The organism is Allobosea sp. GW823-FHT02B03, assembly GCF_058797755.1.
This window is the reverse complement of record NZ_JBXAJY010000004.1, coordinates 500,881-558,551: the sequence shown is the minus strand read 5'-3', so window position 1 is coordinate 558,551 and position 57,671 is coordinate 500,881. Positions and strand designations below refer to the sequence as shown.

Genomic DNA, 57,671 nt, shown 5'->3' with positions numbered 1-57,671 from the left:
CGCCCTTGCCGAAGTTCTTGCCGCGCTTCGAGAAGCGCTTGGCGAGCCCGTAGCCCATGAAGGAGGCGGCGATCGCGCCGCCCGGCGTCACGCCCATCCACATGCCGACCAGCGAGGAGCGGATCAGCGTCGCCCAATAGCGCGGCAGCCCGGCCCAGGTGCGCAGCACGACCATCAGGTCGATCCGCGCCTGCTTGCCCTTGAAGACCAGCCCCTCCTCGACCGTCAGCAGGATCTCGCTGACGCCGAACAGGCCGATGACGACGATCAGGAAGTCGAAGCCGCGCATCAGCTCGGTCGAACCGAAGGTCATGCGCAGGTCGCCGGAGATCGAATCGAGACCGACGGCCGCGAGCAGGAAGCCGATGCAGAGCGAGGCCAGGATCTTGGCCCGGTTCTCGCGGCCCATGCCGATGAAGGAGCAGAAGGTCAGGAGGAAGACGGCGAAGAACTCGGCCGGCCCGAAGCGCAGCGCGAACTGGGCGACGAGCGGCGCGACGAAGGTGATCAGGATGACGCCCGAGAGCGCCCCGATGAAGGAGGCGGTGAAGGCTGCGGTCAGCGCCTCGGCCGCCTTGCCCTGCACCGCCATAGGATAGCCGTCGAAGGTGGTCGCCACCGACCAGGCCTCGCCCGGTATGTTGAACAGAATCGAGGTGATCGCTCCGCCGAACAGCGCCCCCCAGTAGATCGAGGAGAGCAGGATGATCGCCGAGGTCGGGTCCATGCCGAAGGTCAGCGGCAGAAGGATCGCGACGCCATTCGGACCACCCAGCCCCGGCAGCACGCCGACGACGATGCCGAGAATGACCCCGATCGCCATGAAACCGATGTTCTGCCAGGACAGCGCGATCTGAAAGCCGGTGATCAGCGAGGAGAGGTCATCCATCGGCGAAACCTCAGTAGCCGAGCATGGCTTCGAGCGGGCCCTTGGGCAGGGGCACGCGGAACTGCAGCTCGAAGATCCAGAAACAGGCGAGCGGCACGAGCAGCGCGGTGAGCGCGATGCTCCACCAGCGCGAAGTCGCGATCACGCCCATGAAGACGAGGATGAAGACGGCGGAAGCGACATAGAGCCCGAGCGGCTGGATCAGCGCGACGAAGACGATCAGCGGCCCCAGCACCCGCACCACCTGCCCCAGTTGCGCGTAGGTGACGAAGATCTTGTTCTCGGCGCGGAACGACTGGAACAGGATGAACAGCGACGCGGCGAGGAAGAGCCACCCGACACGGGCCGGGAAGAAGCCGTTCTGCGGGCCGTTATCCCAGCCGGCACCGCGGCCATAGGAATCCCAGAGCACGATCAAGCCGAGGCCGATCAGGATCGCGGCCGTGGCGATCTCGACCGGGCGGCGCGAGATGCCGCGTTCTTGGATTTCAGCTTCGACGGGCTGTGTCATTCACAGTTCCTCGCGAGTCATCCCGGACAAGCGGCGCAGCCGCGCCGATCCGGGATCCATTCCTGAGCCGTTCCGGCATGGATCCCGGGCTCCCTTCGGTCGCCTGGGGTGACGCAGCACCCCGGCAACGGTCACAGGTTCACTTGGCCATGAAGCCGGCATCGCCCATCAGCTTGGCGTGCTTCTCCTCGTCGGCCTTGAGGAACTGCACGAAGGCATCGCCGTCGCGGTAGTCGGGAACCAGCGCGCTGCGCGCCAGGTAGTCCTTCCACTCCGGCGTTTCCGAGACCTTCTTGAACAGGTTCACATAATAGGCCTGCTGGTCCTTGGTGACCTTGCCCGGCATGAACATGCCGCGCAGCATCTGATAGGTGACGTTCAGCCCCTGCGACGCGCAGGTCGGGATGTCCGCCCAGGATTTTCCGTCGGCGACCGGGGTCGAATAGGTCATCTTCTGGTCGGAGAAGACGCAGAGCGGCCGGGTCGCCCCGCCGCGCCAGTTGGCGACGTCCTCGGCCGGGTTGTTGGTGCTGGCGTCGATATGGTTGCCCGAGAGCTGCGTCGAGGTCTGGCCGCCGCTGGTGTGCGGGATGAAGGCGAACTTGACGCCGCCGGCCTTCTCCATCGCGAAGACGATCAGGTTGTCCTCGCGCTTGGACGAGGTGCCGCCGACCTTCAGCGGCGGCGAGGCTGCCTTGGCCGCGGTCATGAAGTCGCCGGCATTCTGGTACGGCGCCTTGGCATTGACCCAGAGGACGAAGGAGTCCTGCGCCATCATCGCGACCGGCGTGTAGTCCTGCCAGTTCAGCGGCAGCTTGGTCGCCATCGGCGTCATGAAGATGCCGCTCGAAGTGGTGATCAGCTTGTGGGGGTCGCCGACCGATTTCTGGATATCCAGCATGCCTTCGGCGCCGCCGGCCGCCGGCTTGTTGACGACGATGACCGGCTGCGAGGTCAGGTTGTGCTTCTGGATGATGCCTTGCATCGTCCGCGCCATCTGGTCCGAGGCCCCGCCGGCGGAGAAGGGCACGACGATCTCGATCGCCTTGCTCGGCTCCCAGGCCAGGGCCGGCATGGTTCCGGCTGCGAGAACCGCACATGCGGCAAGCAGATGCTGCTTCATGATGATCCGAACCTCCCTCTGTCGCGCTCTGTTGGCGTCGTAAGGGGAAGCCTAGAATCAAAAAATTTTGCATTCAATCCGAAAAATGACCTCAGTCGAATTGAAGGCGAAAATCACCATCGAGCGACCAGAGCCGGCAAGTTGTCGGACAAGGCAGGCGCCGTCCCAGGTCCCGCCCAGCCTCAACCCCAACATCGAGCCACTTGGGAGCGGCAAGCACGCCGAGGCGCGCAGAGCTTCAGCCTTCGGACTCCGCCTCCACCGCCTCGCTCACGCTGCGCTGCTCGGCAGCCTTGCGCTTGTTGCGCAGATGCATGAACAGGATGTCGCTGAGCTCGCTGCCGGCGCGGCGCCGCAAAGCGTCCAGGATCGCTTCATGCTCGCGCATCGCTTCGCCCCAGCGGTCGCGATCGGTGGCGAGATTGGCCGAATAGCGCACCCGCCGGATACGGCCCGCGAAGCTGGCATAGGTCGCGGCCAGCGTCGCATTGCCCGCCGCCGCGACGATCATGCGGTGGATCTCCTGATTGCACTGGAAGTAACCGTGCATGTCGCGGCGCAAATAGAAGCGGTACATCTCGTGATGGACCCGTTCGATCTCCGCGACCTCCTCGTCGCTGACGCGCTCGCAGGCGAGCCGCCCGGCAAGGGATTCGAGGCCACCCATCACATCGAAAAGCTCGCGCAGATCGTCGGCATTGAGCGCCCGCACGCGCGCGCCGCGATTGGGCAGAAGCTCGATCAACCCCTCGGCGGCGAGAACCTTGAGCGCCTCGCGCAGCGGCGTCCGCGAAATCCCGAAACGGTCGCAGAGCAGCCGTTCGGGAACGCGCGCACCATCGGCGAGATTGCCCTCGACGAGATAGTCGCGCAGCGCCGCCAGCAACTCGCCATGCAGCGAAGCCGGCACGCGCGCAGCCTCTCCCACGGAAGTCTCGCCCGGGCCAGCCTCCACCACACCGCCTTTGCGCGCATCCAGAACCATGCTCGTCATGAACAATCGCTAGTTCAACGACATAGCGCTGTCGAGGCCTCATGAAACCAAAATGAGCACGATCCAGTGATTGCCAAAGAAAAAAATGAATGCAAAATGAAACCCGACCTCACGGCGCGGGCTTGCAGCCGGATCAGACGGGTTGGCAGAGGATAGTATCATGAGCGCACAACAGGGTCGGCATTTCCTGCATATTCCCGGCCCGAGCCCGATTCCGGACCGGATCCTGCGCGCCATCGCGATGCCGATCATCGACCACCGCAGCGCCGAATTCGCCGCGCTCGGCAAGCACGTGCTCGAGGGCAGCAAGGCGGTCTTCAAGACGAAGCAGCCGGTGGTGATCTACCCCTCCTCCGGCACAGGCGCCTGGGAAGCGGCGATCGTCAACACGCTCTCCCCCGGCGACACCGTGCTGATGGCCGAGACCGGCCATTTCGCGACCTTGTGGAAGAACATCGCCACGCGCTTCGGCGTCGAGGTCGAGTTCATCCCGGGCGACTGGCGCCGCGGCGCCGATCCGGCCGCGATCGAGGCCAGGCTCGCCGAGGACAAGGCCCGCAAGATCAAGGCGGTGATGGTCGTCCATAACGAGACCTCGACCGGCGCCACCAGCCGCGTCGCAGAAATCCGCAAGGCGATCGACGCCGCCGGCCACCCGGCCCTGTTCATGGTCGACACGATCTCGTCGCTGGCCTCGGTCGACTATCGCCATGATGAATGGCAGGTCGACGTCACCGTCTCCGGCTCGCAGAAGGGGCTGATGCTGCCGCCCGGCCTCGGCTTCAACGCCGTCTCGGAAAAGGCGCGCGCGGCGTCGAAGACCAACAAGCTGCCGCGCTCCTTCTGGGACTGGGAGGAGATGATCAAGATCAATGCCGGCGGCTTCTTCCCCTATACGCCCGCGACCAACCTCCTCTACGGGCTGAAAGAGGCGCTCGCCATGCTGCAGGAGGAAGGGCTGGACGAGGTCTTTTCCCGCCACCAGCGCCTCGCCAGCGCCTGCCGCGCCGCGGTCAAGGCCTGGGGGCTGGAAGTGCTCTGCGAGAACCCGGACGAGCATTCTCCGGTGCTGACCGCCGTGCTGATGCCGCCGAGCCATGACGCCGACCGCTTCCGCAAGATCGCGCTGGAGAAGTACAACATCTCGCTCGGCTCCGGACTCGGCAAGGTCGCCGGCAAGGTCTTCCGCATCGGCCATCTCGGCGAATGCAACGCGCTTGCCCTGCTCGGCGCCCTGTCAGGCGTGGAAATGGGGCTGGCGGCAGCCGGCGTCCCGCATCGCAGCGGCGGCGTCGCGGCAGCCATGGCGGACCTTGAAGAAAAGGACCGGCTGAACTGAGGCGCCGGCGTTCCAGCGGAATTGCGTCGCTCCGTTCACCGGGCCTTGCCCGCTGGCGATAAGGGCGATCCGCGCCCAGAATCGAAACGAGCGCGCGGAAACTGGCCGAAGCCGTTTCCGCGCGCCCGCGGCGACAGTCTTGCGAGAAGCGACGCCGGCACCTGCCGGCGAGGAAACGACGTCAGTAGCGCTGATAGCGGTAGTCGTAGTCGTTGCGGTAGCCCCGCGGCGGCCCGTAGTCACGACGCGGGCCATAGCCGCGCGGCGGTCCATAGCCCGGGCGCGGGCCATAGCCGGGGGGCGGAGCATAGCCCGGGCCGTAGCCAGGACGTGGCCCCGGTGCGTAGCCACGGTTGGGTCCCGGCTGGCCGCGCCCCTGCTGTTGCTGCTGACGCGTCAGTTCCTGCATCATGTACAGGCGCCGCTCCTTGGCGGCCGACATCGTGAATTCCGCCGCCAGCCCGTCCAACTGCCGCGCGAGAGGCTGGGGCAGCGCCTCGGATGCCATTGCCGGAGCGGAAACACCGCCACCGATGGCAAAGGCCGCGAGGATCAATAGTTTACGCATAGCATCTCTCCTTACGTCCCCATTGAAGCCTATCAAGCATCAACAAGGGATGAACGGCATCGTTAACCGACGTTCATCAGGCGGATTGCACTGGCATTGCGTGTATAAGAGCACAACGCACGCCCAGATCGGACGGCACTAGACAGCAAAACTGATATGATCGCCGCGACATCAGCACAGTACCGGGCATCGACCGCCAGTATCGCGGCCTCCAGTTTGATCATCGGCATGCACGCCGGCAGACTTTCTGCCGGTCCTGCTTGAGGTCGGCGAGGAGCCTCAGAATTTGAGGCTGAACGTTCCGCGCAGGGATTGATCGATCGTTTCGTTCGAGAACTGTCCGCCATAGGAAACCGCGAGCGTCGCCGTCTCGCTGATATCGACCTCGAAGCCCGCATTGACGATCGCTGCGTTGCGGGCGATCGGCGTACCCGCGATGCCGAAGAGCGGGCCGCCGGCGAAGGCCAGCGTCGCGATCGGCGTCGTGTCGCTGAAGGCATGGCGCCAGCCGATCGAGCCGCGAGCGAGGATGTCGATCCCGCCCAGGGTGAAAACCGTCGAGCCCCGCAGCCCGACGGTGGTGAACAGCGTGTCGCCGGTATTGCCCGGGCTCGCCAGAGCCGCCGCCCCGCCGCGCTCGCTGAAGCCGTCGCTGTCGAGCCGTACATAGGCGAGGCTCGCGAAGGGCTCGAGCGCGAACCCTCCGGCATCGAGCCGGTAGCCGAGATCGCCGAAGGCCTGGGTCACGCCAGCCCGGTAATCGGCGGCAAGGCCCTGGCCGAAGCCCGCGAACCCGACGGCCCGGCTGGTGCCGATGTCCTGCCAGGTGTGGCTCGCCCCGGCGCGCAGGCCAAGACGGCCCCATTGCGTGCCGCCATAGGCGCCGAGATGGTAATCGTCGCTCGTGGCCGAGGAGATCCGCCCATCGACGCGAATATCGCTGCGGCTGTAGCCGGCCAGCATGCCGAAGCGCCAGGTATCGAAGACCGGGGCGTCCGCGCCGACGAAGAACCCGCCCGTCGCGCGATCCATCTTCGCAGCATTGCCGTTGCTGGAGGTCGAGCCCCACGAGCCGAAGGCCTGGCCCCACACCGTCAGGCGGTCCGCTGCGCCGCACTCGCCCGGCGAGCGGCGCGTGCCTTCCGCCCGCTGGCCAGTGCGTGAAGCCTCGGCCGCCACGCCGCAGAAGGCGGTACGGACGCGGTCGGTCGCGGCATCGCGCACGAAATGGCTGGTCTCGAGCGTCGCCGTCCGGACGGAGGCATGGAGCTCGCCCGAGAGCTGGTCGAGCGCGCCGCGCGCGGCCGCCTCGTCGGGCAGGTTGAGGAGCGCCGTGCTCACCGGATTGCCCGGCGGAGCTGGGTCGATGCCCGTGCCGGTGGCGACCTGGTTCGGCGTCCCGCCCACGGAGGCGATCGTCCGGCTCTGCTGCGTCACAAGATAGGCGTTGTTGGCATCATAGGCAGCGGCGAGCCGGATGAAGGCGGTGAGATCGGTCTCGCCGGTCAGGTCGAAGGTTCCGCGCAGGCCGTTGGTCGTGCTGAGAACGGTATAGCGGGTGCCGAGCCTGTAGGGCGCGGCGGCCGTCTTCGTGACGGCGATGACCGCACCGCTGGCAAGGGTCGCGGTGCCGCTGACGGCGATGCGGTCGGAGGCCGCCGAGCCCGGATCGACCTCGACCTGATAGACTGCCCCGGCCTGCTGGAGATAGGCGCCGTTGACCGAGAGCGTGCCCAGGCTGCCGCCCGGCGCGATCGTGCCGCCTGTGGCGACCGTCGTCGCGCCGACGGTGCCCCCGCCCGCCAGCCTGGCGCCGCCATGGACCAATACGGCCGAGTTCGCGATCGCGCCGTCGACGACCAGGGTTCCGGCGAACACATCGGTGGCGCCGCTATGGCTGCTCAGGCCCGTCAGGGTCGTGGTGCCCGCGCCTAGCTGGGCAAGCCGGCCGGTGCCGCTGATCCCCCCGTCGAAGCTGATGCTGTCGGAGCGGTTGAAGGCGAGCGTACCATCGTTGACGACGTTCCCGCGCAGGCTGCCGGACGTGCCGCCAGTGCCGATCTGCAGCGTGCCGGCGCGGATCGTGCTGCCGCCGGCCTGCGTCGCATCCCCGGCGAGGACGAGGGTGCCCAGCCCATCCTTGGCGAGGGCGCCGCCGCCGGCCACGCCGCCGCCCAGCACCAGCGTCGTGCCGGCGTCGGTCAGGAAAGTGCCCGTCCCCACCAGGGTGACGCTGCGGCCCGAGGTAATGTTGGCGGCTGTGTTGAGCGTACCGCCATGGAAGGACAGGCCGCTAGAGGCAGAGCCCAGATTCGCGTCGGAGGCGATGCGGATCGTGCCGCCATTGATGGCGGTTCCGCCGGTATAGCTGTTGCTGCCGGTGAGAACGAGTGTACCGAGATCGGTCTTGACCAGCTGGGTGGCGCCGGTCAGTTCGGCCGCGATCGCGGCGGTGAAGCCTGCCCCCAGCGCAGTGCCGTCGCCGACGCGGATCGTGGTTTGCGGGCCGAGCAGGGTGAGCGCCTCTCCGGTGACGCGATAGCCGTCGCTGGCGAATTGCAGTCCCGAGGCCGTGACAGTGCCTGGAGCGTTATCGATCGTCACCGTTCCCGGCGCGCCGGCGAAGACGGCTAAGCTGCCGTTGAGATAGAACGCGTTGCTCGCCCCCGTCAGCTCGGTCCAGTTGTTGTCGATGCCACCGAGGTGCCAGGTGCCATCGCCGCCATTGATGACGCCGTTGGATTTCGGGCCGGCCGCGCCGTCCCAGAAGGTCAGGCCGACCAGCGGCGCGTTGACCAGGTTCACCTGGTTGGCGATCGAGGTCTGCACCGAGACGTTGCTGCCCGCGGGCATGCTGCCCAGTGCAAGGCCGTTGTCGGTCAGCGAGCCGCCATAGGAGAACACCCGGTAGGTGCCGAGGCCAAAGCTGCCGCCGGCCGGCACGGAAACGTTGATCGTGCCGTCGAGCGTGAGATTGCCGCCGACGATGACGAGATCGTTGAGCGCGCCGCCGACGGCATCGGCCTGGCCGAACTCGTAGGCGAGCACCGAGCCGCCGGCCAGCGCGAGATTGCCGTTGATGGTCAAGGTGCCAGGGCTGGTACCGGGCGCCAGGATGCCGCCATTGCCGACAGCGACATTGCCGCCGATCGTACCGATGCCACCGAGCGTCGCGCCGTTCGCGACGCTGGTCAGGCCCGTCGCACCACTCTGGTTCCCGTTGACGAGCAACGTGCCCGCGGCGACGTCGGTCGCGCCCGCATAGGTGTTCGCGCCGGTCAGGGTCAGCGTGCCCGCATCGGTCTTGAGCAGGCCGCCCGATCCGGCCAGCACCGGGGCGATGCCGATATCGTGGCCGTCCGTCGCGACGGTGGCGCCGCCTGCGGCCAGGGTGACCACCTGCGTGCCAAAGCCTCTGATGAAATCCGAATTGTTCGAGATCGGGCGCAGGATGCCCCCGTCGATGGTGACATTCGCCGTCCCCAGGCCACCCCCGATCCGAACGGTTTCCAGGACGCCGCGAGCCCCGGCGGTGCCCCGTAAAGTCAGGGTGCCTCTGGCGAGCCCATCGGAGATACCGAGCTCAATTCCGTGATCGGCCCGCACGCGGGCGCCGTCTTCAACCGTGAGCGAGCCGATCCCATAGTTTCCGATGTTGATGTTGGTCGCTGCGATCCATCTCGACCCGGTCCCGGTCACGACGACATCGCCATCGGCTGGCGGGCCGGCGCCGATATAGCCCTGATTGCTGGTCACCATGGCGCCGTTCTCGATAAGCAGGGTCCCGGTGCCGTAACTGCCGATGGTGAGCTGCCCCGAATTCTCCCACTTCGCTTCCGAACCGGTCACGACGACCTCGCCGCGCGCAGAGTCGCCGACAAGGCCATCGGCGTTCGAGACCGTGCTGCCGGCCTCGATGCGCAGTTTCCCGACCCCGAAAACGCCGAGATTGAGTCGTCCGGCATTCTCCCAGAACGAGCCCGTCCCGGTTACCAGAACCTCGCCGTCGCCATTGCCATTGACGCCGATATAGCTTTCGCCGACGCTCGTGACCCTGCCTCCGGCGAGGATGCTCAGCCGTCCGATTCCATCGTCCCCGACCGTGAGCTGGCCCGTATTGGTCCACAGGCTGTTCAGGCCGGTCACCGTCACCCCGCCCTGGTCTCCCGCGGACAGGCCAATGTAACCCGCCGCATTGGTGACCTGGGATCCGCCTGCGATCGTCATCGAGCCGATACCGCCATCGCCGATCCGCAGATCGGTGCTGGGATCGATGGCCCCGACAATCGACGGGTTGTTGTTGCCGTTGAGGGTCACCTGCGCCAGAGCCGGCGACGCGCCTGCGGTCGCGAGCGCCAGAGCCAAGGGCGCCGTCGATTCGAACAGATGGCGATAGCCTCGGCGGCGAGCTCCGACGCCAGGACGGCGCACATCTTTCGTCGGGAAATTCACTCTGAAAATAAGAGGCATTAAAATAGGCCCGCGCTCAAATTCTCGGCAGTATGCAGTAAGCTGTGATTATGTTTCCTTAGTTATTCGTTAAAATCCGAGATTTCCCGGCCCCCAGCTCGATCTGCGCAGTACACCAGGGAGGCCGCCGCGCCCATTGCGCCGGTCATATCCAGCGAGCTTCCGAAGCGACCGCGACGGAGCGGGAACCGTGCCAGGACGGGGCCCCTGGGCAAGCCTCCTGCCCCGGCTAGACATTGATCAAGCGATGGCTGGCGAGACACTGACGGAGCCGCCGGGCCGCGACCCGCCCAAGCGCAACCGGTTCGAGGTCGCTGCCCAACGACAGGTTGCAACGCCCGGCTTCCTGCCACTCCACCCGTTGCAGTTGGTTCAGGTTGACGATCAGCGAGCGGCTGACACGGACAAAGGGCGGCGTCGGCAACTGGGCCTCGAAATGCCGCAGCAGCCGGCAGACCAGATAGTCCCGCGCACCGCTGATGAACACGCGCGTGAAATCGGCTTCCGCCGCAAGCATGGCGATCATGCCGAGCGGCGCGATCACCGATTTCCCGTCGATGCGCAAATGGATGCGCTGCTGCGCATCGAGAGATCGGGAATCTCCGCTCAGCTCGACATCGTCCTGCTCCCCTCCGTCGGCGAAGACAGCGTGCGCCATGTCATGCCTGTTCCGGCGCAACCGCTCGACCGCCACGGTCAGCCTTTCCGGATCGACCGGTTTCAGGAGGAAGTCGATGGCCGCGACGTCGAACGCCTTCACTGCGTAGAGATCATGCGCGGTGACGAACACGATCGCCGGCACCGGCCGTAGCTGTGCCACCAGATCGAAGCCGCCGCCGTCCGCCAGCTCGACATCCAGGAAGATCACATCCGGGTGGAGCGCACCGGCGAGCGCCTGCGCCTCCGACACGGTGCCGGCCTCGGCCACCACCTCGATATCCGCATGCGCCTGCAGCAACCGCCGCAGGCCGCGCCGAGCCGGCGGCTCGTCATCCACCAGCATCACGCGAAGCATGCATCTCCCCTCAGCAGCAACCGGGCCACCACGGCGTCGCCATCCTGCATCAGGGACAGAACGTGTCGTGACGGATAGTGAAGCTCCAGCCGCCGCCGGGTGTTGGCCAGCCCCACCGCCGGTCGGTCGCCGGCGCGTGGGATCAGCCGGCCGGGATTCACGACCTCGATCAGCACGGCGTCCTCTTCGGCCCGCCGGGCGGTCACGCGGATATCGAGCGTCGCGACCGATGAGCGCAATCCGTGCTTCACCGCATTCTCCACCAGCCCCTGCACGACCAGATGCGGCACGGGAACAGCTCGTACCGCCGGATCCATCTCCACCGCGCAGCGCAGGCGACCCTCGAAGCGCAGCTCCTGAATGCGGACGAAGGCGCGCACGGCCTCGATCTCGTCGCTCAAGGGGCAGACCGGCCGGGTTTGCTGATCCAGCGAGTAGCGCAGATAGGCGGCGATGCGGTGGGTCATTTCCAGGGCGGATTCCGGATTCTCCGGGATCTCGGCCGCCACGGTGTTGAGCGCGTTGAACAGGAAATGGGGATCCAGCTGCAGGCGCAGGCGCTGCAGTTCGGCGCGCGTCGCCGCCGCCTGCGCCTCGCTGCGCCGAACCCGCTCCGACCGGGCGTCGACATCCGCCCTTATCCAGAAATAGGCCAGCGACCAGCCGAGGAAGACCGCGGTGTAGAACACTGCCGGCACAGCGTCGTTGGCAGCGATGTTCCCCGCCGGGATGCCCGGAAACAGGCCATCCTTGAGCGCATTGGCGATCACCATCTGCAACAGCCCGCCGGAGACGGAAGAGGCCAGCGCCCAGGCGGCGATGACGGCCCTGCGATCGCTCGTCCGCTCCAGGTAGAACTTGTACGCCGCGGCCGTCAGGACGAAGCCGATCGGTTCGAGCACCAGGGTCAGCGTCACGGCCAGCGCGAAATCGCTGAAGGCGGCGAGCCGCGAGGCCAGGCCGAAGAACGCGATGAAGGTCCACGCCGCCAGGTTGGCGCGCCAGAACGATACCGGGGGCGCGGAACCGCCATCCGCGGCTCCGCCGCCGGTCGCGAAGGCGTCGGTCGGGGCTAGCGCACGGGCCTCTGCAGAACGATGCATCCAATCGCGTTCCTTGCCGGCCGCGGTCTGCCACGATGCGGCGCCCGCCCGGCCGTGGAAATGCCGGTTCATCGGCTGGATCGGCCGTTTCATCGAATCGGACAAGCGCGGCTCGGCGCAACGATATTAGGATTTTGGCCCGGCGGTTAATGTTTCGTGTCCTCCCAAGGGCCTGACTGCAGTTTTCCCCGATGCGAGCGACCGGCATCTGCGCCGATCTTACGGAGGCCGCAGGGCGCGGCGGGAGGTCCAGCATGACGACGGCGCTGAACCGGGAAGGTCGCGAGCTGGCAAGGCCAGACTTCCTCGCAGCAGCCGAGATTTCCGGCGGGAACGGGCGGCGCCCGGTGCCGACCTGGCGAGCGCCCACCGCTTACGCGTCTGTCGGGGAGTGACCGGATGCGGCGCTTCGTCGGGCCGCTGACGGTTTCGGCGCTTGTCGCCTGGCAACCCGCGATCACGCTCGCCCAGACCGTCTATACGGCCCCTGTCGAGCTCGGCCCGACCGCCACCGTGAGCGGCCTGAGCACATCCTTTACGATCTCGCCGCCTGTTCCGACCGTCTGGTTCGCAGCCGGCTACTATCAGGACGCGACGGGGCTGAACTTGACGGTCTCCGGCTCGTCGGTCGCTGTCGACCTCAGCGGTCTGGCGCAGCAGCCCGAGTCGCTGCCCCGCAGCCTGGAGGCGATCTATCAGATCAACGCCAACCATTCTCCGGGCAGCCAGCCCGGCCTGATCGTCACGAACATCAGCAACAGCACCATAGGGCTTACCTTCGAGCCGTCGGTCGCGCTGTCCGGCAGCTATATGCTGACCGGCGTCTACATGGAGTCCACCGGTGACGGCGGCGCGTCGTCAACGCCCGGCGCCGATGGCGGCGGCACGAGTTTCAACCTCGGCAACAGCACGATCACGGTCAATGCGACGGTTGCCGGCCAAGGTGCTGCCGTAGGCGTTCTGTCGCAAGGCGGCGCTGGCGGCTATGGTCAGGAGAAATCGGTCGGCGGGCGTGGTGGCGTCGCCGGGATCATCACGGGAGCCGTATCCGACACGGTCCTGTACAGCTCCGGCCAGGGTATCGGGGGCCTGGTAGTCAATCAGATCGGCGGCGCTGGCGGAAACGGCCTGGCCAACGCGGAATTCAGCAGCGGCGGCGCCGGCGCCAATGCCCCCGGCATGTATGTCCTGTTCAGCAGCTCCGGCCGGGGCAGCTCGATCATGACGGATGGCGACAACGCCCCGGGCATCGCGATGCTGGCGACAGGAGGCAATGGCGGCGTCGGCTCGGACCATGATGGCGTTCTCTCAATCAACGAGACAGGGAGCTATGGCGGCGCGGGCGGTTCCGTCCTGTCGATCACCGATCCCACCGGCGCCTCCAACAGCATTTCATTCCGGAGCTGCACGCCGAATCTGGGCTGCGCCGGCCCCCTGGCGATCACGACGAGCGGGCAGAACGCCTATGGCATCCAGCTGGTCGCCACGGGAGGAAAAGGCGGAAACTCCGGTTACATCTCCGCCGGAAGCGATCTCTCTCCCGGTGTCCCGGGGGCCGGCGGGGCGACAGGGTCCGTGTCGCTCGAACTGTTCCCGAATGCGACGATCAAGACCACGGGAGACGGGGCGAGCGCGGTTCTGGCGCAGACCCAGGGCGGCGCTGGAGGCACGAGCGGCAACGTCCACGTGGACACCGGCAACGCGACCACGGCGCCGGGCGGCCAGGGCGGCGCCGGCGGCAATGTCTGGGTCTACCTCCATGATCAGGTCAGCCTGACCACATCGGGCGCATCCGCCGATGGCGTGACGGCGCGCAGCGTCGGCGGCCAGGGCGGCTCGGTGGGTGAGGCATCCGGAGGCATCGGCGTCGCCAATGGCGGAAACGGTGGCCACGGCGGCGCCGCGGGCGGCATCAGCATCACCTCCGCCGCAACGATCAGGACAACGGGGTCGACCTCCCGCGGCATTCTCGCCCAGGCGATTTCCGGCATGGGCGGCAATGGCGGCGATAGCGGTGCGGTCTTCTCCAGCCAGTCCGGCGGGCCGGGAGTCAGCGGTTCCGTCGGCGAGATCCAGCTGACCAACAGCGGCGTGATCACCACCACCGGTTCGTATTCCCAAGGCATACTCGCCCAATCGATCTCCGGCGGAGGCGGCGCCGGCGGCAGCGCGACCGGCAGCCTGTTCTACGATCAGGGAGGCGGTGGCGCCGAGAACAGCAACGCCGGCACAATCATGCTGACGAACAGCGGCTCGGTCACGACATCGGGCGAAGCCGCTATGGCCATCGTCGGTCAGTCGGTCGGCGGCGGCGGCGGGATGGGCGGAACGGCCGGCGGCGTCTTTTATGCGTCGGGCGGCCAGGGCGGCATGGGCGGCGCCGGCGGAAACGTCAGCTTCACCCTGTCGGGCGCCCTCACGACACAAGGTTTGCTGGCGCACGGAGCCGTGGCCCAGTCGATCGGCGGCGGCGGCGGCGCCGGCGGCAACAGCTATTCGAATTCGGCTGCGGTTGCCTACAGCGTCGGCGGAGCGGGCGGCTCCGGCGGCGCCGGAGGAGCCGTGACGGTCAACGCCACGGGCCTCTCGACTGTGACGGGCACCGCGGGCGCCATCGGCATCATCGCCCAGTCTGTCGGCGGCGGTGGCGGGTCCGGCGGTGCCGGCTATGCGACGAGCGTCGGAGCTTCCTTCAGTGCAGCCGCCAGCCTTGGCGGCTCGGGAGGGTCGGGCGGTGCCGGCGGCGCTGTCACGGTGATGCTCACCAACTCCAGCGTCAAGACGGGCGTGTACGGCAACGGCTTCGACGGCCATGGCGTCGTGGTCCAGTCGATCGGCGGCGGCGGCGGCAATGGCGGCGGCGCTTCCGCAAACGCCGTCGCGGCATCCATGCCGATTCCGGCGGAAGCGGGTCCTGCATCCTCGTTCACGATCACGGCCGCCTACGCCGTCGGCGGATCCGGTGGCAATGGCGGCAGCGCCTCGAATGCGACGCTGGGAGTGAGCGCCTCGACCATCAGCACGCTGGGCGACGGCGCGCACGGCGCGGTCGTCCAGTCGATCGGCGGCGGTGGCGGCAATGGCGGCGACAGTTCGGCGATGACGGCGTCGTTCGGCTACGGTTTCACGCAGACCTTCCCCGAGGATACAATCAGCTCGCAATCGGTCTCGGCGACGCTTGCGGTCGGCGGCGCATGTTCCGGCGGTTCGTCGTCCTGCGTCGGTGGAAACGGTGCGTCCGCTTCATTTTCGCTCGAGGCGAGCGTTGGATTGCCGGCGCCCTCCATCACGACCGCCGGCCAGCTCGCGGCGGGCGTCGTGGTCCAGTCGGTCGGTGGCGGTGGCGGCAATGCCGGTGTCGGCAATGCCCGCACCAATTCCTACGGCATAGACAGCAGCTACAGCCTGACGATGAACATCGGCGCCCAGGGCGGCGCGGGGGGCAATGGCAGCGATGCGAGCGCGATAACCACTTCGTCCGGCTCGATCTACACCTCGGGAGAAAGCGCGCCGGGCCTCGTCGTGCAATCGATCGGCGGCGGCGGCGGCATCGGCTCGGGTGGGTCGGGGAGCATCGAAGGTCTTCTCGACTGGGCGCAGAGCGTCGCCGGCGCCAACGAGTCCGAGCTGCCTTCGATCAAGCTCAATCCCAACGTGAATGTGGGCGCCAAGAACGGGAGCGGAGGCGCCGGCGGATCCGTCTCCGTGACCAACTATGCGGCGATCACGACACGCGGCAACGACGCGCCGGCGATCATCGCCCAGTCGATCGGCGGCGGCGGCGGCATTGGCGGCTCGGCCGGAACGCCGACGAGCGTCTATCTGGCCCCGCCGACCAGCAGCCCCACGGGCAGCGCGCCCTCCGTGGGCGTCGATCTTCGGCTCAATGTCGGCGGCGTTTCCACCCAGGGCGGCAACGCCGGACCGGTGAATGTCACCCATGGCGGCAAGACCGCAACCTCGGGCGATTACTCGCACGGCGTGCTCGCCCAGAGCATCGGCGGCGGTGGCGGCCGCGGGGCCGTCGCCTACCTCAACAACGAATCCCAGAACGCCCTGGCGGGCTTCGTTTCATCCAGGCTCGATGCGAAAGTCCTTGTCGGCGGGCAGGCGGCGGCCAGCGGCCAGCGGTTCGGCGGAGCCGTCAACGTTCAGTTCAATGGCGGCGGCATCGGCACGGGCGCGGCGCCCGGCGCCGAACCGGCATCCGGCTTTCAATCCTATGGCATCCTTGCCCAGAGCATTTCCGGCGGCGGGGGCACAGGCGTCGACGCATCCTTCGATCCCAATGGCAGTTATGTGCTGGGCGGCAACGATCTCGGAACGATCGGAGAGGGCAGCAACGGGTCCCTCGTCCAGATCGGGACATCCGGCTCGCCCTCGCCGATCACGACCACAGGCCAGGCGGGTCACGGCGTCGTCGCGCAATCGATCGGCGCCGGCGGCGGCGTCATCGGCATTGGTTCCAGCGCCAACACCGGTCACTACACCGGCACGGCGCAGATCGATCTCGGTGGGGCCTATTCCTATGGCGATGCCGGCCCGGTCTCCATTTCGGCGCCGCAGGTCACGACATCGGGCCCCGGTGCATTCGGCCTGCTGGCCCAGAGCATCGGCGGCGGTGGCGGCATCGTCGAGACGACCTCGCGCGGCGCGATCACCCTGGCAAAGATCGGAACCCTCTTCGGCGGCGGAAATGGCGGAGCGGTGACGGTCTCCGCTGGCAGCATTGCGACCGGCGGGGTCGGCAGTCATGGCGTCGTCGCGCAATCCATCGGCGGTGGCGGCGGGTTGTTCAGCAATTATGGCACCGGCCAGACTCCGGCGCTGACCACGACCATGCCCGTCCCCGGCAGCTTGCGCAGCTATGGCAATGGCGGCGCGGTCTCGGTCTCGACCTCGGCGGACATCATCGTCTTGGGCGCCGGCACATATGGCGTCCTGGCGCAGAGCATCGGCGGTGGCGGCGGCCTGCTTGCCTTGAACGGCGTCGTCTATGCGGGATCCACCAGCGGGCCGAGCTCCCCATATCTCGGCGGCGCGGTCACCGTCACGGCCCAGGGAGCGGTAACGGCCTCGGGCAATAACGGAATCGGCATCTTCGCCCAGAGCGATGGTCCCGGCGGCGGCGGCGACATCTCCATCAATGTCGGGGCGCGTACGCCCGGATTCATATCCGGCGGCAGCGGGGAACAGGGCGCAGGCATCGTCCTTGCCGGAGGCCGCAACAATCTCGTCACGGTCGGCCAGGGCTCCTGGGTATGGGCCGCGTCGGGCACTGCGATCCGGCAAGTCGGGCCGCACCCCGTCAACGTCGCCAATTACGGCACGGTCTATGGCAACACCTGGCTCAATGGCGGCGGCTATACGACGGGCTATCAGGTTGGCGGAAGTCCGCCTCCCGCCAATGCAGGCACGCTCACGAACTTTGCCGTGATCGCGCCGATGCCGGGCCAGCGCTCGGTCATCGACGGGCATCTCGTCCAGACCGCGAGCGGGCGCATCGCCCCGCATCTGGATTTCAGCCATTCGCGCAGCGGGAGCTACCTGGTCACCGGCGATGCAGGCCTGGCCGGCAGCGTTCAGCCGACGCTCGCGACGGCGATGCCGAACATCTTCCTGCCGGTGCTCCAGGTCGGCGGCACGGCCACCGGTTCGCTCGCTGCGCCCGACAGTCCCCTGTTTTCCTACACGCTGCGGGAAACGGCCCAGACATACGACATCGCGATTACGGGGGCGCATTTCGACGCGCCGCGCTTTGGATTGACATCGCACCAGGCCGGCCTCGCGAACGCCCTGCAGAACATGTTCTTTCAGGGCAAACCCCAGCTCGGAGCATTCTACGCCGGCCTCGACAGCGTGGCTGGCCAGGGCGCGGTACCCTATCGGAGCGCACTTGCAGGCCTGGCGCCACGAAGCGCGATGACGCTGTTCTCGCACGCTTCCGCCGACGCCACGCGCATCGCCGACGCCTCGATGAGCTGCCCGAAGTTCGGGGGCGTCGGCGTCGGCGCGCAAGCCTTCCTCACCGAGGGGGAATGCGCCTATGTCACGACGCGAGGACAGCGGACGACGCTGAGCGGCGATCTGGACCGAAGCCGGGCGAGCCTCGACTCCGCCGCCTGGCAGATCGGCGGCCAGGGCAGGATCGGCGAAGGCCTGCTGCTCGGCGGGTCGCTAGCCTATCAGGCGGACTGGTTCAGCGGGCGCGACGGCGTCTCGGCTCAGGGATCGAGCCTGCAGGGCGCGGTGACCCTGAAGTACCAGACCGGGTCATGGTTGCTGACCGGAGCGCTGTTCGGCAGCTTCGGCGAGTACGACGTCAAGCGGCGTGTGATGGCCCCGACCCTCGCAGCCATTGCGGGTGCCGATGCCGGCTTTCACGCGGCGGGCATCCGCGCCCGCATCGCCTATACGCTTGGCGGCGAGAGCTTCTATGTGCGGCCTTACCTGAACCTCGATCTGGTGCATGCGCGCAATGGCTCGTTCGCGGAAAGCGGCATTGGCGAGCTGGGGCTGCGGTTCGATGGCGGGTCGTACAATACGGCGATCCTGACGCCCGCCATCGAGTTCGGCAGCCGTCTCGACCTGGCGAACGGCATGGTGCTGCGCTCGTTCGTGTCAGCCGGCCTCAGCCTGCGCTCGAACGATACCTGGAAGGGCGCTGCCGGCTTCAATGGCGACTTCAGCGGGCAGAGCTTCGCGCTCAGCGCACCAATCGACCGAGTGGCTGCGCGCGTCACCGCTGGCCTGCAACTGTTCCGGAGCGAGTTCGTCGACGTCAGGCTGCAATATGACGGGGAATACGGATCTGAAGCCTCCAAGCACGGCGCCACGGCGAGTTTGGCTTACAGGTTCTGAGCAAACTCGAGATGTCGATATGGCGTTCCGAGCTCGAGACGCCGACTCGTCAATTCTGCTGCATCGATGCAAAGCTCGCCGCGCTAGCTAGCAGCTGTTCCTCCGATTGACGCCATGGCTGCAAGACGAGGCAATCTCACGCTTGCGCCAAAAGACGACCTTGGCGGAGCTCCGATAGCGGCCACCCAACGCCCGCCGGCTGGATGGAACGACAAGCCATTCGCGGCCGCGCGGCATCCGGCGCGCCGGGTTTTGGGGCGGCCAGCCGGCTAGCGGGAAACAGCAGCGCCCTTCAGGGCTCTTCAGGTCGAGACTTCACCCTCCAAGCAATCACGGGCGTCGCGACAACATCGCGCGATGCAGCCGCGCGCCGGAGACCAGCTCTTCCGCACATAGCGCAGCCCGACCTCAATTTGGCTTGACGGCCGTCTTGCCTCGAAATAATCATCAGCAAAATTAAAATTCATATATAAAAACGGAGGATGCGCATGAGCGAGCGCGCTACATCGGGCGGGTTGGCGGTACTGATCGGGATCTACAGAGCCGTTCTGGCCGCCCTGCTGATCGCCATCACGCTTCTGATCGCGGTCGCGGTCTTCTTCCGCTACGGGCTCGGCGCGCCGATCCTGTATTCCTACGAGCTCGCGTCGCTGCTCTTCGTATGGCTGGTCTTCCTGTCGCTGGCAGGCGGAGCCGCCCAGGCCGCGCATCTCGGTGCCGACGTGCTGACGCCCTATCTCGGACCGGCGGCGCTGCGCCTCCTGCAGATCGCCGCCCACATCCTGTCGCTCGCGGTCCTGGCCTATATCAGCTGGTATGCCTGGGTCCTGACCGGCCGGACGCGGGTCGAAATGCCGACGATCGGGCTGTCCATGGCCTGGATGTATGCGGCCGTGCCGGTCGGCTGCGGCCTCTATATGGGTTGGATCGTCTACGACCTCGCGCGCCTCGCCAGAGTGCCTGCACCCGCCGTCGTGGAGGCCTGATCATGGGCAGCACCGGTCTTTTCGCCGTCTTCACCGGCCTGATGATCACGGGCATGCCGATTGCCCTCGTGATCCTCGGCGCCGCCATCCTGTTCGTCATGTACGAGCCCGGCCTGATGCCGCTCGGCGTGGTGCAGGCCCTCGTCAACGCGACGCAGCCCTTCCCGCTCATCACCATCCCGCTCTTCCTGCTGGCGGGCGAGCTGATGAACGCCAGCGGCATCTCGCGGCGCCTGATGGATTTCGCGACCTCGCTGACGGGGCACATGCCGGGCGGCCTCGCCCAGGTGAACGTCGTGGTCAGCACGCTGAAGGGCGGCATGAGCGGCTCGGCCAATGCCGACGCCGCCATGGATGCCAAGATGCTCGTCCCGGAGATGACGCGGCGCGGCTACGACATCGCCTTCTCCTCGGCGATCACGGCGACCTCGGCCTTCACCGCCGCGATGCTCCCGCCCTCGATTAGCCTGTTGATGTTCGGCTTCGTCACGGACACGTCGATCGGCGCGCTGTTCCTCGCAGGGATCGTCCCGTCCATCCTGCTGACGCTCGCCTTCATGCTCGCGACCCACATCATCGCGAAGCGCCGCAACTACGGCGGTGACACGAAATGGCTCGGCTGGGGCGTCGTCGGACGGACCTTCATCGCCTCCCTGCCGGCCCTGCTGCTGCCGCTGGTCATCGCCTTCGGCATCCGATTCGGGATGTTCACGCCGTCGGAAGCGGGGGCGGTCGCGGTCCTGTACGCGCTGTTCTTCTGCGCCGTGACGCGAGAGGCGAGCTGGTCGGAGGTCTACGGCGCCATGTGGACCACGGCGGCGACCACCGGCGCCATCATGCTGGTGCTCGCCGCGACCGGAGCCCTCAGCTTCGTCCTGACCTTCGAGCGCATTCCGCAGGCCGTGGCCGAGCAACTCGTCGCGATCACCTCGGAGCCGCATCTGCTGCTGATGCTGATCTGCGTGCTCGTCTTCGTCGTGGGCATCTTCATCGAGGGCCTGCCGATGATCCTGATCCTGGCGCCGATGTTCCTACCGGCCGTCACCGCCGCCGGAATCGACCCGGTCCATTACGGCGTGGTCTTCGTGCTGGTTTCGCTGCTCGGTGGCATCACTCCGCCGGTCGGCACGCTGATGGCCACGACCTGCGCCATCACCAAGGTGCCAATGGGGCCGTTCTTCCGGGAATGCCTGCCGTTCCTGGTCGCGATCGTCGTGACCGGCCTCATCATCATCTTCATTCCGCAGACCGCTACCTGGCTGGCCTACCTCTAGCCGGTGAAGCCTGGCCACGAACCCAAATCATCGAAAATCACGGGAGGAAAAAACGATGAAGCATCTGCTGAGATCAGCCGCAGTGGCCGCCCTGGGAACACTGGCCGCCTCCGCGGCACAGGCTCAGACGACCCAGCTGCGCTTCGCGCACATGAACGGCGCGCAGCACTCGGTCAATCTGGGAGCCCTGAAGCTCAAGGAAGCGGTCGAAGCCCGCACGAATGGCCGGGTGCAGATCGGTGTCTTCCCGAGCGGGCAGCTCGGCGAAAGCACCGCCGTGGGCGAGCAGATCAGCCTGGGCAGCGCGCTGATCGGCCAGCTCAGCACCGGTGTGCTCTCCGACTACGTCCCGGACTATTCGGTTCTGGTCTACCCGTTCCTGTTCAAGGATTTCGGACAGATCAAGGCCTTCCTCGCCACCGACATGCCGAAGCAATGGGCGAAGGAGCTGGAGAAGAACAATCTGAAGCTCCTTTGCTACATGAGCTTCGGCACGCGCGATCTCTATACGCGCAACAAGATGGTGCGCGTTCCCGCCGACATGACGGGGCAGAAATTCCGCGTCCAGCCGACCACCATCTACACCGAGCTCGCCAGATCCATGGGCGCGACCCCGACCCCGATGCCCTGGCCCGAAATCTACAGCGCGCTCAGCCAGGGGGTGATCGACGCGGCCGAGGCTCCGCCCAACGCGATCGTCGACCAGAAGCACTACGAGCACGCCAAGATGTACATGAAGACAAACCACATCGTCGACGTGTCGCCGATCGTGATGAGCCTTTCAGCCTTCAATCGCCTCTCCAAGGACGACCAGGCGGCGGTCACCGAGGAAAGCCAGAAGGCTTGCGATTGGATGAGCGAGGATACGGCCAAGGCCTATGATTCCAGCATCCAGGTGCTCAAGAGCCGCGGCATGACCATCGTCGAGGATGTCGACCGTGCTGCCTTCGCCAAGCGTGCGGAAGCCATCGAGAAGGCTTTCCCGAAATGGACCGCCAATCTGGTGAGCAAAGTCAAAGCAGCGATCGGGAGCCAGTGAGGTGACGACGGAAGCGGTCGAAAAGGACCGGGAAGGCGGGCGCCGGTACGCAGTGCCGGCGCTCGAGAAGGGGCTCGACGTGGTCGAGCTGCTGGCGCGCACGCCCGAAAGCCTCAGCATGAGCGCGGTCGCGACGGCGCTCGACCGTACGGTCAGCGAGCTTTTCCGGGTCATGCAGTGCCTGGAAAGCCGCGCCTATATCGAGCGCGACCCGGAAAGCGATCGCTACCGGCTGTCCATGATGCTGTTCAATCTCGCGCACACCCGCCCTCCGACCAAGGCGCTGGTCTCGGCAGCGACGCCGATCATGGACCGTATCGCGACCTCCACGATGCAGTCCTGCCATCTCTGCGTCATGGACGAACTCAAGATCATGGTCGTGGCACAGGTGAACTCGCCGAGCCCGATGCATTATTCGGTTCGGCTGGGCGCACAGTTCCCGACCTGGGAAACGAGCTCCGGCGTCGTCCTGCTCGCCTACCAGCCGGAAGCGGCGCAGCGCTCGCTGCTCGATCGCATCATGGCAGTGCAATCCGACGTGCCACGCGAGGAGCTCGAGGCGCGTTGTGCCGCGATACGGGCGAGCGGCTGCGAAGTGCGCACCAGCGCCATCGTCAGCGGCGTGACGAACATCACCTACCCGATCTTCGACCATCAGGGCCGGATCGTGGCGGTACTGACCACTCCGTTCCTCCCTCAGGTTCACCTCGACGTCCCCATCGAAGAGGCGTCGGCACTGATGGCCGCAGGCGTTCGCGAGATCTCCAGCGCGCTCGGCCATCGCCCCGACTGAGACTTCCCTCAAAGGCAACAAGACGGAAAAATGACTTCTACTCGCACCATCCGCGGCATCTCCTGGGATCATCCTCGCGGCTTCGACTGTCTGGCGGCGAACGTGCCGGCCTTCGAGGCAGAAAATCCAGGCATAGAGGTCGTCTGGGAACGGCGCAGCCTCAAGCAGTTCGGCGAGCAGCCGATCGACGTTCTGGCCGAGCACTATGATCTCATCGTGCTCGACCATCCCTTCGTCGGTCATGGCTCCGCTTCCGGCTGCCTCGTCGACATCACCCCGATCATCGGCAAGGGCGCCGTCGACGCCATGCTTGCCGACAGCGTCGGCAAGAGCAGCGCCTCCTATCACTGGGAAGGCGGCGTCTATGGCTTGCCGACAGACGCGGCTGCGCAGGTCGCCTCATACCGGCCCGATCTGCTGGCAGGGCTCGGCCGGGACGTGCCGGAGACCTTTGCAGAGACCCTGGCGCTCGCCCGGGCGGCGAAAGACGCCGGCAAGACGATCGTCACGCCGGCTTGTCCGACGGATGCGATGTGCCTTGTTCTGACCTTCACGGCCAATCTCGGGGAACCGCTCGGGGATGAGCCCGGCAGCTTCTGGGACAGGCGGGCTCTGGTCGAAGCCCTTGCCCGCATCGAGGAACTCGTCGAGGCGAGCCATCCCTCGTCGCTCGGCTGGAACCCGATCCAGGCCTATGAGGCGATGTCGACGAGCGACGATATCGCCTACATCCCCTACGCTTTCGGCTATTCCAATTTTTCGCGCCTAGGCGTTGCCAAGCCGATCCTGTTCACCGACGTCGCCGGCCCCGGCCGCGACCCCAAGGCAGGCGCGCTTCTGGGCGGTGCCGGCTGTGCCGTAACCAAGAGCGCCAGGGATTACGAGGCGATCGGGCGCTATCTCCGCTTCGTCCACGATCCCGCCCATCAGCGCGGCGCCTATTTCGACGAAGGCGGCCAGCCCGGTAGCCGTTCAGCCTGGCTCGACCAGCGGGTCAACGAGCAGTCACGGAGCTTTTTCCGCGACACGCTGGAAACGCTGGACAAGTCCTTCCTGCGCCCGCGCTTCCCCGGCTTCCTGCCCTTCTTCGAGGAGGCGGGCGAAATCGTCCACGCGCGCCTGCAAGGCGCCTGCAGCCGCGAGGCCACGATCGACCGGCTCGCGGCGCATTACGACCGCTGCCTCGGCCTGGAGGCGGCGCAGTCGTGAGCGCTCTCGATCATCTGACGGTGCTGGATTTCAGCCATCTTCTCGCAGGGCCCCTGGCGACGCAGATGATGGGCGATCTCGGCGCCGACATCATCAAGGTCGAGCGTGTCGGCGAGGGTGACCTCTATCGGCGCCTTCCGCCGTTCTTCAACACGCGCATCAATGGCGAGAGCCCGCATTTCCTCGCCTGGAACCGCAACAAGCGCTCCCTCGCCTTGGATCTGAAGTCGGCGCAAGCCCGCGACATCATTCTCGAAATGGCCGCGAAGGTCGATGTCGTCGTCGAGAATTTCCGGCCGGGCGTGATGCAGCGGCTCGGGCTCGGATACGAGCAGTTGGCGGCCGTCAACCCGGCGCTCATCTATTGCTCGAGCTCCGGCTATGGCGCGAGCGGCCCGATGTCGGCCCGGCCCGGGCAGGACCTGCTGCTGCAAGGCATCAGCGGGTTCATGAGCGTGACCGGAAGCAAGGATGGGCGACCGACGCCGCTCGGCATCTCCCTGGCCGACCAGCTCTGCTCGTATCACATCGTCTATGCCGTGCTCGCGGCCCTGATCCATCGGATGAAGACCGGCCGCGGCCAAAGGATCGAGGTTGACATGCTGCGCGCCTGCCTTGCGCATCAGGGCCAGGAGTTGCTCTTCGCGCTGACGCTCGGCAAGAGTTTCGAGCGCCCGGCATCGGGCATCGCGCATCCCGGCATGCCCGCCCCGTTCGGTGTCTACCGGACGGCTGATGGCTGGATGACCATTTCGATGAACCCGGTGGACCGCCTGGCCGATGTGCTCGGCCTGCCCGCGCTCGCCTCCTGCAGTGACGAGCGCCTCTGGAACGAGCGGGACGAGGTGCACGCACTGATCGAGGCGAAGACCGCGACCGCGAGCACCGCGCATTGGGTCGAAAGCCTGCTGGCGGCGGGGCTGTGGGCCGGTGAGATCAACAGCCTGCAGGAGGTCGCTTCACTCGAGCAGGCCGAGCATCTGGGTGCTTTCGCCAGCTACGAGCACCCGACGGCCGGCACCGTTCGTACCGTCAACATCCCCGTCGACCTCTCTGAAACACCCGGCGAAATCCGCCGGCCGGCTCCCCGCGTCGGCGAGCACAGCCGCGAGGTGCTCGCCGCCTTCGGCTTCGACGACGACGCCGTCGCGGCCTGGATCGAAGCCGGCGTCGTCGGCGATCTCGAAGGGCATGCGTCCCGGACCTAAGGCAATGAGCGGGAAAGGGAGCAAGACGTCGAACCAGCCCTCCCCGCTTTCCTCCAACTGCTGTTGCGCGTGAGACCAGACATGAACAAGGCCCTAGAAGGCGTCCGCATTCTCGATTTCAGCCATCTGCTGCAGGGGCCGCTTGCGACGCAGATGCTCGGCGACATGGGCGCAGACGTCGTCAAGATCGAGCGCGCCGGCTCGGGCGACATGTTCCGCGGCATGACCTTCTTCGCCAAATGGGTCGGCGGTTCCGAAAGCCCCAACTTCCTCGCCTGGAACCGCAACAAGCGCTCGATCGCGTTCAACCTGAAGAGCCGCAAGGTCCACGCCATCATCATGGAGATGGCCAAGAGCGCCGATGTGGTCGTGCAGAACTTCCGGCCCGGTGTGCTGGCGAAGCTCGGCTACGGCTACGACGACTTCAAGGCCGTCAATCCGCGGATTATCTACTGCTCCGGCTCCGGTTATGGCGAGGAGGGCCCCTATGTCGACCGTCCGGGCCAGGACATGCTGATCCAGGGACTGGCCGGCGTCGTCGCCAACACCGGGCGGGGCGACCAGGCGCCCGTTCCGGCCGGCGCCGGGCTCGCCGACCAGATCGGCGCCATGAACATGGTCTATGGCATCCTGTCGGCGCTCTTTTGGCGCGAGAAAACCGGCAAGGGGCAGAAGATCGAGGTCAATCTGCTGGCCGGCATGCTGGCGCACCTCAATCAGGAATACGTCGCCGTGCTCAATCTCGGCGAGGACTTCGTGCGTCCGAATTCCGGCATCGGCCACCCCGGCATGCAGGCGCCGTTCGGCATCTACGAGACGGCCGACAAGGGTTATGTCTCGATCGCCATGAGCCCGTTCAAGACCCTCTACACCGCGCTCGAAGCGCCGCAGCTCGCACCTTACGACGATCTGGAGACGCTGTTCAGCAAGCGCGACGAGGTCTTCGACAAGGTCAATGCCGAGACTAGGAAGTTCGGGACCGCGGACCTGCTCGCCCGCCTGCTGGCGGCCGACATCTGGTGCGCCGAGGTCAAGGACATCCGGCGCGCCGCGGAGGATCCGCAGGTGACGCATATGGGCATGATCACCTCCTACGATCATCCCCGCGGCGGCAACGTCAAGGTCGTCGCTCCGGCGGTCCGCATGAGCGAAACGCCCGCCCGCATCGAGCGTCCTGCGCCGCTGGTCGGCCAGCATGGTCGCGAGATCCTGGCCGAGTTCGGCTTCTCCAGCGCCGAGATCGCGGCACTCGAGGCGGCTGGCGACATGACCGTGAACGAGGCCTGATCGTGGCGAACTACCAGACGCTCACCGTCGAGCGGAAGGGCCGCGTCGCGCTCGTCACCTTCCGTCGCGCCGACCAGCTCAACGCCATGAACAGGCTGATGCAGGGCGAGATCACCGACGTCTTCGAAACCCTGTCGGGCAGTCCCGAGGTCGGCGCCATCGTCGTCACGGGTGAAGGCCGCGGCTTCATGGCAGGAGCCGACATCAAGGAATATGCGGCGCAGACGGACGATGAGTTCGACGCCTTCCAGGCAGCGGGCACGCGGATGTATGCGGCGATCGAGAGCAACGCCAAGCCGGTGATCGCCGCGGTCAACGGCTTCGCGCTCGGCGGCGGCATGGAGCTGGTGCTGTGCTGCGACATCGTGCTCGCTAACCAGTATGCCAAGTTCGGGCTGCCGGAGATCAAGCTCGGCCTGATCCCCGGCGGGGGCGGCACGCAACGCAGCGTCGCCAAGCTGGGGCGCAACCGCGCCAACATGCTGTTGCTGACCGGCGCGATCGTCCCGGCTTCCGATTTCGTGAGCGCTGGTCTGGTCGCCGAGATCGTCGACGTCGCCGCCTTGCTGCCGCGTGCCCTGGCACTGGCCGAAGCCATCGCCGCCGAGCCTTCGGCCGCGGTCGAAGGGCTGAAGCGGCTGACCGCGCACGCTCTCGCCGGCGACCTCGCCGCAGGGCTCGCCATGGAGCGCGCGCTTGTGGGCGAGCTCTACCGCAGCGAGATCGGCCAGGCCCGCATCCAGGAGTTCGCGCAGAGAAACAGCGGGAAAGCAAAAGCGTAATCCTGCGCCGAACCTCCACCTACGATCCAGCAGTTCCCGGTGAGCAGAACGCCGCAATGACCCGCACATCCCTCGTCAAGCCCAACAAGCCGCTCTTCACAGACCTCGCCGGCCTTGCTGGTCTCGTCCGCGATCACGATGTCTTCGGCGTCGGAGGTCATCATTTTGCGCGCCTTCCGATCGCGCTGATCAAGGCGATCACGGCGCGCGGCACCAAGCGGCTGCGCTATGTTTCATGGGCAGGCGGCCTGCCCCTGGAGCTGCTGCTGGAGGCGGATGCGATTGCCGAAATCGACACCTGTTTTTCCAGCCTCGACATCTTCGGCTTGCCGCCGCGCTTTCGTAAGGCTGCAGAAACGGGGGCCCTCCCAGTCCGTGACTGGACGGCTCTGGCGATGATCCAGGCGCTCCGGGCTGCCCAGCAGAACCTGCCTTCACTGCCGTTCCAGCCACCCGTCGGCTCGGACATGATGGAGCGCGTTCCCGGCGTGAAGCTGGCACCGGACGCGATCGACGGCGAGCCCATGGCTTTCGCCCCCGCTCTGCGGCTCGACACGCTCGTCCTGCACGCCCAGCGGGCGGATGAGAGCGGCAATGTCCAGATCCTTGGGCCGAGGGCGCTGGACGTCGCCATGGCGGGAGCCGCCCGGCAGGTCCTCGTGACTGTCGAGGAGATCGTGCCCGTCGGCGCTCTGGCGCAAGCCGGACGCCAGACGGTGCTCACCCGCAATCAGGTGACCGCCATCGCCCTGGCCCCCGGCGCCGCCTACCCGACCTCCTGCCTGCCATTCTACGTCACCGACTATGCGCGCTTTTCCGAGGCCTTCAGCGATAACGGGCGGCGCCTGTCCGAGAGCCTTTCCGCTCCCGGTGAAGCCGTGCCGGCACAAGTCGTCAACGCCGCGAAGATCGACGCCGCAGCGGTAAGCGCGGTTGCCGACATTCTCGCCAGCCCGGCCCTCCTGCCGACCGCAGCGCCTGCATCCATCGACGAGATCCTCGCCGCGCGCATCGCCGCCGAACTCGGCAATGACAGCTTTGCCAGCGCCGGCGCCGTCTCGCCGCTCGCCAATGTCGCCTATCGGCTGGCCAAGGCGACGCATGCGCCCGGGATGATCATCGCCACGATGAGCTGCGGCCATCTCGACGTCGCGCCCAGCCCGATGATCCTGTCCCTGCTCGAAAGCCTCGACGGCGAAACCGCAGCGGCACATGCCGGCGGCGACGATACCTACTCGACCTATTATCAGGCCGGTGCCGTGACGCATGAGATCGTTGCCGCCGCAAAGGTGGATCGCCGCGGCCGGGTCAATACGATCGCCATCGACAAGCCGTCCGGCGGCGTCATCCGGCTGCCGGGTCAGGGCGGCATGGCCGACGTCGCCAACATGCATCGCGACTACCTGCTCTATGTGCCGCGCCACTCGCCGCTCTCCGTAGTGGACGAGGTCGAGATCGCCAGTTCGGCGCGCGGGCTGCTGACCGAGGCCGAGCGAGTCCCACATGGCTATCGCACCGGCCGATCGCTGGTCTTCACCGATCTCTGCGTCTTCCGCCTCGATGCCGAGACCCGCCAACTCGTCGTTATCGAAACCATGCCGGGCGTAACGCTCGAACAGATCCGTGAGGCGACGGGTTTTCCGATTTCGATCGATCCGGAATGCCGCGCCGTGGCGGCCCCGGATACGGACATGCTGGCGCTCCTGCGCAGCCGTATCGACCCGCTTGGTCTGCGACGCCTCGAATTCGTGAACGCCAAGGGGCGCGCAGCGCTGCTCAACGAGATTTTGGCCCTGGACCGCGAGTTCGTTGACCGCTGCATCCACGGCAGCGGCGCAGCGCAGGCTAGGCGCTGATCATCCGGCGGCTGTCGATGCATTACCGCATGGGGTCTGGGTATAAACCCGGCCCGAGGCCGCGTGTCGAACGTGTCGACGCTGATCATCAGTATCTCGGCCGCAGCCTAGCGTGTGACGAACACGGAAGACATCGGCGAAGCGTCTATGGCTGGTGGACAGGACCTTGGCAGTGATGGCCTGCCGCAATGCTCAACCCGCGGCGATCCTGCAACAGCGAGGGCACCATGGTTCAGCCGGAGACGGCCGGAAGCCAGAGCCGTCCGCCCCGAGAGCCGGCCTGGTAGGTGCCCGGCTCTCGGGTGTCCATGTGATCATCGCATCAAGCGAGTTCCATGCGCAGGCATCCGTGCTGCCACGGGGTCGGGGTCGACCCAGAAGCATCCGGAGCTAACGATCCTCTGGCCCGCCGCGTTTGCGAGTTGCTGACAGTCGCTCTGACGGATGCAGTTGTTGTAGCGGATCTGGTCACCATAGCCTTGCGGCGCTGCGTTGAAATTGCAGCCCGGCCCCCATTCGGCCGTCCCCGCTATCGCAGGCGATGCGATTACCATGCCTAGTAAGCCGACGGCGGCCATGGCTGCGATACCCTGGTTCAGGCGCGGTGCAGGCTGAATCCGGGCGAAACATGCGGTTGTATCAAGCATCGGAATTCTCCGCGGTTGACGAAGCCTACCTCTGCAACGGCATCAACACGTGTCGTGCCGCCTATAGATGGCGTTTCATGCGGACAGCAACAATCAACAAGGCATTGACGTAGAAGTAATTTCACAGAAATTTGCGTAATGTTACGAATATTTAATCCAGAATTAATGCACAATCCATCCAAGCGATAAGATTCTGGAGCGATATTAACTATGAGAAACCTCGTTCTCTTCTGAAATCACGTTGATTTGCATGTCGGCACCGGCCCGAGAGCTGTAACTTGGGGAAGCCAGGCAAGAGAATGCCGGCGCAGAACTCCACCAAAGGAGGTCGATCATGGCCGTTCAGAGGATCTTTCTGGTCGCGGGGCTACTCGCAATGTGGGGGCTGACATTGGAGGCAAAGGCAGCCGAACTCGGCGCCGAAAGCATCGTGCACGAGCAAGCCCAAAGGGCGCGCGCCCTCGCAGAGCAGCGCCAGTATCGCGCCTACCATCAACGCTTCAAGGACTTGGAGCTTCGCCACCCTGCCGCGCCGACCGGCTTGCCGCACCACGGTTAAGGGCTCACATCCTGAAGTCGGGGCCGCCATGGCGGCCCCAGTTCTTCGACGTTCGCCAGTTTGCCGTTGGCCAGCGACCGGTAATTGCTGCCCGCACGACATCGGGACGTGCAACCCGGCATAGCCGCCAGAACGCCCGTCCGCCCGCTGAAGCAGGCACACAATGCGCTGGCCGACCTGCGGACTGGGCGGCCTCAAGATGTGGCAGTCCTCGTTCCATGAGGCTTTCGCCATGAGGCTCTCGCAGTTCATCGCGTCGATAGCGGAGCCCCCTCGCCCTCATGCGCAGGACTGGCCGCTGCCCTCTTCGCTCGCCCGCTTCGTGCTGTGGTCGGGCGGCTGGCATCAGGTCGCGGTTTGTGCCCTTTCAGTTGCGGTCTTCCTGCTCAACGCCGCCCCGATCGAAACGCAGCGTCGCATCATCGACACGGCCGTCCATGCCGGCCGCCTCGCCGCCATCCTGAGGCTCGCCGGCCTGCAATTTGCGATCATTCTGACCTTCGGGTCGGCGAAGCTCGCCATGAACGTCTACCGAGCCTGGCTCGGCGAATGCGCGACCCGGGATCTGCGCCTCGTGGTGACGCGCAAGTTGGAGAACCTGCAGGTCGACGACTTGGCGCTCAGCAACGGCACCGGCCTCGCGATGATCCTCGCGGAAGCCGACGACATCGGCGCCTTCGTCGGTTCAAGCCTCAGCCTTCCGATTGTCGAGATCGGCTTTCTGGCGAGCGTCTTTGCCTATCTCGCCGTCCTCGACCTGAGGATGATGTCAGTCAGCCTTCTGATCCTGACGCCGCAATTCGTGTTCGTGCCGGTGATGCAGCGAGCCATCAACCGCCGCGTGGCACAGCGCACCCGCATTCTGCGGCGCTTCGGCGAAGAAATCCTGTCTCGATCGCGAGCTGAATCCAGCGCGCGCCGCCTCGACGAGGTGTTCACGCTCAACCTCGGCATGTTCGAGACCAAATTTGCTCTCAACTTCCTGATGAACCTGACCTATTCCCTCGGCAGCCTGCTCGTGCTCGGCATTGGCTGCGTGCTGGTCGTCCAAGGTCGGACCGAGATCGCCACCGTCGTCACCTTCCTGTCCGCAACCGGACGGATCGTCGACCCATGGAATGACCTCGTCGACTGGGCCCGAGGTCTCGCATTGACGATCGTCAAGTACCGACTTGTCGCCCAGACCATCGGGGCACCGTCCGGTGGCGTTTCAAGCTTGCCCGCAGCGGCGCGCTGACTCCAGCTGCACTGAACGGCACTGCTGCTGACCGGGTCTAGAATCCAGGGATCTGGCCGAGATCCAACAGCCACTACCCGATTTGTCGACTCGTCTCCGTCGTATCGCGGCTATCAGCCGCTGCTAGCCATCAGTATTCGTCGCCATCCGGCTCCGCTCGTCCATCCCTGCGCCTTCTGCGCGATGCTTCGGAGCAAGCCAGTTCGAGAAGGCGTCGAGATAGAGATAGATCACCGGCGTCGTGAAAAGGGTCAGCAACTGGCTGACGAAGAGGCCGCCGACCATGGCGTAGCCGAGCGGCTGGCGGATTTCCGAACCCGTGCCGTGGCCCAGCATCAGCGGCACGCCGCCGAGGAGAGCGGCCATGGTGGTCATCAGGATCGGGCGAAAGCGCAACAGGCAGGCGCGCCTGATCGCCTCCAGCGAGGACAGGCCCTGGTCGCGCTCGGCTGCGATCGCGAAGTCGATCATCATGATACCGTTCTTCTTCACGATGCCGATCAGCAGGATGAGGCCGATCAGCGCGATCAGGCTGAAATCGAAGCCGAAGAGCAGCAGGATGGCCAACGCTCCGACACCGGCTGAAGGAAGGGTCGAGAGGATGGTGAGCGGGTGGATATAGCTTTCGTAGAGGATGCCGAGGATCAGGTAGACGACGACCAGCGCCGCCGCGATCAGCATCGGCACCGATGCGAGCGAGTCCTGGAAGGCCTGTGCCGTCCCCTGGAAGGACGTCGTGATCGTTGCAGGCAGGTTCATCGCCTGTTCCAGGGCGGCGATCGCTGCGGTCGCCTGGCCCAGTGCGATGCCCGGCGCCAGATTGAAGGAGATCGTCACCGCCGGGAACTGGCCCTGGTGGTTGATCGCCAGCGGCTGCGCCGGGACCGTGCTCCATCTGGCGATGGCCGAGAGCGGCACGTTGCCGCCCGTCGTCGCCGAACGCAGGTAGATCCGGTCGAGCGTCGCGATCTTCTGCTGCAGCGCCGGCAGCACTTCCAGAACCACGTAATAGGTCGAAAGCTGCGTCGCGTAGCTGGCGATCTGGCGTTGCCCGAACGCATCGTAGAGCGTCGCGTCCATGATGTCCGGGGTCAGCCCGTAGCGGGCAGCCTGATCGCGGTCGATCGCCAGGGTCAGGGTGGAGCCAGCCGCCTGCTGGTCGGAGGCGACATCGCGCAGCTCCGGCATCGCCTTCATCCTGTCGAGGAGCTTGGGCGCCCATTCGTTGAGCTGGGCGACGTCGGTGCCCTGCAAGGTGAACTGGAATTGTGTCCGCGAGGACCGGCCGCCGACGCGCACATCCTGCGTCGCCTGAAGATAGAGGCTGGCGCCTTCCAGCGCGCCGGTCTGCGCGCGCAGCCGGCGGATCACAGCGTCGGCCGAGGCCGTACGCTCCTCCCGCGGCTTCAGCGTGATGTACATGGTGCCGTCATTGAGGGTGCCACCCGCCCCGCCCATGCGCATCGCCATGTGATCGACCGCCGGATCCTTGAGCACGATGGCGCCGACGGCCTCCATATGCCTGGCCATGGCTGCGATGGAGGTGTCCTGCGCGGTCTCGATCACGCCGGTGATCAGGCCGGTATCCTGCTGCGGAAAGAAGCCCTTCGGGATGATGACGAACAGATAGACGGTGAGCGCGAGCGTTGCGAAGAACACCATCAGCGTGACGGCGCGAAAGCGCAGCGCCACGTCGAGGCTGCGCTCGTAGGCGCCGAGCAGTGCCTGGAACAGCTTGTCGCTGGCCTGGTAGATCCGGCCGTGATGCACGTCCCGAAGCGGCTTCATGAATCGCGAGGCCATCATCGGCGTCAGGGTCAGCGAGATCACCGCGGAAACCAGGATCGCCATCGCCAGCGTGACTGAGAATTCGCGGAACAGCCGGCCGATGATCCCGCCCATCAGCAGCAGCGGAATCAGCACCGCGACAAGCGAGATCGAGATCGACAGGATGGTGAACCCGATCTCGCTCGCGCCCTTGAGCGCGGCATCCGTCGGCTCCTCGCCCTCCTCGATATAGCGCGTGATGTTCTCCAGCATGACGATGGCGTCGTCGACGACGAAACCGACGGCGATGGTCAGCGCCATCAGTGAGAGGTTGTCGAGGCTGTAGCCGGCGAACCACATCAGAGCGCAGGCGCCGAGCAGGGCGAGCGGCACGGTCAATGACGGGATGATGGTGGCCCAAAGGCTGCGCAGGAAGATGAAGATCACCAGCACCACCAGAGCGACCGTCACCAAGAGCGTGAACTTCACGTCCTTGACCGCGGCGCGGATCGTCTGCGTCCGGTCGGACAGCACCGCGATCTTGATGGCGGGCGAGATGCCGGCGGTCAGGTGCGGCAGAGCCTGCATGACCTTGTCGACCGTAGCGATGACATTGGCCCCGGGCTGCTTGAAGATCACCAGGAAGACGCCGCGCTTGCCATCGGCCCAGCCGGCTTGCGTATCGTCGAGCGGGGCGCTGACCGCCTGCCCGATGTCGCGCACGCGCACAGGATTGCCGTCGCGATAGGCGATGATGACGTCGTTCCAGTCCTTGGCGTCGGTGAGCTGGTCATTGGCGTAGATCGTATACGAGCGTGCGACGCCGCTGATCGTGCCTTTCGGGCTGTTGACCGTCGTCACGGAGAGCGGCGCGCGCACATCCTCCAGGGATAGTCCACGGGCGGCCAGTTTCGCCGGATCGACCTGGATGCGGATCGAGGGCGTTTGCTGGCCGCCGACACTGACCTGGCCGACGCCGCCAATCTGGCTGATCGCCTGGGCGAGCTTGGTCAGGGCCTCGTCGGAGACCTGAGTGAGCGGCAAGGTCTCGGAGGTGGCGCTGAGCAGCAGGATCGGCGCGTCGGCCGGATTGACTTTGCGATAGGTCGGTGGGCTCGGCAGGTTCTTGGGGAGCTGGCCGGAGGCCGCGTTGATGGCGGCGAGCACATCGGCGCCGGCGCCGTCGATATTGCGCGAGAGCTCGAACTGGAGGGTGATCTGGGTCGAATTGGCCTGGCTCGACGACGTCATCTCCGCAACGCCCGGGATCAGCGCGAATTGGGACTCCAGCGGTTGCGCGACCGTCGCGGCCATGGTGGCCGGATCGGCGCCGGGCAGGTTGGCGGAGACCTGGATCGTGGGGAAATCCACCTCCGGCAAGGGCGCCACCGGCAATTGCGGGTAGGCGACGAGCCCGACGAGCAGGAGGCCGGCCATCAACAGCGACGTGGCGATCGGAAAGCGGATGAAGGGTGTGGAGATGCTGCTGGCCATGGCTCAATGCGCCTTCTGTTCAGCGGCGGGCGCATTCTGCGCGGATGCGCCTGGAGCCGGTGGCCTCTCGGCATCGGCCGGCATCGGTTTGGCATCGACCGAAGCGCCACCCTGCAGGCGGGATTGGCCGGCGACCACGATCTTCTGCCCGGCACGGAGCCCTGACAGAACGACCGCCCGTTCATCGTCGCTGGCACCGACCTCGATCGGCTGGGTGATCGCCTTGCCGTCATCGCCGATGACATAGGCGAACAGGCCGGAAGGACCATGCATCACCCCGTTCGCGGGGATGACGACGACCTGCCTGAGCGTGTCGATCCGCATCCGCGTATTGACCGAAAGCCCGGGCCAGAGTGCATTGTCCAGATTGTCGAAGCGCGCCTTCAGGCCAATCGTGCCGCTCGCCATGTCGACAGTGTTGTTGATCGCGGCGAGCTGGCCGCGAGCCAGGACCCGAGCACCATCCGAAGAAATCGCATCGACGGGGACCGCGCCGCCCTCATGAGCCTTGGCGATCGCTTCGAGACGATCCTGCGGCGCGGTGAACTCGACCGCGATCGGCTGCAGCTGGGTGATGGTGACGATGCCCGTCGTATCGGTGGCATGGACGATGTTGCCGGGGTCGATCATCCGGAACCCGGCCCGGCCGGTGATCGGGGAACTGATGGTGGCATAGTCCAGATTGACCCGGGCGCTGTCTATGGCGGCCTGGTCGCCCTGGATTTGTGCCTGGAGTTGCTCGACCAGCGCCTGCTGCGTGTCGAGGTTCTCGCGCGATTGGAAGTCCTTCGCGGCGAGGGATTTGTAGCGATCGAGAATGAGCTGGTTGTTCTTCAGATTGGCTTCATCCTGGGCCTTCTTGGCGACGGCCTGGTCGAGAACGGCCTGGTAGGGGCGCTTGTCGATTTCGACCAGCGGATCGCCTTGGCGGACGATCTGGCCTTGCTTGAAGAGCACCTTGGTGATCGCGCCGTCGACGCGGCTTTTCACCGTCACGGTCCTGAAAGCCGAAACGGATCCCAGGCCACGGACGTAGATGGGATAGTCCGTCTTGGCGGCTTCCGCGTAGGTCACGGGAACTTTCTGCGGAGCGGCGTTATCGGCACCGGCCGCTCCCGCCCGAGGCCCGCCGGCGGGAACGTTACCGCCAAGTTCGCGCCACCCCAGATACCCCAAAACCACGAGTGCCAGCAGGACGAGGAGCACCGGCGAGCTGCCGGGCATTTTCTGTCCGTTGTCTCTCTTCTCAAGCATGCTCGCACCCGTCGAAAGACAAGAGCGTCGCCCCGCATCGCAGCGGCGATGTCCATCGCGGCTGTACGGGAACAACGCGGTTCCCCGCCGCGGGTTTCGAGTTCAGCGACGCCAATCGGCGAGAGAACGGGCCTGCTGCCGGCGGCTTAGATTCTGACGGTTGGCGCTGGAATAGGGGCAGAAGCGGTGAAAATAGCCGGAAGCGCGCATGCGCGTCGTGCTCGCGACCTGTTGCGGCGTGCCGCCGGGTTTTGGCCGCACCGAACCTGCTCCCGATCTTGTGACGCAGGCAGAGCAGCGTCCGACGAGGCCTGCCCGAGTTTCGGCTACATGGACCGCCGCTCCGGAGCGCTTCAACAACGGTGCCGGGATGGCCTGGGCCAGCGGGCGGCAAACTTCATCCCACTTCAAACATGCCGCACGAAACCGATCCCACCAGCCCGCGACTGTTCGCGGAGAAGGCCTCGCATGTCACCGCGTTCATGCTTTCGCATGAGCGGCCGGTGAAGCCGGGACTGAAACGCCGCCGAATCTAGCGCATCATATCGGCGAGCGCGTCGCGCGTGGAGACGCTGGAGATGTGGAACACCCCCTGGTAGGGCATCCCGAGGTCGACGATCACGAACATGATGCTCGATATCGAAAGCACCCCGATTGCCAGAACCGCAGCGCTCAAGGCGCGGCGGGGTATCTGTAGCCCGAAGCTCAGGAAGACCAGACTGAGCCAGAAGCTCAACAGGCCGATGAAGAAGGCTCCCGACGGTATGTGGGAATCCTCGATGACGCTCCATCTCGCCGATAGCGCCGCTGAATAGGCTGTCCGGCAGCGGGCTGCGGAGTGCTCCAGCCCGGGGCTTTGCAGGGCGTCCACGGCCACGCCGATATCGCTCATGAGCTGCGACAGGATGCTGTCCTCGCCGCGAACAGCCATCCCTTCGGTGTTCGGCATTCCCGCAACCACGATCTTCGCCTCTTGCGGCCACGTGCTTGCCAGGACGGCCGCGGTGTACTGTCGGAGCTTCAGCCGGATCGGGTCTGCGGCATCGCCAAAAATCCGCAGGCACTCGTCGAGACTGGTCAGGCGCGCGGCATAGGTCGAACGATGGGCGCTGGCCTCGTCGAAGCGTGCCCGAGCCGTTGAGAGCTGCAGGCTGAGGATCAACGCGGCGAAGGTCACCATGAGGCCGGTGACCAGCCGGATGGAGTCCAGGTTCTCGGCTGTCAGATGTCGCTCGTGCAGACGTTTCCGCAGGGCAATGCCGGCCATCGCAGAGGCACAGAAGAGCGCAAGGAACGCGAAGACCAGAAGAAACTCCATAACGTCTCCTTGCGCCGGTGTGCGCCCAGATAGCATTCATCGAGTTCTTCTTGAACAGGCTGCGGAGGCGGTCTCGAGATCTGCGCCGCCAGGGTTCTCTGCGGCCGCCCCGAGCGATGACAGCATATGCGGAGCGTCTGCGGTCATCCCACCGTCATGCAAAGATCCCAAGGCTGCGTTTGCAGTCTTCGCTCTTGTTCGGTTTCTGGTGCTTGCCATAGTGGCGACAACTACGACGTAGCCTGCTCTCGCCGCCGGTGGAGTTGCCTATGTACGAAGACCAGTTGAAGCAATTTCGCGCGCGATCGATCGAAAGGACCCTGCGCGCCGGCCTGCCAGCTTACATCATGGATGAGGGCTGGGGCGAAGGTGTAATTCGCTTTCGTGTCGACGGACGGAAAGAGCGCATAGTCATCGTCCGGGGAAAGGCTGTGGTTGAGCCTTTTAACGCTCGCGCTGACAGCCGCTAGCCGTCGTCCGGAGGCGAAGTCGATGCGCGCCCCTTCCGAACGCACGCCGATGCAAGACTTTAACGCCCTGCTCGCCCACCAACCTCAATCTAAATCCGGGTGCCGTCTTATCCAGCGTAGGCGGTGACAAATGCTCGCGCAGGCGAGGAGAAAGGAAGCAATCGCGGACGGTTGCGCTACCTGTCTCCCTCCGTTTGGGGCTTGCCGGACAGAGAAATCGCAACTGTCGAGTACCACTTCAGGTTTCCGCGCGATCGCAGGCTGGATGCCGGGGAAAACATCTACTTCCTCACACCATCCGCCAAGGCGGCCGTGACCCCGAGCCCCACCAGCAACGTGCCGCTGACATAGCGCTCGACCTGCAGGTAGAGCCTGCTGCGCTTCAACCAGTTGCCGGCCGTGCCGGCGGCCAGTGCGTACATCCCGTCGGTGAACAACCCGAGAACCGTGTAGAGGCTGCCGAGGAACGCGATCTGCATGCCGACATGGCCACGGCCCACATCGATGAACTGCGGCAGGAATGCGAGGAAAAACAGTGCCGTCTTCGGATTGAGGAGGTTGACGACAAAGCCTTCCCGAAAGAGATGGCGGCTTGCGGGCGGAGCGGTGAAGGTATCGCTCGTATCGACTGACGCACGCGCGAAGAGCTTTCTGAGGCCGAGCCATATCAGGTAGGCGGCTCCGGCATATTTGACGATCCCGAACGCCAAGGCGGACGAAGCGAGGAGCGCGGACAGGCCGAGGGCCGCTGCTGCGACATGAACGAGCGTCGCGGTGTGGATGCCGAGAATCGAGACGAGCCCGGCGGTTCGCCCCTGCTCGATCGAGCGTCCGACGAGATAGAGAACGGCCGGCCCGGGAATGACGAGCAATGCGAGGGCCGCGCCGACGAAGAGGGCGATATCGGCAAGGCCGGGAGTGACGAGGCTCATGTTTCCTCCAATTGGCCGGCGGCTATCCAGTCTGCATGCCCCAGCGAAAGGCTCGAGTGCGAAGCGAAGACGCCTAGCCGTCCGGGCATGCCGCTCCGGAGCCGGCCCACGCCTCGACCAGCGCACCAAAGATAGCATTCGTTCCCGGTGCCGGCTCGCGGCCCGGTCCCGGCCGCCAGGCCCAGAGCACCAGGGGATCGGACCTGACGTGCTTGACGATTGCGGCGAGGTCCCGCCCGCCATTGCGGCTCCGATCCTTGATCTGCGCGCAGATCTGACCGAGCGTCTTGCCGTCCCAGCCCATCGATGCGGGAGCGAGCGCCCAATGGCCATCGCCGGGAACGCGGGCCGCATGGAAGTTCTGCCTGCCGTGGCAGCTGGCGCATTCGAGCCCCGGCGCCCCATGTCCGTCTCTTCCGCGGATCACCATGGGCTGATGAAGACGCCGCTGATCGCCTTGACGAGGACGCTCTGTCGCCGGATGGCAGTTGAGGCAGCGAGGGTGCTGCAGCACCTTTCCGATCTCGCCGAACAGCGCGAGCGAGCGCGCCTGCCTGTCGGGAATGCCGGCGAAACTATCGGCAGGGCGCAGGGATGCGGAACTCTCCAGCGGCGACGCTTGAGCGGCTGCCGAAATCATTCCAGCGAGACAGAAGCCGGCCGCCGCCACGACGCTGATAAGCAGGCGCGATCGCATCGGCCTAGCCTTTCACCATCGGCAGTGAACTCGGCCGCTCGCGGCCGAGGCGTGCCAGGGCATTGGCGACCGCTGGCCCGATCGGCGGAACACCGGGCTCACCGACCCCCGACGGAGCTTCGGCCGACGGGACGATCCGGACTTCGACGGCCGGCATCTCGTTGATCCGCAGGGATCTGTAGCTGTCGAAATTGCTCTGGACCGGGCGTCCCCTGTCGAGGGTGATCTCGCCGTACAGGACGTGCCCGAGGCCGAAGCCGATGCCGCCTTCCATCTGGGCACGAACGATGTCGGGGTTGATCGCGATACCGCAGTCGACCGCACACCACACCTTGTGGACTCTGGGCTCATCCTCGAAGGAGACTTCGGCGATCTGGGCGACATAGGAGCCGAAACTCTCCACGACCGCGACGCCGCGTGCCCGCCCATTGTTCGGGCCTGGCCCGTCCCATCCCGCGAGCTCTGCAACGGCCTTCAGCGCACCGGCGGCGCGGGGGCGCCGGGTCATCAAGGCGAGCCGCCCCGCGACGGGATCCTGCCCGACCTCCTGCAGCAACTGGTCGATGAAGCACTCGACGGCGTAGCCGGTATGGGTGTGGCCGACCGAGCGCCACCACAGGGTCGGGACACCGACCTTGGGAGTGTGCACCTCGCATGCGAAATTGGGCATGTCGTAGAGCAGTCCGCTCGCCCCTTCGACAGAGGACGAGTCGACACCGTTCTTCACCGCCGAGAACTCGAAGATCGTGCCGATATTGATCGACTGCCCGACGATCGTGTTGGACCAGGCCGAAATCCTGCCGTCCTTGAGGGCACCGCGAAGGCGATGCACGTAGATTGGCCGATAATAGCCGCCACCGAGATCGTCTTCGCGCGTCCAGACGACCTTGACCGGACGGTTTGGTCCTATCGCCTTGGCCACCATCGCCAGCTCGGCCGCGAGATGCTGGCTGTGCTGGGCGCGCCGGCCGAAACTGCCGCCGGCGATCATGGTTTCGATGCTCACTCGCTCGAGCGGCAGGCCGAGAACATCGGCGATCATTTGATGCTCGGGGGTCTGGAACTGGCTGCCGAACCGGGCCAGTGCCTGTTCGCCGTTCCATGCGAGATAGCCGTCCAGCGGCTCCATCGGTGCGTGAGCGAGATAAGGAAACGTATACTCGGCTTCAATGACGCGCTCGGCTTCGGCGAGAGCGGTCGCCGGATCGCCATGGCTGCCCGCGACCGCCCCCTTGCTTCGCGCAAGTTCCCGATAATGGGCGACGATATCCGGGCTGCTGCGAGTCTCGGCGGCGCTGTCGTCCCAGGAGACTTTCAGCGCCTCGCGCCCCTTCAACGCCGGCCACATGCCCTCGGCGTAGACCGCGACGCCCGACCCGATAGACTTGACGTCGACCACGCCCTTGATCTTTAGGGCCTGGGTTGCGTCGAAGCTGACCAGCTTGCCGCCGAAGCGCGGCGGGCGCGCCACGACCACGGTCAGCATGTTCGGCTCCCGGATATCGATGGTGAAACGAGCCCGTCCCGTCGACTTGATCGCGCTGTCGAGACGCTTGACCGCGCCCTCCCTGCCGATCAGCCGATAAGCCGCCGCCGGCTTGAGCTGCACATCCCTCGGCAATGGCAGCTTGGCCGCTTCGCCCGCGAAATCGCCAAAGGAACCTCGCCTGCCCGAAGGATCCTGCAGCACGCCCCTCTCGATGCCGATCTCGACAGCCGGAACCTTCCACGCGGCCGCCGCGGCCTGGAGCAGCATGACGCGCGCGGCGGCCGCCGCCTGCCTGATCTGCACCCAGGAATTGGCCATGGCGGTCGAGCCACCGGTCACCTGAAGATGACCGAAGACCAGGTTCGCATAAAGCTCGACATCGGCGGGCGCGTGTTCGGCGCGCATCTGGCTCCAGTCGGCGTCGAGTTCTTCTGCGACCAGGGTGGCGAGGCCCGTGAACGGACCCTGACCGACTTCGATGTGCTTGACGAGGACGGTGACCGTGCTGTCCGCCGCGATCCTGACGAAAGCGTTCGGCGCGAAAAGTGGATCACCCTGTCGGGCTTTCGCAGCTTTCGGCAGATGGGCACCAATGACGAGGGCGCCAGCGCCCGCCAGCACGGCGCGTCGGGAGGGGGAATGTGCCAAAGCGGTCACGGGTTCAGCCCTCCAACGCATGAGCGGCGCCGTGAATGGCAGCGCGGATGCGGACATAGGTCGCGCAACGACAGAGATTGCCGTTCATCGCGAGGTCGATGTCGCGGTCGGTCGGTTTGGGGATCTCCTTGAGCAGCGCCACCGCGCTCATGACCTGACCGGACTGGCAATAGCCGCACTGGGACACGTCATGACCGATCCAGGCGGCCTGGACGGCGTCGCACTCCCTGCCCGCGAGCCCTTCGATGGTGACGATCTCGGCATCTCCGACGGCGGAGATAGGTGTCACGCAGGCACGCTGCGGCTTGCCGTCGAGGTGGACAGTACAGGCTCCGCACTGAGCGATGCCGCAGCCGAACTTCGTACCCGAGAGGCCGAGATTGTCTCGGATCGCCCAGAGCAGCGGAGTGTCGTCGTCTACATCGAGCTCATAGTTCTTCCCATTGACCTTCAGGCGATGTGGCATGTCGATCTCGCAAGCCCAGAACACGTGACGATGTGGCTTCCCGACGCCTGATGCCCGCTCGCGTTCGCGGGAGCGATCTGACATAGCGATGGCAGGAGGCAGTCTGCCGCCATGCGCGGCAAACTGTACTAGAAAACGATTTGAGTCTAGTGGGTATCCACTCGCCTGGGGTGGAACTCTGTCAGGAGCGCCATGACCGATCGTCACAACCATCCGGCCGCCGTTGTCGACGACATGTCCGATCGCGCCGAGCAGATTGCGGATGCGGCGATGCGCCTGTTCGCGCGCTACGGGTTCAAGCGTACCGCGGTGGACGACATCGCCAAGGAAGCGCGGATCGCGAAGGCGACGATCTATCTTCACTTCAAGGGCAAGGACGACATCTTACGCGCCACGCTGCAGTTGCTGGGCCAGCGTGTCGATGCACTGTGCCGCGAAGTGATGGAGATGAAGGCCCCGTTCGCCGAGCGGCTGATGGCGCTGCTGCGAGCCCATCACTGCACCGCCTTCCTGAGCATCGGCGCGGGCGATCACTTCGCTGAACTGCGCGCAGTGATCGACGATATCGCGGTCAAGGAGCGCAAGGCCTTCGAAGCCATCTTCATCCGCTACGCGACACAGCTTATCGAGGAATGCGAGGCGCGAGGCGAAATCACGCTGAAGCGGCCGGGGGTGGACCCGGCTGCCCTGATCACGACGCTGATGCAAGCCAGCGTCGGCGCCAAGGTCGGAGGCATAAGCTACGAGGACTATGAGACCCGGCTTGGCTTGTTCGCCGGCGTGATCATTGCGGCCGTCCTGCCGTGAGCTCATCCGCGCGGCGCGCCTCGGCAAGGCCCGTCTCTCTGTCGCTTTCGAGCAGCGCCAGGATTTCATCGTAGCCATAATCGCGCGCCAGGTCCGCCGCGCTCCGACCGTCATGGCCGAGAAGGTCCGATCGCACGCCGGCTTCCAACAATAGCCGGACTGCCTCGACATGGCCGTGCCAGACAGCGTCGTGGAGCGCGGTATAGCCATTGAAGGGGCCTTGGGCGTCGGCGATCTCGGCAAATCTCTCGTGCCGGGTCAATGCCGCGACAGCCACGTCATGACCCATATAGGCGGCTTTGTGCGCGGGATGGGCGAGCATGAAATGGTCGACGAGCGTCGGGTCCGCTCCTGCGTCGAGCAGGGCCTGGACTGCACCCGCAAGCCCGTCGCGGGCGGCGATCAGGAGCGGCGTATGCCCGGGGTTTCGGGCGCTGTGAACCGGGGCGACGACATCCGGCTCCGCGCCTTCGGCGAGCAGCGTGGCAATCCGCGCCTCCTTCTCGGCACCGGACAGCATCTCGTCCTCGAGCACGACCAGAAGCGGCTGCCGCTGTCGAGCGGCGGCGACGCGCGCGTGGAACCCGTCGAACACAGCCCGCAGCTCCGCATCCTGCGCAGTCTTCGTATCGAGCATCTCTTCGGCGGTCATGCCGAGGCGGGAACGGATGGTGGGGTCGATGTCGGGATGCGCCAGCAGCACCTTCGCCACGGCGGGGCGGCGGTGCCAGACCGAGATCATCAAGGGCGTCATGCCATGGCTGTGGCTCTGCAGATTCACGAAGGCGCCGTACTGCAGCAGAGCCTCCATGACTGCGGCGCTGCCTCCTTGAGCGGCCAGGTGCAAGGGCGAGGCTCCCATCAGCGGATCGAGCTGTAGCGGGTCTGCGCCCGCCGCCAGAAGCCCGGCCACCGCAGCTGCGTCCCCTCTGGCGGCAGCGAGATGCAAGGCAGGCAGAGCGGCGCCATGATCCTGCAAGGCGTGTCGGGGAAGTTTCATCGGCTGTCGGCCCTCAACGGTCATATCCGGCCCGAAATTAGCCCTCTGTCCGATCGAGATAATCGCCTTTAGATTTCAGTCATTCTTGGAGATGATTCACGAATGCGCCTGCCCCTCGCACTGTTGGAGGTTTTCGATGCCATCGCCCGCGCCGGCAGCATGCGGGGGGCGGCCGAAGCGTTGAACCTCACGCCGTCGACGGTCAGCCACCAGCTCAAGGCGCTCGAAAGGCAGCTCGGAACCACGCTGTTCATCCGGACGACGCGGTCAGTGACGATGACGGAGGCCGGGCGAGCGCTGAGTCGCGGCTCCCTGCCGGCTTTCGACCAGTTGAACGAGGCGCTGCAGAGTGCACGCGATGTCGGCGGCAGCACACGCGGCACGCTGCGCATCACCCTCCCCGAATTCGCCTATCACATGCTCCTGGCGCCGCTCGTCGTTTCCTTTCGTGCCGCCTGGCCGGAGATCGAGCTGGAACTGGTCATGACCGATGCCTTCGTCGACCTCGTGGAGTCCGGCTACCATGCGGGCATCCGCCAGGGGGATCGTGTCGAGCAGGACATGGTAGCGATCAAGATCGGCGAGGCTCTTCCGATCGCGGTCTATGGCAGCAGGGAGTATCTCGATCGGAGGCCTGTTCCACGACAACCGCGCGATCTTCTTGCGCATGACTGCATTCGCTATCGCTTTCACCGCTCCGGCCGCATCGCGCCTTGGCTGTTCGACGGCCCGAACGGCGCCTATCAGGTCGAGGTCACCGGCGGGTTGATCGTCAGCGACCTGCCCACGCTCTACACGATGATCGCAGACGGGCTGGGGCTGGGATATGTCTTCCGCGACGCGCCTCAGGCGGAGATGCGCAGGGACCGGCTCGTTTCGCTGCTGGCAGACCATCTTGTGCCGATCCCGGGTCTCTATCTCTATTTTCCGCGTGAGTATCGCGCGATGCAGCCATTGCGGCTGTTCATCGAGCATGTGCGGCAAGCCGGTAGGCTTGGCGCCCGGAGCGCTAGCGTCGATCCCGACTAGCCGCAGGCCCGCCTGCTACCCCCCAGACGCGGCCGGATCTCGGCGTGTCGATCTGGTAGTCCGTCGCATGAGCCGTGAAGAAGCTTCGCGCAAAATCGTATGCCTGCGCGACGGGGTCGCGCGGGTCCCGGGCGATCTCGCCGCGCGAGTTGCCGTAGCCATGCACCGTACCGACGAATGTCGAGCGGGTATAACGGCTGTATTCCTGGATCTGCTGCACGATTCCGGCCGAGACGGTCGGATAGGTTTCCTCCGAGCTGAGCAGCAGCCCGATGCGCTTGCCCTGCATGCGCACGACCACCGATGGCGACGACGGGTGAGAGGCGGCCACATAGCAGAACATCCTGTCGAAGAACGCCTTCAGCTGGGCTGACATGCCGTACCAATAGATCGGGCTGGCGGCCACGAACCCCTGAGCCGGCAGGAAGCTTTCGAAGAACGCGGAACTGAACCCGTCCTCGATGGCGCAACTGCCGTCTGGCCGCCGGCAGGAGCGACAATCCTTCAGAAACGAGCCCAGAATGTCGTTCGCAACGACGATTTCGCTTTCATGCCCGGCATCGCGCAGGCCCTCGCAAAGGCCCGGGCCAGAGCGGCGGAGTTGCCGTCGCGGCGTGGACTCGAACTTAGGACCATAGCTTTCATGGCGCATCCGATCTCGCAGAGTGGATTATCCGCCGCCAGCCGCAGGAGGCGCCCGGGACGAGCGGCTCCCGCCGGCTTGGCGGCGATGTCTGCAATAGCTAGATGACGCGCCCCACCCCGCAAGTACGCACCTTCGGGTACCTATGGCGAAGCAAGGCATGGCCTCCCCGCACGACCAGACCGGACAGAGCATTCCAGACGTGTTCGACGCCGAGTGCTCGGCCCGGCATGCGTTGGAGCTCATTTCCGGGAAATGGAGCGTCCTGATCCTCACGGCACTAGCGGAAGCACCCCGCCGGAACGGCGCTCTCCTGCGGCGGATCGGCGGCATATCGCAGAAGATGCTGACCCAAACCCTGAAAGACCTGGAACGGAACGGCCTTGTCGAGCGCCATGACCTCCGGACCGTTCCGCTGCACGTCGAATACAGGCTCAGTGCGCTGGGTTCTTCACTGAGCGCTACCCTCATCGCGCTCGACAGATGGGCCGAGCGGAATTTTCCGGAACTCGACGCAGCCCGTGCACGCCATGACGCCGCGCGCCTCGGCCAGCCCGTGGCACAAACGGATTCATGAATCCTGCCGAACAGAGAATGCGATCCCGCCCGCATTATTCGTTCTAGCGTCGATCGGTAGCATTCCTTCCGTCCCCGGCGCAGATCGACAGACCGAGGACGCGGTCGAAATTGGCTGGCTTCGCGCCAGGCGGCGCGAAGGAGCCCGGGATGTACCCTCAGAATCTGGCTGGCAAGACTGCCGTCGTTACCGGCAGCTCCCGCGGGATCGGCCGTGCGATAGCGGCACGGCTCGCTGCAAACGGTGCCGCCGTCACCATCAACTACCGCAGCGAAGCCGGCGCCGCAGAGGAGCTCATGGCGCAGATCGTCGCCAGCGGCGGCACGGCGCAGGCCGTGCAAGGCGATATCGCCAGGATCGACGACATCCAGCGGCTGTTCGACAAGGCCGAGATCGCATTCGGCCCCATCGATATCGTGGTGGCCAATGCGAGCATCGCGATCCTGAAGCCGCTGATCGATTGCACGGAAGACGACTTCGATACCCTGTTCGGCGCGAATGCCCGAGGAACCTTCTTCACGCTGAAGGAGGCCGCGAAACGCCTGCGCGACGGCGGACGCATCGTCGCCGTCACCACCGGCGGGACAAGAATGTTCCTGGGCGAAACCTCGCTCTATCTCGGCAGCAAAGGGGCGGTCGAACAGTTCGTCCGCTCATTGTCCCGGGAACTCGGCTCACGCAGGATCACGGTCAATGCGGTGCTGCCCGGCTTTACCAACACCGACATGCTGCCCGAGCGGGACCGCGCACGTGCCGCCGGCATGTCCCCTTTCGCTCGCATCGGGGAAACGGACGACATCGCCGACGTGGTGGCCTTTCTTGCCAGCGAGCAAGCCCGATGGGTAACAGGCCAGAACATCGGCGCCGGCGGCGGCGTGATGTGACTTCGCTTCCGATCGGGGACGATCGGAAGCAGCAGTGCCAGCCATTGGCGCTCCCGCTGGCGGCGCGGCGATCCAGCCCGTCGCGATCATGGCCAATGCTCTGCCAGCCGGGCGGGGTCCCAAGCAGATCACGAAAAGCGGTTTTGAAACCGGCCAGCGCGTCGGGCCCGTTTCGTCGAGCCTGATTGCTCACGGCTTCAACGATGGGCAGATGCGCTCAGGAACTGCCCCGCCGCGGGATTTTTGACCGGCGCCCGAAAGCCCAGCGACAATCCGAAGGCGGCATCAGGGGATTTGATCGAACGATACGCTATCCGATCGCTCCGAAAGCTCGCCATGCCCTCCGGCACGATCGAGATCCCGGCATCGACGGCGACGAGGGACAGGACCGCATGGAGGCCATGCGCTTCCTGGACGACCAGCGGCGTGAAGCCAGCGTCAGCGCATAAGCGGACCGCCCTGAAATGGAAGCTGCGACCCTCGGCTGCCGGCCACAGGACGAAGCGCTCATTCGCAAGATCGCGCAACTCGATGGTCGGCGCGCCGGCCAAGGGGTGCGAATGCGGCAGCGCGATGCACAGGCGGTCGGTATCGAAGGGCTGAAACGAGAAGCCTTCGGTCGGGGCAGCCGGCGCAATGAGGAGGCCCAGGTCCAGGGCGCCTTCTCGAAGCAGCTCCATTTGCCGGGCGGTGGTCGCCTCCAGCAACTCGAGCCGGACTTCGGGATGTGTTTCGCGAAAGGCGCGGATCATGTCGGGCAGACGGCCATAAAGCGCACTGCCCACATATCCGAGCCGAACCTGCCCGGCCCGGCCTGCTGCGGCTTCCCTCGTTGCCGCGACGGCGCGCTCTGCTTGCTGGAGCGTCAGCCGCGCCTCCTCGAGGAACACCGCTCCAGCCGCGGTCAGGCCCAGGATTCGGTTGTCGCGCGCGATGAGCTCAAAGCCGAGTTCCCGTTCCAGCTTGCGAATCGCAATCGTCAACGGAGGCTGCGACATGTTCAGCCGCGCCGCGGCGCGGTGGAAATGCAGTTCCTCTGCGACCGCGATGAACTGGCGCATCTGGCGCAGATCAATCATCGCGCGCCTCGCCAAGCCTTGCGGAGCGACGGAGCCGAAGGATTGTCGCGCGATCGCGCCACCGGCCTTCCGCCGGCTCGCGCGGAGCCGCGTGATCTCTGAAGACAGTCGATGCTGCGAGGATCATTGCCTTGGCGCTCATGACCGGGCTCCGCCGATGGGATCGCGATCATAGGCCATTGCGCCATTGCGTCTTCGGCCATTGCCGCCGCGATCCCTGGCGGATTTCGCGGAGCACCGCCCAAGTGCGATGTCCGAAGGCCGCAGCCGGTGCCGAAGCCTCTAAGCTTTCGTCAGGAATCGCTCGAGCTCTCGGACGAACGCCGCGGGTTCGTCGAGCATGGCGAGATGACCCGCCCCCTGAAGCTCGCAAAGCACTGCGCCAGGGATGGCGTCCGCGAGACCGCGCGCGACCGCGGGCGGCGCGCGCCGGTCCTCGGTTCCGACGAGCACCAGGGTCGGAGCCGCGACATCCGTCAAAGACGCAGAGACATCGGCGGTCAGGATGGCTTCGAGCGTCTGCAGATAGTTCTCCTGCGTCATCGCTGCGATCGAATCTGCGACCAGCGCGTTTGCGGCCTGATCGGTCGCGATCACCGTATCGTCGGCATAACGGCGCCCGAACTCGGCCATCGGCATGGTCGCCAGAGTTTCCCGCGTCGCCGCGATCCGAAGGGGACCGGCTGCGCCGACAGCCGCGTACGCCCCCGCCAAGGTCAGCGACAGACAGCGAGCGGGCTCCATGGCATTCAGGGTGACCGCAAACAGGCCGCCCATGGAGCAGCCGACGACGTGAAAGCGCTCGTGGCCGAGCGCCGACATCAGCGCGAGCCCGTCACCTGCGATCGCCTCGACGGAGAAGCCGGCGTGGTTGCTGCTCCCGCCATGCCCGCGACAGTCCATCGCCACCAGCTCAAACTGATCCGACAGCGCGGCCACGGTCGATGCCCAGAGGCCTGCATGCGTCCCGAGGCTGTGCAGCAGCAGCACCGGCGTCCCGACGCCGGCGCTCTCGAACGAGATCGTCTCGCCGTTCAGCTTCAGCGCCGGCATGGTCAGCGCGCCTTCGACGACAGCACGGAAGCCAGCAGGTTCGCCGCCAGATCGCGGCCGGAGCGCGCCCCCAGCTCCGGCGCCGCCCGCTGGTAGTCCTTGACCGCGACGAGCGCCTCGCGGCTGCGCGCACGCAGCGTCCCCAGCAGGCGCTCGGTCTCGGGGGTGAGCGCGTCGTCGGACACTACCTTGCTGACGAGCCCTAGCATCCGAGCCTCGCGCGCATCGATCGGATCCATGCCATAGACCATCAGCGCCAGCGCCTTCGGCGGCACCTTGCGCATCATCGCCGAGATGGCAAGGGTCGGCGGCAGGTCCTTCTCCATCTCCGGCAGGTCGAAACGTGCGCTCTCGGCGGCGATGGTGACGTCGCAGGCGGTAGCCAAGGCGGCGCCAAGCCCACGGGCGGCGCCACGCACGCCGCAGACGACCGGCACCGGGCAGTCCGATAGCGCGTCGTAGAGCGAAAGGATCGGCTCGATCAGCGCCATGCGGATGTCGAGCGCCGTCGCGGCGGCAGGCGCCCCCTGCGGATCGCGTCCGCGGCAGAAATCGGCCCCTGCGCCCGAAAGATGCACGAACTTGGCCTCTCCCGGGATATCACGAACCGCCTGCGCCAGAGCCGCGATCATCGGGAGCGTCAGCATGTTGCCCCGTTCGGGGCGGTCGATCGTGACGGCGAAGCCACCCTCGACCTTCTGCGCCCGGATGCCTTCGCTCGGCCCCGTCATGCCCTCGCCTCCTTCTGCCCCTGCTGCGCGGCCGTCACACGCCTGCCGATGACCCCGCTCTGACGCAGGCTTTCGATCCGCTCGGCGCTGAGCTTCAGCAGTTCCGAGAAGACCAGATCCTCGTCGTCGCCGAGCCGCGGCGGGAAGCGGTGTTCGATCTCCGGCTCGCCTACGAATTTCACCGGATTGCCCGCGACCCTCAGCATCTCGCCATCGCGGCCAGCGAGCTGCAGCACCATGTTCCGGTAGAGCACCTGCGGGTCGGTGAGGCTGCCGTCGAGCGTGTTCACGGCCGCAGCCGGAATCTCGGCGGCGACCAGTGCCTCGACCCAAGCGGCGGCCGGTCGCGTCGCGAAGATCGCCTCGATGATCTCCCACAGCGCCTGACGGTTGCGATAGCGGAGCTGGTTGACGCGGAAGCGCTCGTCCTCAGCGAGATCGGGGCGGCCGAGCACCTCGCAAAGCGCCTTCCACATGCGCTCGGTGTTGGCGGTGATCACGACGTCGGCGCCGTCGCCGCAAGTGAAGGAGCGATAGGTCGGGATCGAGTCGTGGCCGCGGCCCTGCCGGCCGGGCACGGTGCCGGAGGCCAGGTAATAGGCGGCCTGATAGCTCAGCATCGAAATCTGGCAGTCGAGCATCGCGATGTCGACGCAGCGGCCCTTGCCGGTGCGGTCCCGGTCGGAAAGCGCGGCGAGAATGCCGATGACGCCGTACATGCCGGCCGCGAGGTCGCCGAGCGGGATGCCCGAGCGGACGGAATGGCCGTCCGTCTCGCCAGTCAGCGACATGCCGCCGGACATCGCCTGGACGATCATGTCATAGGCGGGCCGGTCACGATACGGACCGTCCTGGCCGAAGCCGCTGATCGAGCACCAGATCAGCTCCGGCTTGCTTGCCGAGAGATCGGCATAGCACAGGCCGAGGCGCTCGATCACGCCGGGCCGGAAATTCTCGATCACGACATCGCTGGCGAGGGCGAGGTCTCGGACGAGATCGCGTCCCTCTTGCGTCTTCATGTCGACGGCGAGGCTGCGCTTGTTGCGGTTGACGCTGAGGTAATAGGCGCTGTCGGGCCCGACGAAATGCGGCGGCAGCACGCGCGTCATGTCGCCGTCCGGCGTCTCCACCTTGATGATGTCGGCGCCGAGGTCGCCGAGGATCTGGGTGGCATAAGGGCCGGAGAGGAACTGGGTCAGGTCGAGGACGCGCAGATGACGCAGCGGCCCTTCGCCGGTCGGCCCTTGCGGGGAAGCGTGAGCATTCATGCGGGGATGATCTCGTTTTCGGCTGGCTTGGACAGGGGCGCGCCCAGCGCACGCGACAGAGCGGCCGCGTGCTGGCGCACGAGCAGGCCGAGCTTGGCCTCGTCGGTCGCGACCATGCGCTGCTGGGGAACGGTGACGCCCAGACTGCCGACAACGGCGCCTGCGGCGTTGAAGACGGCAGAGTTGATGCCGACGGCCCCGGCGATCTTCTGTCCGTGCGAGACTGCATAGCCACGGGCGCGGATCGCGGAGAGCTCCGCCTCCAGCTCTTCGAGCGGCGGACGCTTCTCGTGTGAGGCCGGCGCGTCCTCCGCCTCCTCGTAGATCCGACGGCGGTCCTCCCGCGGGAGATGTGCGAGGATGGCGCGTCCGCTCGCGCCCCACAGCACGGGCTGCGGGCTGTTGAGCTTCAGCTGGTAGCGCAGCAGTTGGCTCGAATCGCTCTTCTCGGCGAAGATCATGTTGCGGTCGGCCGGCACGTAGAGGCACAGCACGCAGGTCTCGTCACAAGCGTCGACGACCTGCTGCAGGAAGGGCCGGGCCAGGCTGCGGATGTCCTGGCGGGTGTTGACCAGCGCCGCGAGCCGGAAGAACTCCGGCCCGAGATGATAGCCTCGCCGCTCGCCCGCCTGCTCGGCGAGCCCTTCCTTGACCAGCAGATCGAGCATGCGATGGCAGGTGCTGGGCACGAGGCCGATCGCGGCCGACAGGTCCTTGATCGTCGTGTCCCCGCGCTCGGCGAGGTGGCGCAGCACCTCGACCACGCGCTGCACCGTACCGAGCGACTCGCCCTTACCGGCCATTGACTGTTCTCCGATAGGCGCCCGCCTCGGCGAGCGCGTCCACGATGCGCTCTGGCGTGAGCGGCGTCTCGGCGAAGCGGACGCCGAACGGTCCTAGCGCATTCTCGATGGCGGAGACGATCGCTGCAGCGGCGGGAATGGTGCCGCCCTCGCCCGCCCCCTTGACCCCGAGCGGATTAAGCGGACTCGGCGACTCGACATGGGCGATCCGGCAATCCGGCACATCCGTCGCCATCGGCATTAGATAATCGGCGAAGGTGGTGGTCAGCGGCTGGGCGTTCTCGTCGTACTTCATGAACTCGAACATCGCGTTGCCGACGCCGTGCGCGACGCCGCCCTGGACCTGTCCGTCGACGATCAGCGGGTTGATGATGTTGCCGCTGTCATGGGCGACGCTGTAGCCGAGAATCCGCACCGCGCCGGTCTCGATGTCGACCTCGACCTCCACGACATGGGTGCCGCTGCAGTATGACGCCTGCGGCGGCGTGAAATAGGCGGTGTGCTCCAGCCCCGGCTGGTCACCCGCCTGCATCGAGAAACCGGGCATGCCCTGCGACATCCTGGCGAGCTCGCCGAAGCCGATCTCCGGCTTGTTGCCACCGAGCGCCGTCGCTCGCCCGTCCTCGATCGCGATCTCGGCTTCGGGAACCCCGAGCGCCCTTGCCGCAAGCTTCAACACCTGTTGGCGCACGACATCGGCCGCCATGGCCGCCGAGGAGCCGGCATTGACCGCCTGGCGGCTGGCGAAGGCGCCGACGCCATTGGCGATCGTCGCGGTGTCGCCGATACTCATCTCGATGTCCTCGATCCGGCAGCCGAGCCGATCCGCCACGATCTGGGACAGGGTGGTACGGGTGCCCTGCCCCTGATTGGTGGCGCCGGTCGCGACCGCGACCTTGCCGTTCTGCTGGATCCGGATGGTGACGCCCTCGAATGGGCCAAGCCCCGTGCCTTCGACATAGTTGGCAATGCCGATGCCGAGATGGCGCCCCTGCCGGCGGCCCTCGGCCTGCCTGGCCGGGAAGCCGTCGTACTCGGCCAAGGCCAGAGCCTCGGCCTGCGCCTTGGGATAATCGCCGCTGTCATAGACCAGCGGCTTGCCATCGCGGAAGGTGAGCCCCACCGAATAGGGCATCTGTTCCGGCTGGATGAAGTTGCGCCGCCTCACTTCCGCCCGGTCGAGAGCGAGCTCGCTCGCTACGCGGTCCATCAATCGCTCCATGGCGAAGACTGCCTGCGGCCGGCCGGCACCGCGGACCGGCGTCGTCGCGACCTTGTTGGTCAGCGCCACCGTCACGTCGAGCTCATAGGCCGGCAGGACATAGGGGCCCGGCATCGTCGCCGCCGCGATATAGGGCATGATCACGCCCCAGGGCACGAAGGCGCCGGTGTCGTGCAGCAGGCTGCCGCGCACGCCCTTGATGCGGCCCTCGGGATCGACCGCGATCTCGACCTCCCAGTGCTGGTCGCGCTCCTGCGTCGCGCAGAGGAAATGCTCGCGCCGGTCTTCGGTCCATTTCACGGGAACCCCGAGAGACAGCGCCGCAGCGGCAATCACCGCCTCTTCCGGGTAGAAGATCGCCTTTGGGCCAAAGCCGCCGCCGACATCGGGCGCGACGACGCGGATATTCTCGACACTACGCCCGAGCAGGTCGGCGATCATGCGCCTGCCGATATGCGGGGTCTGGGTCGCCGACCAGACGGTGAGCATGTCGCCCACCCTGTCGTGCTGCGCGACGACGCCGCGCGTCTCCAGAGCCATGCCGCCGCCGCGATGCTGGAATAGCGTCTCCCTGAAGACATGCGCCGCGCCGGCGAAGGCGGCGGAGGCGTCGCCATAGGCCATCTTGAAGGTCGAGGCGACATTGTCGGGCAGGTCGGCATGGGCGACCGGAGAACCCGGCTGGACCGCCGCCTTGCAATCGCTCACCGCCGGCAGCGGGTCAAGATCTGCAAAGACCGCATTGGCGGCATCCTCGGCGAGATAACGGCTCTCAGCAAACACGACGGCGACGGCCTGGCCGACATAGCAGACCTCCTCGCGCGCCAGGCAGTGCTGCGTTCTCAGAGCGGCGATGGCGGCATTGGGGACGAGCATCGGCATCCGTGAGGTCGCCATCGCCCCCGGCAGGTCGTCCGCCGTCAGCACCGCATGCACCCCGGGCATCTGCCGGGCGGTTTCCGTGTCGATTGCGCCGAGACGGGCATGGGCGTGCGGCGAGCGCACGAAGCAGGCATGCAGCATGCCGGGCAGCTTGATGTCGTCGACATAGCGACCGCGACCGGTCAGCAGGGCCGGGTCCTCGAGGCGCGCGACGCGGGCTCCGAACTGTTTGACGCCCATGGGCTCAGGCCTCCCCGGCGCGCAGCCGCTCGGCGGCATCGAGCGCCGCCGCGACGATGCCGGCATAGCCGGTGCAGCGGCAGAGATTTCCGGTGATCACGTCGCGCACCTCCTCTTCAGTCGGCGCTGGGTTGTCGCGCAGCAGCTCGGTCAGGGTGGTCAGCATGCCCGGCGTGCAGAAGCCGCATTGCAGCGCATGGTGTTCCCTGAAGGCGCGCTGCAGGACGCCGAGCTCGCCGTCGGCTGGGGCAAGCCCCTCGATCGTCGTGACATCGCGTCCGTTCGCCTGCACGGCAAACATCAGGCAGGAGCGCGCCGAGCGGCCGTCGACCAGGACTGTGCAGGCGCCGCAGACGCCATGCTCGCAGCCGACATGGGTGCCGGTCAGGTCGAGCGCGTGGCGCAGGAAATCGGCAAGCGTCAGGCGCGGATCGATTACCGCCTCGTAGGCCTTGCCGTTGACTGTGAGTTTCACGGTTTTCTTGGTCATGAGCTGTCCTCAGCCGGCGCGGCGCGCGGCGTCCGCCAACGCCCGGCCCGTCAGCACGCGTGCGAGATGCCGGCGGTAATCGCCACTGGCATGGATGTCCGAGACGGCGTCGATCTCTCCGGCCAACATCGCAGCCTCGGCGAGGGAGCCGTCCTCGGGAGCCATGCCGACCAGCGCTTCCTCGAGCCGCGGCAGACGCAGCGGCCCGGTACCCGTGCCCGCCAGCGTCACGGAGGCCCGCGCGATCAGGCCGGAACCGTCGCGCTCGATCAAAGCTGCGCTCGCGACAATCGCGAAGTCGCCGCGCCGCCGCGCGAACTCATGGAAGCCCCAGCCATGGCCCGGCGACCAGAGCGGCAGCTCGATCGCGCTCAGGACTTCATCCGGCCCGACTGCCGTCGTCATGAAGTCGAGCCCGAACTCGGCGAAGGGCACCCGCCGCGTCCCGCTCGACGAGGCGATCTCGATCACCGCGTCATGGGCGGCGCAGACCGTCGGCTGCTCGGCCGAAGGGTCGAAATGCGAGAGGCTGCCGCCGATCGTGCCGCGATTGCGTGTCTGGCGATGGCCGACATGCGCCAGCGCTTCCTTCAACAGCGGGCAGCGTTGCGCCACGACCTCCGAGAACTCCAGCTCGCGCTGGCGCGTCATCGCGCCGATCCGCAGGCGATCGCCCAGAAGGGTGATGCCGGCGAGCTCGGCGATGCCGTTCAGATCGACGAGATGATCCGGCAGCAGATAGCGGAAGTTCATCATCGGCACGAGCGACTGGCCGCCGGCGAGGAGCTTTGCGTTCTCCAGGCTGGCGAGCAGGCCGACCGCCTCGGCGAGCGTCGCCGGCGCGTGATAGTCGAAGGGAGCCGGCTTCATCGGGCGAACACGTGGATCGAGCAGGCGCCGTGGTCGAGACCGGCGATGCCGCCGCCCGTGGCGTGGGTCAGCCCGGTGCGCGCGCCCTCGACCTGATGCTCGCCGGCGCGGCCCTGGAGCTGCCGCGTGATCTCGACGGCCTGGGCGACCCCGGTCGCGCCGATCGGATGCCCGCGCGACAGGAGGCCGCCGGACGGATTGACCGGCCGCTTGCCGCCGAGCGAGGTCGCACCGCTGTCGAGAAGCTCGTAGGCCCCGCCGCGTTCGCAGAAGCCGAAAGCCTCGTAATACATCAGCTCGGCGATGGTGAAGGCGTCATGGATCTCGGCGACGTCGATGTCCTCCGGACCGATGCCGGCCATCTCATAGGCACCCTTGGCGCCTCGCGCGGTCAGTTCCGCCCAGGTCATGTCGCGGTAACGGTCGGTGTAGATGCCGGAGGTGACCTCGGAAGCGGCGACGCGCACCGGTTTGGCGTCACCCCTCCGGGCGATGTCGCCGGCGGCGAGGACGACCGCCGCGGCGCCGTCCCCGGTCGGGCAGCAATGCCAGAGGGTGAAGGGGTCGGTGACCGGACGCGCCGACATCACCTCGTCGAGCGTCACGCGCTTGCGGATCTGGGCATAGGGGTTCAGCGCGCCGTGATCATGCGCCTTGACCGAGACCTGGGCGAGCTGCGCCTCAGTCAGCCCGTATTCGTGCATGTAACGGCGCGCGCGCATCGCATAGAGCGCCGGCATCACCATGCCCTGGTTGACCTCCCAGTCCTCGCGCTCCAGCGGCAGCGTGCCGCCGCCGAACTTGGTCAGCTTCTCGGCGCCGATCACGACCACGACGTCATGCTGGCCGCTGGCGACCGAGAGCCAGGCGACGGAGAGCGCCGAGGAGCTCGACGAGCAGGCGTTCTCGACATTGATGATCGGCATGCCGCTGATGCCGAGCGATTTCATGATGCGCTGGCCGGCGAGCATGCCGCCGAGCGCCGTGCCGCAGAAGACGGCGTCGATCTGCTTCGGCGGCAGTTCAGATTCGACGATGGCCTCTCGCACGGCGGGCCAGGCGATCTCGGCGAGCGTCTTGTCCGGCTGCTTGCCGAACGGAACGAGGCCCGTTCCGACGACGCAGACCTCGCGCAGCGATGCGGTGTTCATGAGCGGGCTCCTCACGCCGGAACGAAGGTGTAGGTGGAGAGATCGGCGCCCGAGGCATCCGTTGCGACGACCCCGAGCGAGAGCCTGACCGGCTGGTCGATCGCGATGGCCTGAAGCGGCGCGTCGATATGCGCGAGGACCCGGACCCCTTCGGGAAGGTCTACGTAGCCAAGGGCATAAGGCACCTTCCAACCCTTCGGCGCTTGATGGACCACGGAGTAGGAATAGAGCCGTCCCTCGCTGGACAGCGCTGTGCCATCGACCTCCAGCGACAGGCATTGCGTGCAGACTTCGGCGCGCGGGAAGCTCAGCGCAGCGCAGGCCTTGCAGCGCCCGCCCGCCAGGCTCGCGCTGCCGTCGGCCGCGATCGTGACGAGCTTGTCCGAGATCAGGTTCGGAACAGACTGGGCGAGATCCGGGGTCATGACGAGCTCCGTTGCGACAGCCGACCGAGGCGGCTGCGGATGTAGGCGATGATCAGCGAGACGAGGGACAGGCTGGGGGCCGGCGCCGGGCCGGCGGTTGCGTTCGGAGCCGCCGGTGCAACGCCCGCCTGCGTCGCCGCGCCGCTCGCCGCGAGCTGCTTGCGCAGATTGGTTGCGAACTGGTCGATCAGGACCTGGGCGACGCCGGCGATCACGCCCTGTG

General features: G+C 66.3%; 46 protein-coding genes (2 of these 46 only partly in view). 18 read left to right on the top strand and 28 right to left on the bottom strand.

Annotated features, from left to right (window positions below; translation table 11 throughout):
- From AC1REK_RS16240 to AC1REK_RS16225, 4 genes are all read right to left on the bottom strand, one after another.
- Window positions 1-889: the 5' portion of a tripartite tricarboxylate transporter permease gene (locus tag AC1REK_RS16240; protein ID WP_316018436.1), read on the bottom strand. Its footprint begins 635 nt before the window's first position; only the first 889 of its 1,524 coding nucleotides appear in the window; the start codon lies at window positions 887-889; its stop codon lies beyond the left edge, outside the window.
- Window positions 890-899: 10 nt separating this feature from the next.
- The gene (locus tag AC1REK_RS16235) at window positions 900-1,400 is read right to left on the bottom strand and encodes a tripartite tricarboxylate transporter TctB family protein (RefSeq protein WP_316018435.1); all 501 of its coding nucleotides are present in this window, start codon (window positions 1,398-1,400) and stop codon (window positions 900-902) included.
- A gap of 139 nt (window positions 1,401-1,539) precedes the next feature.
- On the bottom strand, window positions 1,540-2,523 hold the full coding sequence (locus AC1REK_RS16230) for a Bug family tripartite tricarboxylate transporter substrate binding protein (RefSeq protein ID WP_316018434.1): 984 nt from the start codon (window positions 2,521-2,523) through the stop codon (window positions 1,540-1,542).
- 238 nt (window positions 2,524-2,761) lie between these two features.
- A complete protein-coding gene (locus tag AC1REK_RS16225) occupies window positions 2,762-3,517 on the bottom strand; it encodes a GntR family transcriptional regulator (protein WP_492269238.1) in 756 nt (251 codons plus the stop codon).
- 160 nt (window positions 3,518-3,677) lie between these two features.
- Between AC1REK_RS16225 and AC1REK_RS16220 the strand changes: the two genes are divergently transcribed.
- Complete coding sequence (locus tag AC1REK_RS16220) at window positions 3,678-4,856, top strand: pyridoxal-phosphate-dependent aminotransferase family protein (RefSeq protein WP_327524338.1); 1,179 nt, start codon at window positions 3,678-3,680, stop codon at window positions 4,854-4,856.
- Between the two features lie 181 nt (window positions 4,857-5,037).
- Here the strand turns inward: AC1REK_RS16220 and AC1REK_RS16215 are convergent, their stop codons facing one another.
- The 4 genes from AC1REK_RS16215 to AC1REK_RS16200 form a co-directional block, all read right to left on the bottom strand.
- Window positions 5,038-5,424: a hypothetical protein gene (locus tag AC1REK_RS16215; protein ID WP_316018431.1), complete on the bottom strand. Its 387-nt coding sequence runs from the start codon at window positions 5,422-5,424 to the stop codon at window positions 5,038-5,040.
- Between the two features lie 279 nt (window positions 5,425-5,703).
- Window positions 5,704-9,789: an autotransporter outer membrane beta-barrel domain-containing protein gene (locus tag AC1REK_RS16210; protein WP_492269239.1), complete on the bottom strand. Its 4,086-nt coding sequence runs from the start codon at window positions 9,787-9,789 to the stop codon at window positions 5,704-5,706.
- Between the two features lie 334 nt (window positions 9,790-10,123).
- Window positions 10,124-10,909: a LytR/AlgR family response regulator transcription factor gene (locus AC1REK_RS16205; RefSeq protein WP_492269240.1), complete on the bottom strand. Its 786-nt coding sequence runs from the start codon at window positions 10,907-10,909 to the stop codon at window positions 10,124-10,126.
- Window positions 10,897-12,117 carry a sensor histidine kinase gene (locus tag AC1REK_RS16200; protein ID WP_492269241.1) on the bottom strand — a complete coding sequence of 407 codons (1,221 nt, stop codon included), beginning with the start codon at window positions 12,115-12,117 and terminating at the stop codon, window positions 10,897-10,899. Before AC1REK_RS16200 ends, AC1REK_RS16205 begins: the two co-directional genes overlap by 13 nt.
- Window positions 12,118-12,411: 294 nt before the next feature.
- On the opposite strand from AC1REK_RS16200, the gene AC1REK_RS16195 reads away from it, so the two are divergent.
- From AC1REK_RS16195 to AC1REK_RS16140, 12 genes are all read left to right on the top strand, one after another.
- On the top strand, window positions 12,412-18,873 hold the full coding sequence (locus tag AC1REK_RS16195) for a hypothetical protein (RefSeq protein ID WP_492269242.1): 6,462 nt from the start codon (window positions 12,412-12,414) through the stop codon (window positions 18,871-18,873).
- 488 nt (window positions 18,874-19,361) lie between these two features.
- Window positions 19,362-19,859 carry a TRAP transporter small permease gene (locus AC1REK_RS16190; RefSeq protein ID WP_492269243.1) on the top strand — a complete coding sequence of 166 codons (498 nt, stop codon included), beginning with the start codon at window positions 19,362-19,364 and terminating at the stop codon, window positions 19,857-19,859.
- A 2-nt stretch (window positions 19,860-19,861) separates the two neighbouring features.
- Window positions 19,862-21,133, top strand: a complete 1,272-nt coding sequence (locus tag AC1REK_RS16185) for a TRAP transporter large permease (RefSeq protein ID WP_492269244.1) — start codon at window positions 19,862-19,864, stop codon at window positions 21,131-21,133.
- A 55-nt stretch (window positions 21,134-21,188) separates the two neighbouring features.
- Complete coding sequence (locus AC1REK_RS16180; protein ID WP_492269245.1) at window positions 21,189-22,172, top strand: TRAP transporter substrate-binding protein; 984 nt, start codon at window positions 21,189-21,191, stop codon at window positions 22,170-22,172.
- Window position 22,173: 1 nt separating this feature from the next.
- Window positions 22,174-22,965 carry an IclR family transcriptional regulator gene (locus tag AC1REK_RS16175; RefSeq protein WP_316018423.1) on the top strand — a complete coding sequence of 264 codons (792 nt, stop codon included), beginning with the start codon at window positions 22,174-22,176 and terminating at the stop codon, window positions 22,963-22,965.
- 30 nt (window positions 22,966-22,995) lie between these two features.
- On the top strand, window positions 22,996-24,174 hold the full coding sequence (locus tag AC1REK_RS16170; protein ID WP_492269246.1) for an extracellular solute-binding protein: 1,179 nt from the start codon (window positions 22,996-22,998) through the stop codon (window positions 24,172-24,174).
- The gene (locus tag AC1REK_RS16165) at window positions 24,171-25,382 is read left to right on the top strand and encodes a CaiB/BaiF CoA transferase family protein (RefSeq protein WP_492269247.1); all 1,212 of its coding nucleotides are present in this window, start codon (window positions 24,171-24,173) and stop codon (window positions 25,380-25,382) included. Before AC1REK_RS16170 ends, AC1REK_RS16165 begins: the two co-directional genes overlap by 4 nt.
- An 81-nt stretch (window positions 25,383-25,463) precedes the next feature.
- The gene (locus AC1REK_RS16160; RefSeq protein WP_492269248.1) at window positions 25,464-26,669 is read left to right on the top strand and encodes a CaiB/BaiF CoA transferase family protein; all 1,206 of its coding nucleotides are present in this window, start codon (window positions 25,464-25,466) and stop codon (window positions 26,667-26,669) included.
- 2 nt (window positions 26,670-26,671) lie between these two features.
- On the top strand, window positions 26,672-27,451 hold the full coding sequence (locus tag AC1REK_RS16155; protein ID WP_492269249.1) for an enoyl-CoA hydratase/isomerase family protein: 780 nt from the start codon (window positions 26,672-26,674) through the stop codon (window positions 27,449-27,451).
- Between the two features lie 56 nt (window positions 27,452-27,507).
- Window positions 27,508-29,307 carry a CoA-transferase gene (locus AC1REK_RS16150; protein ID WP_492269250.1) on the top strand — a complete coding sequence of 600 codons (1,800 nt, stop codon included), beginning with the start codon at window positions 27,508-27,510 and terminating at the stop codon, window positions 29,305-29,307.
- A 981-nt stretch (window positions 29,308-30,288) separates the two neighbouring features.
- A complete protein-coding gene (locus AC1REK_RS16145) occupies window positions 30,289-30,513 on the top strand; it encodes a hypothetical protein (RefSeq protein ID WP_492269251.1) in 225 nt (74 codons plus the stop codon).
- 163 nt (window positions 30,514-30,676) lie between these two features.
- A complete protein-coding gene (locus AC1REK_RS16140; protein WP_492269252.1) occupies window positions 30,677-31,750 on the top strand; it encodes an ABC transporter ATP-binding protein in 1,074 nt (357 codons plus the stop codon).
- A gap of 123 nt (window positions 31,751-31,873) precedes the next feature.
- Here AC1REK_RS16140 and AC1REK_RS16135 read toward each other — a convergent pair whose 3' ends face one another.
- From AC1REK_RS16135 to AC1REK_RS16125, 3 genes are all read right to left on the bottom strand, one after another.
- Window positions 31,874-35,011: an efflux RND transporter permease subunit gene (locus tag AC1REK_RS16135; protein ID WP_492269253.1), complete on the bottom strand. Its 3,138-nt coding sequence runs from the start codon at window positions 35,009-35,011 to the stop codon at window positions 31,874-31,876.
- 3 nt (window positions 35,012-35,014) lie between these two features.
- On the bottom strand, window positions 35,015-36,265 hold the full coding sequence (locus tag AC1REK_RS16130) for an efflux RND transporter periplasmic adaptor subunit (RefSeq protein ID WP_492269254.1): 1,251 nt from the start codon (window positions 36,263-36,265) through the stop codon (window positions 35,015-35,017).
- Between the two features lie 532 nt (window positions 36,266-36,797).
- Window positions 36,798-37,583: a bestrophin-like domain gene (locus AC1REK_RS16125; RefSeq protein ID WP_316018413.1), complete on the bottom strand. Its 786-nt coding sequence runs from the start codon at window positions 37,581-37,583 to the stop codon at window positions 36,798-36,800.
- A gap of 269 nt (window positions 37,584-37,852) precedes the next feature.
- Here AC1REK_RS16125 and AC1REK_RS16120 point away from each other — a divergent pair, with 269 nt between their 5' ends.
- Window positions 37,853-38,053 carry a hypothetical protein gene (locus tag AC1REK_RS16120; RefSeq protein WP_492269255.1) on the top strand — a complete coding sequence of 67 codons (201 nt, stop codon included), beginning with the start codon at window positions 37,853-37,855 and terminating at the stop codon, window positions 38,051-38,053.
- A 281-nt stretch (window positions 38,054-38,334) separates the two neighbouring features.
- On the opposite strand, the gene AC1REK_RS16115 is transcribed toward AC1REK_RS16120, so the two are convergent.
- From AC1REK_RS16115 to AC1REK_RS16100, 4 genes are all read right to left on the bottom strand, one after another.
- Window positions 38,335-38,985 (bottom strand): LysE family translocator, encoded by a 651-nt coding sequence (locus AC1REK_RS16115; RefSeq protein WP_492269256.1) that lies wholly within the window; start codon window positions 38,983-38,985, stop codon window positions 38,335-38,337.
- A gap of 73 nt (window positions 38,986-39,058) precedes the next feature.
- A complete protein-coding gene (locus tag AC1REK_RS16110; RefSeq protein ID WP_492269257.1) occupies window positions 39,059-39,682 on the bottom strand; it encodes an Isoquinoline 1-oxidoreductase subunit in 624 nt (207 codons plus the stop codon).
- Window positions 39,683-39,686: 4 nt separating this feature from the next.
- On the bottom strand, window positions 39,687-41,849 hold the full coding sequence (locus AC1REK_RS16105; RefSeq protein WP_492269534.1) for a xanthine dehydrogenase family protein molybdopterin-binding subunit: 2,163 nt from the start codon (window positions 41,847-41,849) through the stop codon (window positions 39,687-39,689).
- On the bottom strand, window positions 41,833-42,294 hold the full coding sequence (locus tag AC1REK_RS16100) for a (2Fe-2S)-binding protein (RefSeq protein ID WP_492269258.1): 462 nt from the start codon (window positions 42,292-42,294) through the stop codon (window positions 41,833-41,835). The genes AC1REK_RS16105 and AC1REK_RS16100 overlap by 17 nt, the downstream gene beginning before the upstream one ends.
- A 192-nt stretch (window positions 42,295-42,486) precedes the next feature.
- Here AC1REK_RS16100 and AC1REK_RS16095 point away from each other — a divergent pair, with 192 nt between their 5' ends.
- Complete coding sequence (locus tag AC1REK_RS16095; RefSeq protein WP_492269259.1) at window positions 42,487-43,101, top strand: TetR/AcrR family transcriptional regulator; 615 nt, start codon at window positions 42,487-42,489, stop codon at window positions 43,099-43,101.
- Here AC1REK_RS16095 and AC1REK_RS16090 read toward each other — a convergent pair.
- Window positions 43,079-44,101, bottom strand: a complete 1,023-nt coding sequence (locus tag AC1REK_RS16090; RefSeq protein ID WP_492273807.1) for an ankyrin repeat domain-containing protein — start codon at window positions 44,099-44,101, stop codon at window positions 43,079-43,081. The two genes, AC1REK_RS16095 and AC1REK_RS16090, sit on opposite strands and share 23 nt — an antisense overlap.
- Before the next feature lie 102 nt (window positions 44,102-44,203).
- On the opposite strand from AC1REK_RS16090, the gene AC1REK_RS16085 reads away from it, so the two are divergent.
- Window positions 44,204-45,130 carry a LysR family transcriptional regulator gene (locus AC1REK_RS16085; protein WP_492269261.1) on the top strand — a complete coding sequence of 309 codons (927 nt, stop codon included), beginning with the start codon at window positions 44,204-44,206 and terminating at the stop codon, window positions 45,128-45,130.
- Here the strand turns inward: AC1REK_RS16085 and AC1REK_RS16080 are convergent.
- A complete protein-coding gene (locus AC1REK_RS16080) occupies window positions 45,111-45,782 on the bottom strand; it encodes a flavodoxin family protein (RefSeq protein WP_492269262.1) in 672 nt (223 codons plus the stop codon). The genes AC1REK_RS16085 and AC1REK_RS16080 overlap by 20 nt on opposite strands.
- A gap of 151 nt (window positions 45,783-45,933) precedes the next feature.
- Between AC1REK_RS16080 and AC1REK_RS16075 the strand changes: the two genes are divergently transcribed.
- Together AC1REK_RS16075 and AC1REK_RS16070 are read left to right on the top strand one after the other, a co-directional pair.
- On the top strand, window positions 45,934-46,350 hold the full coding sequence (locus AC1REK_RS16075) for a winged helix-turn-helix transcriptional regulator (protein ID WP_492269263.1): 417 nt from the start codon (window positions 45,934-45,936) through the stop codon (window positions 46,348-46,350).
- Between the two features lie 149 nt (window positions 46,351-46,499).
- On the top strand, window positions 46,500-47,234 hold the full coding sequence (locus AC1REK_RS16070; RefSeq protein WP_492269264.1) for an SDR family oxidoreductase: 735 nt from the start codon (window positions 46,500-46,502) through the stop codon (window positions 47,232-47,234).
- 197 nt (window positions 47,235-47,431) lie between these two features.
- Here the strand turns inward: AC1REK_RS16070 and AC1REK_RS16065 are convergent, their stop codons facing one another.
- The 11 genes from AC1REK_RS16065 to AC1REK_RS16015 form a co-directional block, all read right to left on the bottom strand.
- Window positions 47,432-48,313, bottom strand: coding sequence for a LysR substrate-binding domain-containing protein (locus AC1REK_RS16065; RefSeq protein WP_492269265.1), 882 nt, complete (start codon window positions 48,311-48,313; stop codon window positions 47,432-47,434).
- A 282-nt stretch (window positions 48,314-48,595) separates the two neighbouring features.
- Complete coding sequence (locus tag AC1REK_RS16060) at window positions 48,596-49,366, bottom strand: alpha/beta fold hydrolase (RefSeq protein WP_492269266.1); 771 nt, start codon at window positions 49,364-49,366, stop codon at window positions 48,596-48,598.
- 2 nt (window positions 49,367-49,368) lie between these two features.
- On the bottom strand, window positions 49,369-50,097 hold the full coding sequence (locus AC1REK_RS16055) for an enoyl-CoA hydratase/isomerase family protein (RefSeq protein WP_492269267.1): 729 nt from the start codon (window positions 50,095-50,097) through the stop codon (window positions 49,369-49,371).
- Window positions 50,094-51,365, bottom strand: a complete 1,272-nt coding sequence (locus AC1REK_RS16050; RefSeq protein ID WP_492269268.1) for a CaiB/BaiF CoA transferase family protein — start codon at window positions 51,363-51,365, stop codon at window positions 50,094-50,096. Before AC1REK_RS16050 ends, AC1REK_RS16055 begins: the two co-directional genes overlap by 4 nt.
- Entirely contained in the window at window positions 51,362-52,168 is an 807-nt protein-coding gene (locus AC1REK_RS16045) for an IclR family transcriptional regulator (protein ID WP_492269269.1), read from the bottom strand. The genes AC1REK_RS16050 and AC1REK_RS16045 overlap by 4 nt, the downstream gene beginning before the upstream one ends.
- On the bottom strand, window positions 52,158-54,512 hold the full coding sequence (locus AC1REK_RS16040; RefSeq protein ID WP_492269270.1) for a molybdopterin cofactor-binding domain-containing protein: 2,355 nt from the start codon (window positions 54,510-54,512) through the stop codon (window positions 52,158-52,160). The genes AC1REK_RS16045 and AC1REK_RS16040 overlap by 11 nt, the downstream gene beginning before the upstream one ends.
- Window positions 54,513-54,516: 4 nt before the next feature.
- Window positions 54,517-55,002: a (2Fe-2S)-binding protein gene (locus tag AC1REK_RS16035; RefSeq protein ID WP_492269271.1), complete on the bottom strand. Its 486-nt coding sequence runs from the start codon at window positions 55,000-55,002 to the stop codon at window positions 54,517-54,519.
- 9 nt (window positions 55,003-55,011) lie between these two features.
- On the bottom strand, window positions 55,012-55,872 hold the full coding sequence (locus AC1REK_RS16030; protein ID WP_492269272.1) for an FAD binding domain-containing protein: 861 nt from the start codon (window positions 55,870-55,872) through the stop codon (window positions 55,012-55,014).
- Window positions 55,869-57,023 (bottom strand): thiolase family protein, encoded by a 1,155-nt coding sequence (locus AC1REK_RS16025; RefSeq protein ID WP_492269273.1) that lies wholly within the window; start codon window positions 57,021-57,023, stop codon window positions 55,869-55,871. The genes AC1REK_RS16030 and AC1REK_RS16025 overlap by 4 nt, the downstream gene beginning before the upstream one ends.
- Window positions 57,024-57,034: 11 nt before the next feature.
- Complete coding sequence (locus tag AC1REK_RS16020) at window positions 57,035-57,448, bottom strand: Zn-ribbon domain-containing OB-fold protein (RefSeq protein ID WP_492269274.1); 414 nt, start codon at window positions 57,446-57,448, stop codon at window positions 57,035-57,037.
- Window positions 57,445-57,671, bottom strand: the end of a protein-coding gene (locus AC1REK_RS16015; RefSeq protein WP_492269275.1) for an SRPBCC family protein. It continues 373 nt past the right edge of the window; the window shows 227 of its 600 coding nt (coding positions 374-600); its start codon lies off the right edge, out of view; the stop codon is at window positions 57,445-57,447. The genes AC1REK_RS16020 and AC1REK_RS16015 overlap by 4 nt, the downstream gene beginning before the upstream one ends.

Coding starts and splice junctions, on each gene's coding strand:
- AC1REK_RS16225 (WP_492269238.1), bottom strand. CDS start 3,517: ATGACGAGCATGGTTCTGGATGCGCGCAAAGGCGGTGTGGTGGAGGCT.
- AC1REK_RS16150 (WP_492269250.1), top strand. CDS start 27,508: ATGACCCGCACATCCCTCGTCAAGCCCAACAAGCCGCTCTTCACAGAC.
- AC1REK_RS16040 (WP_492269270.1), bottom strand. CDS start 54,512: ATGGGCGTCAAACAGTTCGGAGCCCGCGTCGCGCGCCTCGAGGACCCG.
- AC1REK_RS16145 (WP_492269251.1), top strand. CDS start 30,289: ATGGCCGTTCAGAGGATCTTTCTGGTCGCGGGGCTACTCGCAATGTGG.
- AC1REK_RS16105 (WP_492269534.1), bottom strand. CDS start 41,849: ATGCGTTGGAGGGCTGAACCCGTGACCGCTTTGGCACATTCCCCCTCC.
- AC1REK_RS16035 (WP_492269271.1), bottom strand. CDS start 55,002: ATGACCAAGAAAACCGTGAAACTCACAGTCAACGGCAAGGCCTACGAG.
- AC1REK_RS16055 (WP_492269267.1), bottom strand. CDS start 50,097: ATGACGGGGCCGAGCGAAGGCATCCGGGCGCAGAAGGTCGAGGGTGGC.
- AC1REK_RS16045 (WP_492269269.1), bottom strand. CDS start 52,168: ATGGCCGGTAAGGGCGAGTCGCTCGGTACGGTGCAGCGCGTGGTCGAG.
- AC1REK_RS16205 (WP_492269240.1), bottom strand. CDS start 10,909: ATGCTTCGCGTGATGCTGGTGGATGACGAGCCGCCGGCTCGGCGCGGC.
- AC1REK_RS16095 (WP_492269259.1), top strand. CDS start 42,487: ATGACCGATCGTCACAACCATCCGGCCGCCGTTGTCGACGACATGTCC.
- AC1REK_RS16195 (WP_492269242.1), top strand. CDS start 12,412: ATGCGGCGCTTCGTCGGGCCGCTGACGGTTTCGGCGCTTGTCGCCTGG.
- AC1REK_RS16110 (WP_492269257.1), bottom strand. CDS start 39,682: ATGCGATCGCGCCTGCTTATCAGCGTCGTGGCGGCGGCCGGCTTCTGT.
- AC1REK_RS16020 (WP_492269274.1), bottom strand. CDS start 57,448: ATGACCCCGGATCTCGCCCAGTCTGTTCCGAACCTGATCTCGGACAAG.
- AC1REK_RS16075 (WP_492269263.1), top strand. CDS start 45,934: ATGGCCTCCCCGCACGACCAGACCGGACAGAGCATTCCAGACGTGTTC.
- AC1REK_RS16120 (WP_492269255.1), top strand. CDS start 37,853: ATGTACGAAGACCAGTTGAAGCAATTTCGCGCGCGATCGATCGAAAGG.
- AC1REK_RS16180 (WP_492269245.1), top strand. CDS start 21,189: ATGAAGCATCTGCTGAGATCAGCCGCAGTGGCCGCCCTGGGAACACTG.
- AC1REK_RS16220 (WP_327524338.1), top strand. CDS start 3,678: ATGAGCGCACAACAGGGTCGGCATTTCCTGCATATTCCCGGCCCGAGC.
- AC1REK_RS16025 (WP_492269273.1), bottom strand. CDS start 57,023: ATGAACACCGCATCGCTGCGCGAGGTCTGCGTCGTCGGAACGGGCCTC.
- AC1REK_RS16100 (WP_492269258.1), bottom strand. CDS start 42,294: ATGCCACATCGCCTGAAGGTCAATGGGAAGAACTATGAGCTCGATGTA.
- AC1REK_RS16235 (WP_316018435.1), bottom strand. CDS start 1,400: ATGACACAGCCCGTCGAAGCTGAAATCCAAGAACGCGGCATCTCGCGC.
- AC1REK_RS16090 (WP_492273807.1), bottom strand. CDS start 44,101: ATGAAACTTCCCCGACACGCCTTGCAGGATCATGGCGCCGCTCTGCCT.
- AC1REK_RS16160 (WP_492269248.1), top strand. CDS start 25,464: ATGAACAAGGCCCTAGAAGGCGTCCGCATTCTCGATTTCAGCCATCTG.
- AC1REK_RS16135 (WP_492269253.1), bottom strand. CDS start 35,011: ATGGCCAGCAGCATCTCCACACCCTTCATCCGCTTTCCGATCGCCACG.
- AC1REK_RS16115 (WP_492269256.1), bottom strand. CDS start 38,985: ATGAGCCTCGTCACTCCCGGCCTTGCCGATATCGCCCTCTTCGTCGGC.
- AC1REK_RS16230 (WP_316018434.1), bottom strand. CDS start 2,523: ATGAAGCAGCATCTGCTTGCCGCATGTGCGGTTCTCGCAGCCGGAACC.
- AC1REK_RS16070 (WP_492269264.1), top strand. CDS start 46,500: ATGTACCCTCAGAATCTGGCTGGCAAGACTGCCGTCGTTACCGGCAGC.
- AC1REK_RS16130 (WP_492269254.1), bottom strand. CDS start 36,265: ATGCTTGAGAAGAGAGACAACGGACAGAAAATGCCCGGCAGCTCGCCG.
- AC1REK_RS16030 (WP_492269272.1), bottom strand. CDS start 55,872: ATGAAGCCGGCTCCCTTCGACTATCACGCGCCGGCGACGCTCGCCGAG.
- AC1REK_RS16185 (WP_492269244.1), top strand. CDS start 19,862: ATGGGCAGCACCGGTCTTTTCGCCGTCTTCACCGGCCTGATGATCACG.
- AC1REK_RS16190 (WP_492269243.1), top strand. CDS start 19,362: ATGAGCGAGCGCGCTACATCGGGCGGGTTGGCGGTACTGATCGGGATC.
- AC1REK_RS16085 (WP_492269261.1), top strand. CDS start 44,204: ATGCGCCTGCCCCTCGCACTGTTGGAGGTTTTCGATGCCATCGCCCGC.
- AC1REK_RS16170 (WP_492269246.1), top strand. CDS start 22,996: ATGACTTCTACTCGCACCATCCGCGGCATCTCCTGGGATCATCCTCGC.
- AC1REK_RS16125 (WP_316018413.1), bottom strand. CDS start 37,583: ATGGAGTTTCTTCTGGTCTTCGCGTTCCTTGCGCTCTTCTGTGCCTCT.
- AC1REK_RS16050 (WP_492269268.1), bottom strand. CDS start 51,365: ATGAATGCTCACGCTTCCCCGCAAGGGCCGACCGGCGAAGGGCCGCTG.
- AC1REK_RS16215 (WP_316018431.1), bottom strand. CDS start 5,424: ATGCGTAAACTATTGATCCTCGCGGCCTTTGCCATCGGTGGCGGTGTT.
- AC1REK_RS16060 (WP_492269266.1), bottom strand. CDS start 49,366: ATGCCGGCGCTGAAGCTGAACGGCGAGACGATCTCGTTCGAGAGCGCC.
- AC1REK_RS16080 (WP_492269262.1), bottom strand. CDS start 45,782: ATGCGCCATGAAAGCTATGGTCCTAAGTTCGAGTCCACGCCGCGACGG.
- AC1REK_RS16065 (WP_492269265.1), bottom strand. CDS start 48,313: ATGATTGATCTGCGCCAGATGCGCCAGTTCATCGCGGTCGCAGAGGAA.
- AC1REK_RS16140 (WP_492269252.1), top strand. CDS start 30,677: ATGCGCTGGCCGACCTGCGGACTGGGCGGCCTCAAGATGTGGCAGTCC.